54 protein-coding genes, 4 tRNA genes and 1 pseudogene (1 of these 59 cut by a window edge) are annotated in these 57671 nt (G+C 41.1%); 19 read left to right on the top strand and 40 right to left on the bottom strand.

Annotated elements, in window-relative coordinates; all coding sequences use genetic code 11:
• Nucleotides 1–179 precede the first annotated feature (179 nt).
• Nucleotides 180–1370, top strand: coding sequence for a phosphoglycerate kinase (locus tag B2O97_RS25000; protein WP_070570453.1), 1191 nt, complete (start codon nucleotides 180–182; stop codon nucleotides 1368–1370).
• Nucleotides 1371–1534: 164 nt separating this feature from the next.
• Nucleotides 1535–2404, top strand: coding sequence for an endonuclease/exonuclease/phosphatase family protein (locus B2O97_RS24995; protein WP_083296135.1), 870 nt, complete (start codon nucleotides 1535–1537; stop codon nucleotides 2402–2404).
• An 11-nt stretch (nucleotides 2405–2415) separates the two neighbouring features.
• Here B2O97_RS24995 and B2O97_RS24990 read toward each other — a convergent pair whose 3' ends face one another.
• Nucleotides 2416–5103 (bottom strand): hypothetical protein, encoded by a 2688-nt coding sequence (locus B2O97_RS24990; protein WP_286768336.1) that lies wholly within the window; start codon nucleotides 5101–5103, stop codon nucleotides 2416–2418.
• An 802-nt stretch (nucleotides 5104–5905) separates the two neighbouring features.
• Between B2O97_RS24990 and mgtE the strand changes: the two genes are divergently transcribed.
• From mgtE to B2O97_RS24965, 5 genes are all read left to right on the top strand, one after another.
• Nucleotides 5906–7282 carry a magnesium transporter gene (gene mgtE, locus B2O97_RS24985; protein ID WP_286754272.1) on the top strand — a complete coding sequence of 459 codons (1377 nt, stop codon included), beginning with the start codon at nucleotides 5906–5908 and terminating at the stop codon, nucleotides 7280–7282.
• A 247-nt stretch (nucleotides 7283–7529) separates the two neighbouring features.
• Nucleotides 7530–7603 (top strand) — tRNA-Asn (locus B2O97_RS24980).
• Between the two features lie 50 nt (nucleotides 7604–7653).
• Nucleotides 7654–7727: transfer RNA gene (locus tag B2O97_RS24975), tRNA-Asn, on the top strand.
• Between the two features lie 88 nt (nucleotides 7728–7815).
• Nucleotides 7816–7889, top strand: a tRNA-Asn gene (locus B2O97_RS24970).
• A gap of 57 nt (nucleotides 7890–7946) precedes the next feature.
• On the top strand, nucleotides 7947–8861 hold the full coding sequence (locus tag B2O97_RS24965) for a PfkB family carbohydrate kinase (protein ID WP_070570461.1): 915 nt from the start codon (nucleotides 7947–7949) through the stop codon (nucleotides 8859–8861).
• Here the strand turns inward: B2O97_RS24965 and B2O97_RS24960 are convergent, their stop codons facing one another.
• The 3 genes from B2O97_RS24960 to murB form a co-directional block, all read right to left on the bottom strand.
• Entirely contained in the window at nucleotides 8862–9107 is a 246-nt protein-coding gene (locus B2O97_RS24960) for a cytochrome b5 domain-containing protein (RefSeq protein WP_112374185.1), read from the bottom strand.
• A 31-nt stretch (nucleotides 9108–9138) separates the two neighbouring features.
• Entirely contained in the window at nucleotides 9139–9648 is a 510-nt protein-coding gene (locus B2O97_RS24955) for an RNA polymerase sigma factor (RefSeq protein WP_046671910.1), read from the bottom strand.
• 261 nt (nucleotides 9649–9909) lie between these two features.
• On the bottom strand, nucleotides 9910–10926 hold the full coding sequence (murB, locus tag B2O97_RS24950; RefSeq protein WP_286754273.1) for a UDP-N-acetylmuramate dehydrogenase: 1017 nt from the start codon (nucleotides 10924–10926) through the stop codon (nucleotides 9910–9912).
• A gap of 104 nt (nucleotides 10927–11030) precedes the next feature.
• On the opposite strand from murB, the gene B2O97_RS24945 reads away from it, so the two are divergent.
• Complete coding sequence (locus B2O97_RS24945) at nucleotides 11031–11648, top strand: TetR/AcrR family transcriptional regulator (protein ID WP_112374184.1); 618 nt, start codon at nucleotides 11031–11033, stop codon at nucleotides 11646–11648.
• On the opposite strand, the gene B2O97_RS24940 is transcribed toward B2O97_RS24945, so the two are convergent.
• Together B2O97_RS24940 and B2O97_RS24935 are read right to left on the bottom strand one after the other, a co-directional pair.
• A complete protein-coding gene (locus tag B2O97_RS24940) occupies nucleotides 11641–12621 on the bottom strand; it encodes a YpdA family putative bacillithiol disulfide reductase (RefSeq protein WP_115047819.1) in 981 nt (326 codons plus the stop codon). The two genes, B2O97_RS24945 and B2O97_RS24940, sit on opposite strands and share 8 nt — an antisense overlap.
• A gap of 31 nt (nucleotides 12622–12652) precedes the next feature.
• Nucleotides 12653–14845 carry an FUSC family protein gene (locus B2O97_RS24935; RefSeq protein ID WP_236560148.1) on the bottom strand — a complete coding sequence of 731 codons (2193 nt, stop codon included), beginning with the start codon at nucleotides 14843–14845 and terminating at the stop codon, nucleotides 12653–12655.
• 384 nt (nucleotides 14846–15229) lie between these two features.
• On the opposite strand from B2O97_RS24935, the gene B2O97_RS24930 reads away from it, so the two are divergent.
• The 4 genes from B2O97_RS24930 (at nucleotide 15230) to B2O97_RS24915 (ending at nucleotide 19825) form a co-directional block, all read left to right on the top strand.
• Complete coding sequence (locus B2O97_RS24930) at nucleotides 15230–17806, top strand: phosphoenolpyruvate carboxylase (protein ID WP_115047821.1); 2577 nt, start codon at nucleotides 15230–15232, stop codon at nucleotides 17804–17806.
• Nucleotides 17807–17881: 75 nt separating this feature from the next.
• Nucleotides 17882–18424 carry a hypothetical protein gene (locus tag B2O97_RS24925; RefSeq protein WP_070570475.1) on the top strand — a complete coding sequence of 181 codons (543 nt, stop codon included), beginning with the start codon at nucleotides 17882–17884 and terminating at the stop codon, nucleotides 18422–18424.
• A 364-nt stretch (nucleotides 18425–18788) separates the two neighbouring features.
• Nucleotides 18789–19667, top strand: coding sequence for an exopolyphosphatase (locus B2O97_RS24920; RefSeq protein WP_115047823.1), 879 nt, complete (start codon nucleotides 18789–18791; stop codon nucleotides 19665–19667).
• Nucleotides 19668–19741: 74 nt separating this feature from the next.
• Nucleotides 19742–19825, top strand: a tRNA-Leu gene (locus B2O97_RS24915).
• A gap of 733 nt (nucleotides 19826–20558) precedes the next feature.
• On the opposite strand, the pseudogene B2O97_RS24910 reads toward B2O97_RS24915, so the two are convergent.
• Nucleotides 20559–21341 (bottom strand): annotated as a pseudogene (locus tag B2O97_RS24910) (recombinase family protein); the annotation flags it as partial.
• Between the two features lie 101 nt (nucleotides 21342–21442).
• Between B2O97_RS24910 and B2O97_RS24905 the strand changes: the two are divergent.
• Both B2O97_RS24905 and B2O97_RS24900 read left to right on the top strand, forming a co-directional pair.
• Nucleotides 21443–23185: a hypothetical protein gene (locus B2O97_RS24905; protein WP_157698404.1), complete on the top strand. Its 1743-nt coding sequence runs from the start codon at nucleotides 21443–21445 to the stop codon at nucleotides 23183–23185.
• 395 nt (nucleotides 23186–23580) lie between these two features.
• Nucleotides 23581–23841 (top strand): hypothetical protein, encoded by a 261-nt coding sequence (locus tag B2O97_RS24900; RefSeq protein ID WP_088160767.1) that lies wholly within the window; start codon nucleotides 23581–23583, stop codon nucleotides 23839–23841.
• Nucleotides 23842–24023: 182 nt separating this feature from the next.
• On the opposite strand, the gene B2O97_RS24895 is transcribed toward B2O97_RS24900, so the two are convergent.
• Complete coding sequence (locus tag B2O97_RS24895) at nucleotides 24024–24422, bottom strand: hypothetical protein (RefSeq protein ID WP_286768335.1); 399 nt, start codon at nucleotides 24420–24422, stop codon at nucleotides 24024–24026.
• 113 nt (nucleotides 24423–24535) lie between these two features.
• Here B2O97_RS24895 and B2O97_RS24890 point away from each other — a divergent pair, with 113 nt between their 5' ends.
• Nucleotides 24536–24766, top strand: coding sequence for a hypothetical protein (locus B2O97_RS24890; RefSeq protein WP_286768334.1), 231 nt, complete (start codon nucleotides 24536–24538; stop codon nucleotides 24764–24766).
• Nucleotides 24767–24839: 73 nt separating this feature from the next.
• On the opposite strand, the gene B2O97_RS24885 is transcribed toward B2O97_RS24890, so the two are convergent.
• The 21 genes from B2O97_RS24885 to B2O97_RS24785 all read right to left on the bottom strand — a co-directional run bounded on the left by B2O97_RS24885 (nucleotide 24840) and on the right by B2O97_RS24785 (nucleotide 43911).
• Nucleotides 24840–25481: a hypothetical protein gene (locus B2O97_RS24885; protein ID WP_088160769.1), complete on the bottom strand. Its 642-nt coding sequence runs from the start codon at nucleotides 25479–25481 to the stop codon at nucleotides 24840–24842.
• 32 nt (nucleotides 25482–25513) lie between these two features.
• Nucleotides 25514–26035 (bottom strand): hypothetical protein, encoded by a 522-nt coding sequence (locus tag B2O97_RS24880; RefSeq protein WP_088160770.1) that lies wholly within the window; start codon nucleotides 26033–26035, stop codon nucleotides 25514–25516.
• Between the two features lie 77 nt (nucleotides 26036–26112).
• On the bottom strand, nucleotides 26113–27330 hold the full coding sequence (locus B2O97_RS24875; RefSeq protein WP_286768333.1) for an ArdC family protein: 1218 nt from the start codon (nucleotides 27328–27330) through the stop codon (nucleotides 26113–26115).
• Complete coding sequence (locus B2O97_RS24870) at nucleotides 27317–27493, bottom strand: hypothetical protein (protein ID WP_157698405.1); 177 nt, start codon at nucleotides 27491–27493, stop codon at nucleotides 27317–27319. Before B2O97_RS24870 ends, B2O97_RS24875 begins: the two co-directional genes overlap by 14 nt.
• A gap of 8 nt (nucleotides 27494–27501) precedes the next feature.
• Nucleotides 27502–28353, bottom strand: a complete 852-nt coding sequence (locus tag B2O97_RS24865; RefSeq protein ID WP_088160771.1) for a DNA adenine methylase — start codon at nucleotides 28351–28353, stop codon at nucleotides 27502–27504.
• 523 nt (nucleotides 28354–28876) lie between these two features.
• The gene (locus tag B2O97_RS24860) at nucleotides 28877–29734 is read right to left on the bottom strand and encodes a hypothetical protein (protein WP_286768332.1); all 858 of its coding nucleotides are present in this window, start codon (nucleotides 29732–29734) and stop codon (nucleotides 28877–28879) included.
• 36 nt (nucleotides 29735–29770) lie between these two features.
• On the bottom strand, nucleotides 29771–30319 hold the full coding sequence (locus B2O97_RS24855) for a hypothetical protein (protein ID WP_157698406.1): 549 nt from the start codon (nucleotides 30317–30319) through the stop codon (nucleotides 29771–29773).
• A gap of 12 nt (nucleotides 30320–30331) precedes the next feature.
• The gene (locus B2O97_RS24850) at nucleotides 30332–31117 is read right to left on the bottom strand and encodes a DUF4099 domain-containing protein (RefSeq protein ID WP_286768331.1); all 786 of its coding nucleotides are present in this window, start codon (nucleotides 31115–31117) and stop codon (nucleotides 30332–30334) included.
• Nucleotides 31118–31123: 6 nt separating this feature from the next.
• Entirely contained in the window at nucleotides 31124–31723 is a 600-nt protein-coding gene (locus tag B2O97_RS24845) for a M23 family metallopeptidase (RefSeq protein WP_157698407.1), read from the bottom strand.
• Nucleotides 31724–31752: 29 nt separating this feature from the next.
• Nucleotides 31753–33792: a TraM recognition domain-containing protein gene (locus tag B2O97_RS24840; protein WP_088160776.1), complete on the bottom strand. Its 2040-nt coding sequence runs from the start codon at nucleotides 33790–33792 to the stop codon at nucleotides 31753–31755.
• A 101-nt stretch (nucleotides 33793–33893) separates the two neighbouring features.
• Nucleotides 33894–34325 carry a hypothetical protein gene (locus tag B2O97_RS24835; RefSeq protein WP_088160777.1) on the bottom strand — a complete coding sequence of 144 codons (432 nt, stop codon included), beginning with the start codon at nucleotides 34323–34325 and terminating at the stop codon, nucleotides 33894–33896.
• 57 nt (nucleotides 34326–34382) lie between these two features.
• The gene (gene traN, locus B2O97_RS24830) at nucleotides 34383–35222 is read right to left on the bottom strand and encodes a conjugative transposon protein TraN (protein WP_088160778.1); all 840 of its coding nucleotides are present in this window, start codon (nucleotides 35220–35222) and stop codon (nucleotides 34383–34385) included.
• 11 nt (nucleotides 35223–35233) lie between these two features.
• On the bottom strand, nucleotides 35234–36430 hold the full coding sequence (gene traM, locus B2O97_RS24825; protein WP_088160779.1) for a conjugative transposon protein TraM: 1197 nt from the start codon (nucleotides 36428–36430) through the stop codon (nucleotides 35234–35236).
• On the bottom strand, nucleotides 36427–36852 hold the full coding sequence (locus B2O97_RS24820; RefSeq protein ID WP_088160780.1) for a hypothetical protein: 426 nt from the start codon (nucleotides 36850–36852) through the stop codon (nucleotides 36427–36429). The genes traM and B2O97_RS24820 overlap by 4 nt, the downstream gene beginning before the upstream one ends.
• Complete coding sequence (gene traK / locus B2O97_RS24815; protein WP_088160781.1) at nucleotides 36830–37450, bottom strand: conjugative transposon protein TraK; 621 nt, start codon at nucleotides 37448–37450, stop codon at nucleotides 36830–36832. Before traK ends, B2O97_RS24820 begins: the two co-directional genes overlap by 23 nt.
• A gap of 11 nt (nucleotides 37451–37461) precedes the next feature.
• Entirely contained in the window at nucleotides 37462–38601 is a 1140-nt protein-coding gene (locus B2O97_RS24810) for a plasmid transfer protein (RefSeq protein ID WP_088160782.1), read from the bottom strand.
• Nucleotides 38602–38612: 11 nt separating this feature from the next.
• On the bottom strand, nucleotides 38613–39401 hold the full coding sequence (locus B2O97_RS24805; protein WP_088160783.1) for a hypothetical protein: 789 nt from the start codon (nucleotides 39399–39401) through the stop codon (nucleotides 38613–38615).
• Between the two features lie 3 nt (nucleotides 39402–39404).
• Nucleotides 39405–40085, bottom strand: a complete 681-nt coding sequence (locus tag B2O97_RS24800) for a hypothetical protein (protein ID WP_088160784.1) — start codon at nucleotides 40083–40085, stop codon at nucleotides 39405–39407.
• Nucleotides 40082–40741, bottom strand: a complete 660-nt coding sequence (locus tag B2O97_RS24795) for a hypothetical protein (protein ID WP_286768330.1) — start codon at nucleotides 40739–40741, stop codon at nucleotides 40082–40084. Before B2O97_RS24795 ends, B2O97_RS24800 begins: the two co-directional genes overlap by 4 nt.
• A complete protein-coding gene (locus tag B2O97_RS24790; RefSeq protein WP_088160786.1) occupies nucleotides 40738–41400 on the bottom strand; it encodes a hypothetical protein in 663 nt (220 codons plus the stop codon). The genes B2O97_RS24795 and B2O97_RS24790 overlap by 4 nt, the downstream gene beginning before the upstream one ends.
• 30 nt (nucleotides 41401–41430) lie before the next feature.
• Nucleotides 41431–43911 (bottom strand): TraG family conjugative transposon ATPase, encoded by a 2481-nt coding sequence (locus tag B2O97_RS24785; protein WP_286768329.1) that lies wholly within the window; start codon nucleotides 43909–43911, stop codon nucleotides 41431–41433.
• Between the two features lie 22 nt (nucleotides 43912–43933).
• Between B2O97_RS24785 and B2O97_RS24780 the strand changes: the two genes are divergently transcribed.
• Nucleotides 43934–44161, top strand: a complete 228-nt coding sequence (locus B2O97_RS24780; RefSeq protein ID WP_198386058.1) for a hypothetical protein — start codon at nucleotides 43934–43936, stop codon at nucleotides 44159–44161.
• Nucleotides 44162–44190: 29 nt separating this feature from the next.
• Here B2O97_RS24780 and B2O97_RS24775 read toward each other — a convergent pair whose 3' ends face one another.
• The 8 genes from B2O97_RS24775 to B2O97_RS24740 all read right to left on the bottom strand — a co-directional run bounded on the left by B2O97_RS24775 (nucleotide 44191) and on the right by B2O97_RS24740 (nucleotide 49476).
• Entirely contained in the window at nucleotides 44191–44505 is a 315-nt protein-coding gene (locus B2O97_RS24775) for a DUF4134 domain-containing protein (RefSeq protein WP_088160788.1), read from the bottom strand.
• 34 nt (nucleotides 44506–44539) lie between these two features.
• On the bottom strand, nucleotides 44540–44839 hold the full coding sequence (locus tag B2O97_RS24770) for a DUF4134 family protein (RefSeq protein ID WP_232475720.1): 300 nt from the start codon (nucleotides 44837–44839) through the stop codon (nucleotides 44540–44542).
• An 18-nt stretch (nucleotides 44840–44857) separates the two neighbouring features.
• On the bottom strand, nucleotides 44858–45205 hold the full coding sequence (locus B2O97_RS24765) for a hypothetical protein (protein ID WP_088160790.1): 348 nt from the start codon (nucleotides 45203–45205) through the stop codon (nucleotides 44858–44860).
• Nucleotides 45202–45570, bottom strand: a complete 369-nt coding sequence (locus B2O97_RS24760; protein ID WP_088160791.1) for a hypothetical protein — start codon at nucleotides 45568–45570, stop codon at nucleotides 45202–45204. Before B2O97_RS24760 ends, B2O97_RS24765 begins: the two co-directional genes overlap by 4 nt.
• The gene (locus tag B2O97_RS24755) at nucleotides 45567–46202 is read right to left on the bottom strand and encodes a ParA family protein (protein WP_088160792.1); all 636 of its coding nucleotides are present in this window, start codon (nucleotides 46200–46202) and stop codon (nucleotides 45567–45569) included. Before B2O97_RS24755 ends, B2O97_RS24760 begins: the two co-directional genes overlap by 4 nt.
• A gap of 25 nt (nucleotides 46203–46227) precedes the next feature.
• The gene (locus B2O97_RS24750) at nucleotides 46228–47427 is read right to left on the bottom strand and encodes a relaxase/mobilization nuclease domain-containing protein (RefSeq protein ID WP_088160793.1); all 1200 of its coding nucleotides are present in this window, start codon (nucleotides 47425–47427) and stop codon (nucleotides 46228–46230) included.
• A gap of 16 nt (nucleotides 47428–47443) precedes the next feature.
• Entirely contained in the window at nucleotides 47444–47857 is a 414-nt protein-coding gene (locus tag B2O97_RS24745) for a plasmid mobilization protein (RefSeq protein WP_088160794.1), read from the bottom strand.
• 638 nt (nucleotides 47858–48495) lie between these two features.
• Nucleotides 48496–49476, bottom strand: a complete 981-nt coding sequence (locus tag B2O97_RS24740; protein WP_088160796.1) for a toprim domain-containing protein — start codon at nucleotides 49474–49476, stop codon at nucleotides 48496–48498.
• Between the two features lie 1074 nt (nucleotides 49477–50550).
• Between B2O97_RS24740 and B2O97_RS24735 the strand changes: the two genes are divergently transcribed.
• Complete coding sequence (locus B2O97_RS24735) at nucleotides 50551–51993, top strand: hypothetical protein (RefSeq protein ID WP_088160797.1); 1443 nt, start codon at nucleotides 50551–50553, stop codon at nucleotides 51991–51993.
• A gap of 16 nt (nucleotides 51994–52009) precedes the next feature.
• Nucleotides 52010–52960 carry a hypothetical protein gene (locus tag B2O97_RS24730; protein ID WP_088160798.1) on the top strand — a complete coding sequence of 317 codons (951 nt, stop codon included), beginning with the start codon at nucleotides 52010–52012 and terminating at the stop codon, nucleotides 52958–52960.
• Nucleotides 52961–53516: 556 nt separating this feature from the next.
• Here B2O97_RS24730 and B2O97_RS24725 read toward each other — a convergent pair.
• From B2O97_RS24725 to B2O97_RS24715, 3 genes are all read right to left on the bottom strand, one after another.
• Entirely contained in the window at nucleotides 53517–54395 is an 879-nt protein-coding gene (locus B2O97_RS24725; protein WP_088160799.1) for an RteC domain-containing protein, read from the bottom strand.
• A gap of 141 nt (nucleotides 54396–54536) precedes the next feature.
• Nucleotides 54537–55439 (bottom strand): response regulator transcription factor, encoded by a 903-nt coding sequence (locus B2O97_RS24720; RefSeq protein WP_286768327.1) that lies wholly within the window; start codon nucleotides 55437–55439, stop codon nucleotides 54537–54539.
• A 127-nt stretch (nucleotides 55440–55566) separates the two neighbouring features.
• Nucleotides 55567–55983, bottom strand: a complete 417-nt coding sequence (locus tag B2O97_RS24715; protein ID WP_088160801.1) for a hypothetical protein — start codon at nucleotides 55981–55983, stop codon at nucleotides 55567–55569.
• 631 nt (nucleotides 55984–56614) lie between these two features.
• On the opposite strand from B2O97_RS24715, the gene B2O97_RS24710 reads away from it, so the two are divergent.
• On the top strand, nucleotides 56615–57671 hold the 5' portion of the coding sequence (locus tag B2O97_RS24710) for a TlpA family protein disulfide reductase (RefSeq protein WP_088160802.1). Its footprint extends 296 nt past the window's final position; the window shows 1057 of its 1353 coding nt (coding positions 1–1057); its start codon is at nucleotides 56615–56617; the stop codon falls past the right edge of the window.

Here is a 57671-nt window from a genome sequence, read left to right as displayed (position 1 = left end):
TGTAGGTGATTATAATTTATAACGATGCCGGTAATTCTTACGTTGCGTGCGGAGAAGTTCGATCCAATGTACGGATTGCCATGAATAAATAATTATTTCTAATGAAAGCAAATGCTTTTTTTTATATTTAGCTGTTCGTTTGACAAAACGACCTAATCCCAAATCAATAAAGTTACAGAATGAAAACAGTAGACGATTTAAATTTTGCAGGTAAAAAAGCCTTGGTACGTGTGGATTTCAACGTGCCTTTGGATGAAAATTTCAATATTACGGATGATAATCGTATCCAGGGAGCGGCTCCAACAATAAAGAAGATCTTGAACGATGGTGGAAGCGTGATATTGATGTCCCATTTAGGAAGGCCAAAAGATGGTCCTACTGATAAGTATTCATTAAAACATATTGTTGCTCATCTTTCACAGGTTTTAGGTACTGATGTTCAGTTTGCCAATGATTGTATCGGTACAGAGGCCGTAGAAAAAGCGGCAGCTTTACAAGCTGGTCAGGTTTTATTGCTAGAAAACCTTCGCTTCTATAAAGAAGAAGAAAAAGGAGATGTTGAATTTGCTGAGAAGTTGTCAAAATTAGGCGATATCTATGTGAACGATGCTTTCGGTACAGCCCACAGAGCTCATGCTTCGACAGCAATTGTTGCGCAATTTTTTCCAGGAGCTAAATATAGCGGTTACTTGATGGCTGCAGAAGTCGGAAATGCAGAAAAAGTATTAAACAATCCGGTTAGACCATTTACGGCTATCATGGGTGGAGCAAAAGTTTCTGATAAAATTCAGTTAATTGAGGCCTTATTGGATAAAGTTGACAACCTTTTAATTGGTGGAGGTATGGCTTATACGTTCATCAAAGCTAGAGGGGGTGAAATTGGTCAATCATTGGTTGAAATCGATAAACTTGATTTAGCGAATGAGTTGGTGAAAAAAGCGAAGGAAAAAGGTGTAAACTTGGTTATTCCTACGGATGCTCAGATTGCAGATGCATTTTCCAACGATGCCAATGTATATGATGGACCAAATGATCAAATTCCTGCAGATTTGCAAGGTCTGGATATTGGTCAGGAGTCTGCAGCAAATTTCGCTGCGATCATCAAAAATTCTAAAACAGTTCTTTGGAACGGTCCAATGGGTGTTTTTGAATTTGATACCTTTGCAAAGGGTACCAAAGCTGTAGCTGATGCTGTTGTGGAAGCAACGAAGAATGGGGCATTCTCTTTAATAGGAGGTGGTGATTCTGCTGCTGCGGTAAGTAAATTTGGTATGACTGAAGATGTAAGTTACGTCAGTACAGGTGGTGGTGCGCTTTTGGAATACATGGAAGGAAAAGTTCTTCCAGGGGTGAAGGCACTTGAAGATTAATATAAATCAAAATCTTTAGAAAGGGACAACATAGGTTGTCCCTTTTTTATTAAAAAAGATCGATGTTTTGTACGAAACTATGGATGTAATGTCAGATTAAATCAATTATCTGTTAAATGTTTGTGTAGCACTGGTGAGTTTTTATTGTATTTGCTAAATTTATCATGACATGGTTATATATGCAGATATTGATGGATGCTAATAAGAGTAAAGAAAAAGATAGTTCTGGTTTTTTTTCGGTACTGACGTATAATGTAGCGGGGTTGCCTGGGATTATTTCCTCTGCGATTACAGGAAGAAGCAGAAGTATTGCTGAAATTGGAAAGAAGATCAATCCTTTTGACATTGTTAATGTACAGGAGGATTTCAATTATAATAGAAGTCTATATTGGGGCGGTAATTCACATCCATATCGCACAAGAACCAAGGGACGTGTTCCCTTTGGTGATGGTCTCAATACCCTGTCTCATTTTCCGATGACCGATGTTGTCCGTGTGCCCTGGAAAAAACGTACAGGAGCCGATTTTCTGACACCCAAGGGCTTCACCTTAGTTCAGATAGAAATCGTTCCTGAAGTCTGGTTGGATGTTTATAATGTTCATGCAAATGCACAAAATAGCAGGAAAGCTTCAAGTGCACGCCGGGATAATCTCAATCAGCTACGTGATTATATTGGAGAGCATTCGAGTGGTAAGCCACTTATTGTAATGGGTGATTTTAATGCACATTATAGTTTTTGTGATGATAACCTGCATGATTTTATGGATTCCACAGCATTGGTTGATAGCTGGGTTGAGCTCGAAAATGGAGGCTTAGTGCCTGAGGTGCGACATGAGTTTAAGCCGCCACATATGTTGTCTATCAGCAATCAGAGCGAATCTATCGATAAGATCCTCTATCGGAGCAGTAGTCACCTCAGTCTTGCTGCCCGGGATTATAAAATAGAAAATAATCTATTCACCAATGTCAAAGGATTGCCCTTATCGGATCATTATGCCTTGGCACTGAATTTTAACTGGGCGATTCATCCTTAAGCAGCTTATCCTTAATAGGTGTAGTTTAAACTGAAAGTTGGAACTACACGTTGTGTTGTCGTGTTGTCATTGATATAGGTACCCTTAACGACGAATTCGAAATCTGGAAGTGGGTATCTGAAAGCATTGAAATCAAGCGACAGATAGGCTCCAAAGCTTTTTGGTGAGATCTCCCTGTGTTTGTGTATATTTTGATAATCGGCAAATATTCCTCCTTTTACACGTTTAATATAGGCTAAAGATCCTAATCCAAGGTCGGGATAAGCTATAGGGAAACGATAGTTGACCAACACCGTGTTTTTTATTTTTTCATATTTGTAGTAGCTAAATCCACTCACAAGAGGGATATCGTTGATGTATTGATAAATTCCTGATCCTGTTTGGGCGCTCAATCTAATTTGAAAACCGTGATTGCTCATAAATCCAGGTAGATAGAATACTGTTCTTGCTGATAAAATTTCACCTTTTGCATTGTTTTCAAAAGGCGTATGTCGGTAGGTGACACTAAAATTTTGTCCCCATCTTGGGTAGAGGTCCATATTGGCCATTCGAGCATTTCGATTGAGGTAAAGCTGATAGGTCAAGGGAAATGCAGTCTCATAATTAAAGTTCTTGACGTCTGTGCGGCTAAGGTCATAGCGCCGTAGATAGGCTGTCGCCAGGTTGAATCCAGTGGAGTAGACGTAGTCTCTTTTGTAAAAGGAGAGCGGGATGGAGATCTGTGAAGATATATAATGCTCGCGCCAGTCGAAACGGATGCTACTGTCAGGTTTGTTAGGGATGCTTGCTGCTGCAATTTGCCCTCTGTTTTCATAGCGTAGCGAGAATTTTGGAAAGTACTTGTTGTAGGTAAGTTCTGCCGAGTATACTCCTTTTCGAATGTCGGTGTCATATTCATACCCCAGAGCAATTTGTGTGGTGTTTAAGATGTTGTTTGATAACCAGAAGACTCCTGGTTTAAAATTGTCGAAGCTTTCAAAATTGCTGCTACTTAGCGAAAGACTATGAAAATTGAACGTTCTGCCCAGTCCACGATAGGGTACAATTTGGTAGTGCTGACTAGTATCTACGGAGACTGCAGCGATATTTTTTACGCTGTCTCTGGTCAATGCGGTGGCGTAATAATGCGAAAAGTAATCCGTTTCTGGGTCGATATCAAATGCGGTATCGATAGATGTCTGGGCGATCTTGTAGCCGTTGTACTGGTAGTCGTTGAAGAATAATTGCCTTGTATCGTTATCGTAAAAAGGGTTGAACGCGCCAAATTGTGCCTTTGTCAAAAGCTGTTTCTTTCCAGATAGGAGGTCGATGCTGTAAATATTATCTATACCGTTGAAGTTAGCTTTTGTGATGATTTTCATACCCGAAAGGTATTGCGGTCTTTCATATTGCTGGTTGTCCCAAGGTGTTAGGTTGGTGATTTTGTCATTTTTCAGATCGATTTCACACAGTGCGGTTCCGGATTCGGATAATCGTATTGCTATTATTTTATCGTCTTTGGGGTTGAAAGCAGGGTGTTGCAGCTGTTCGGAATTGCCTATTTTTATCCGTTTGATGATGCTATTGTTTTTAAGGCTTATGAGCGTTAGATAGCTGTCGTTGGATAAATCTACCTCAACGCAGGCAATGGTTTCGTCTAATGGGCTTAAAATGGGTGAATAATATCTCGTCTGTTTGCTGAGCTGGCTAATTTTACCTGTTTTGAGATCCATGACATTGATAACGCTGTATGTTCTTTTGTTGAAACGCGGATCTTTATGGAGCTCGTCCCATACGATGTAATTGCTGTTTACGTCAAAATGTGGTGTTAACTGTATGCCAGTTTTAGCGAGCCTATTTTCTGTTTTTGTTGCCACATCATACGTGTAAATTGCGTTGGTCTTTTGTGGGTTCTGCTTAATGAAATAGATCAGACCGTTCTTGTGTTTTGGTAATAAATTGCTGTTGTAATAGCTGTCGTTTTTCTTGTCTATTTCTTTGTATTTCTGGTATTGATAGTCGCTTGTTTTCTTATTCCATATGGTCTCTAAATTTGCTATTGTTTTATTGTATAAGTAGGCACTATTTCCTCCAATTTTTTTCTTTAAAACACGATTGATATTATAGGGATATAATGGTTTTTTGTTCAGCTCCGAAAAGAGGTCGGCTTCATAATTCGAAGGTAATTCCGACTTTAAAGTGGAGGTCATCAGATAGCCGATTGTATAGTAACTCGGGACTATATCTTTATAGGACCCCAATAAATATTTATTAAAACTATAGCTGTGATTCGATTGAAAGTTCGCTTTGATGGGCATTTCAAAAGCGGGTAATCTTCCTCGCCCTCCCTCCGAATATATGGTTTCTGTAAGGGTTGCATCGCCTTCAAAATACCAGGAAGGAACGGTCAGTCCGTAGTAGGCAAGGGCTAATTGTTCAAAAAATGGCGCGCGTAGTTTTCCTGTCAATTTGTCAAATTGACTTACGTGTCTTGACTCGTGAAGGATCAAATTGGGTAGCCAGGTCTGGTTGTCGGGTTCTGCGCCTGCGGTGCTGTACAGTTCAGATTTACGTGGAGACAGCTGTACAAAACCATTCGTTTGTAGATTCGTGTTATGGATAATGAATGGAATTTTCCGCGGTGTTATTTTGTAATTTCTAGCAGTTGTACGCAGCGATCGGTTAACCTGGTCAGCTAGGGTAGGGGCCTTGCTCTTCATTTCCTCAGGGAAAATTAGTCGAAAATTCTTGGTTTCAATTTTATACCATTTTTGGCTTAAGGGCGCTTGGCTGTCTTCAAAAAATTGAGCAGAACTTTTTTGTGAATATATTATTAATGATAATAATGATAATATGTTGATAATTATGTTTTTATGTTTCATTAATTTTTGTATATCGAGTGTTTGCTATTTTTTTTAGTTTTATTATTCCTATTTATATGAACTTTAACTTCTGTTTAAAATTTATTTATATTTGAATAATAGGCTTTTATGATTTTTATGATTTACTTCTTTTTACTATTTTTTTCTGTAAAACAACCTGATGATATTGGGCTGTTCTGAAAAAAAAGCACTATATTGAACAGGTTAAAGTATACGACGAATATACTTAAATAAATAGCGATTCTAAGACTGCGCCGAGAAAATTTGTCTGTTTTTTTTGTGGAAAAATCAGACGTCTATGGGGTGTTGCTTTGGGAGTGTGCTGGCGAGTTGGGTGTGGCCTGATTCATTTTATTGGATAAAAAAAATGGATCGGTAATTAGACGATAAATTTCATCGTCTTTCTTTTGTAGAGATCTGTTGAAGTTGTTGGCGAGAATGGTTTCCCTTAGTTTTTTACTAATGACAAAATGTCTTGTTTTTGAATTGGGCATTGAACGTTACGCGGGGTATTTATCCCAATTACTGCGACAGACTGCAGGTTTTTATTATTTATTTTTTTATGCAGAATTTACTTTAAAAAAGCGATTTTTGTAACATATAAACTTTGTTTAGATGTAGGATTTTTAAATTGAGAGATATGGAAGAACTGGAAATGCAGGTGAATCAAATAGAGCAATTGATAGCAGGTGGAGATCTTGTTGGGCTGGAAGAATTTTTGAATGAATTAAATATTTCAGAAGTTGAGGAGCTGATTGATGAGTTGCCCGAACATGGTTCACTATTTATTGAATCGTTAAATTTGAATCGCGCAGTTAACGTTTTTCGTATTCTGGATTTCCCTACTCAAAACAGGATTTTTAAGAAGCTTTCTAAAGCAAAAATTAGCGCACTAATTAACGAGTTACCTCCCGATGATCGGACTTCTTTTTTTTCAGAAATGAAGGACGATATTAAGCATTTAATTTTACTGTTGCCACCCAAAGATCGTGTTGAAGCATTGGCTTTGCTGGGCTATCCGGAAGACAGCGTTGGGCGCCTAATGACACCTGATTATATTACCGTAAAAGAACATTGGAGTATTGAACGGATATTGGGGCATATTAGGCGTTATGGAAGAGATTCGGAAACGATAGATGTATTGTATGTGATTGATGGAAATGGGAAGCTGGTTGATGATATTCGGATTAAAGATGTGCTGATGGCGGAGCCAGATAGAGTCGTTGGAGATTTGATCGATCATCGGCTGATCTCGCTGAATGCTTACGATCCCCAGGAGGAAGCGATCAACATCTTCCGGATGAATAATCGCGTGGCCTTGCCTGTTGTCGACGAACAGGGGGTTATGTTGGGGATTGTGACTGTCGATGATATTCTTTGGGTAGCAAACGAGGAGTACACGGAAGATATGCAACGTATCGGGGGAACGGAGGCGTTGGATGAACCTTATCTGGATGTGTCGATTAAGAACTTGGTGAAGAAGAGAGCTGGATGGCTTATTGTGCTTTTTCTGGGACAACTTTTGACCGCTACGGTTATTGAGCATTTCGAGGAGCAAATGGCAAGTGCGATTATGTTGTTTGCACTGATGCCTGTTATTATATCCAGTGGTGGAAATAGCGGTTCGCAAGCCTCAACATTAATTATTCAAGCGATGGCCCTGGGGGAAGTTACCTTGGGTGACTGGTGGCGTGTGATGCGAAGAGAGATTCTTTCGGGTTTACTGCTGGGACTTATTTTGGGGGCTTTGGGTTTTATAAGGATTATGGCATGGCAATCTTTTGCGCATAGCTATGGTCAGTATTGGGTGTTGGTTGCATTAGTTATCTCTTTGTCATTGGTTGGTGTGGTCCTTTGGGGGTCGTTGATGGGGTCTATGTTGCCTTTTGTGATGAAACGACTTGGGGCCGACCCTGCGAGTTCTTCAGCGCCCTTTGTGTCGACGTTAGTCGATGTAACAGGTTTGCTGATTTATTTTAGTGTGGCAACGCTAATTTTGAAAGGTGTGTTGCTTTAATTGTACGCAATTGCCGATACTGGTCGTTCATCCGCTGATGGCGATTGAAGGTAAAAGAAGGATAATGTTGGTTTAAGTGCTGAAAAGGGGATTTTGTGGAGCTGTTTGAAAAAATAAAAATAAATTATTCTAATTGGAATTTAGGAAGTTGTAAAAAATGTGCTCAAAAAATTTGTAGTATTCTAATAATCTTCCGATACTTGCATCACGGAAACGCAATAGGGTCTCCGGAAAAATTGAAAAACACTCCTGAATAGCTCAGCAGGTTAGAGCATCTGACTGTTAATCAGAGGGTCGCTGGTTCGAGCCCAGCTTCAGGAGCAATTTAATAACTTACATAACCGGAGTTTTTAAAATATTCAATTTTTCATTCCTGAATAGCTCAGCCGGTTAGAGCATCTGACTGTTAATCAGAGGGTCGCTGGTTCGAGCCCAGCTTCAGGAGCAACAATGCAAATATTTTATTTGCAAATGATATTAAAATGTACTACTTTTGTACACTCTATGAGAAAGGAATTTCTCGAAAAATAAATTCCTGAATAGCTCAGCAGGTTAGAGCATCTGACTGTTAATCAGAGGGTCGCTGGTTCGAGCCCAGCTTCAGGAGCAATATTGAAACCGGCTTTATGCCGGTTTTTTTGTTTACCATGCTTATTAAAAAACTATGAGTTTAGTAATTATTGGTACGGTGGCTTTCGATACAATAGAAACACCGTTCGGTAAAACTGACAAAATTCTAGGTGGTGCCGGTACATTTGCGAGTCTAGCGGCGTCATATCTATGTGATCAAATCAAATTGGTCAGTGTTGTTGGGGAGGATTTTGGAAATGATAATCTCGATCTTATCAGGAGCCGTGGTATAGATGTTACGGGTGTTCAGGTGATTACTGGTGGGCAAACTTTTTCTTGGTCTGGCAGGTATCATAACGATATGAATAGCCGTGATACCTTGGCGACAGATTTAAATGTATTGGCTGATTTTGATCCTATTATTCCTGAAAGTTACCAGGATTGCGAGTATCTTCTCTTGGGCAATCTTACGCCTCAAATACAATTGACTACGTTGGAGCGCTTGGCACACAAGCCTAAGTTGGTTGTTCTGGATACCATGAACTACTGGATGAATGTTGCCATGGATGACTTAAGAAAAGTGCTTCTCAAGGTTGATGTTTTAGCCATCAATGATTCAGAGGCAAGGCAACTTTCTGGAGAGTATTCGCTGGTTAAAGCTGCAAAAGTCATTTTAGCAATGGGACCTAAATATTTAATTATCAAAAAAGGTGAACACGGTGCGCTTCTTTTTGGAGAGAATCAGATTTTTTCTGCTCCGGCGCTACCATTAGCAGATGTTTTTGATCCAACTGGTGCGGGAGATTCCTTTGCTGGAGGTTTTATTGGCTATCTTGCCAAAGTAAAAAGTATCAACTTTACAAACATGAAGAACGCATTGATTTTTGGTTCTGCGCTAGCTTCATTCTGTGTAGAGAAATTTGGAACAGATCGGTTGGTTGATCTTACCGAAGAGGACATACAAAAGCGTTTGAATGCTTTTGTTGCCCTATCTCAGTTTAATTTATAATCATTGATCTTTCAGTTTTCCGACGATCTGAAATTTTGAAAATACAGATGCTGAATGAGGGGCTTCTTGGAGCTCCTCAGTTAGATCTTGTCCGGCCCAATGTTCGTAGTGCATTCCGTTTTTCCACAGTCTACTTTCTCCGACATCATAGATAAGTCCGCGATAAGCAACCCAGATCTGTGGTTTGTCCTGACCATTACGTAAAGCCAGTTGGCTTTTGCTGTATTCCGATAATTCTTCTGCCATTCGTCATTGTAAAAAGGCGAAGATAGAAAAACTAAGCTACTTTATAGGCCGATAGTGATCTCTTCATTAATTTTCTAGCGACATGTATTCTTGTTTTTACCGTTCCGATGGGGATATTTAAATGTTCCGATATCTCGTGGTATTTAAAACCTTCGAAGTACAATGAAAAAGGGATGTAATATTCTTCGGAAAGACTAGATAAAGCTTCATGGATGTCTTCCATGACAAATTTGCTTTCGCCCTGATTTGAGGAAGCGGATAATAGGAGGTTAGCGTTAGAAATATCCTCGTCTTTCGTAATGAAAGAGTTGGTTTTCACAATACGTCTATAGTTGTTAATAAACGTATTTTTCATGATGGTGTAAAGCCATCCTTTCAAATTGGTTCCTTCTTTGAAATTTTTAAAATAGGTTACAGCTTTCAGGATTGTGTCCTGAACGAGATCGTTGGCATCTTCGTAATCACTGGTAAAATTTCTGGCGTAGAGTTTTAATGAGTCCGATTGCTCAATAACCATGGTGTCAAATTCATTCTTTGTCATAGCTTAATGAATTATAACTGTTCTTTTTACAAAACAGTACGTTTATAAATGCGGTTCATTAAGTATGAGGCAAAAAATGCGCCAAAAATGGCAAAATTAGATTTGTTAATATAATTTTAAGATTATTTTAAGCAAAGCAAACGTGTGCGTAAGCTAACTTTAAGTAAATAAAATTAGCTCAAAGTGATGTTTAGCTAAAGTGAAGCCTGTTTTTCTTTTGCTTTCAGATTTAAAAAGAGTAAAAATACTTTTTTTAAATCTTTACAGTAAATTAACTTCACGCTCTAGATTGATGCCAAATTTGTTGGCTACATCACTTATAATTTGTTCCGATAGATTGTAAATTTCCTGTCCTGTAGCGTTTTGTCTATTTATTAGTACAAGTGCCTGATTTTTCCATACACCTGCTTGTCCATATTCTTTTCCTTTCCAACCACATTGTTCTATTAACCATCCAGCAGCCAATTTTGTTTCATTATTGGGCATTGGATAATGCGGTATTGTAGGGTATTCTTTCTGAAGAGGTCCAAAAGTTGATGCTGTCACTACAGGGTTTTTAAAGAAGCTACCTGCATTTCCCACTGTACTTGGGTCAGGAAGCTTTTCTACGCGGATTTTGGAGACAATGGTTGCAATGTCGGCAATGCTCGGGTTTGTTATGTTTTCTTTGGCGAGTTCGGCTTCAATTGCACCATAAGTTGTATTGATATGAGCTGTTTGACTTAGCTTATAAGTGACCTGAGTAATGATAAAACGCCCTTTGTGTGCTGTTTTAAAGATACTGTCGCGATAGGAGAAATCGCAATCTTCTTTTTTGAAGGTCGCAAAGTTACCGGTATGCGTATCGAAAGCCTGACATTCGTGAAAAACATACATCAACTCGGTACCATAGGCACCGATGTTTTGCACAGGTGAAGCACCAACAGTGCCAGGAATTAGGGCCATGTTTTCAATACCCGCGTAATTATGTTCGATACAATACCAAACGAAGTCATTCCAGATTTCTCCCGCTTGCGCTGTGACATAGACATCATCGCCATCAATTTTTGACTGTATGCCCTTGCTCGTCATACGAATAATATAGCCGTCGAATGCTTTGGTGAAAAGGACATTGCTACCTGCGCCAAGAACAAAGAAGTTCTCCTTAAAAATACCATTTTTAAAAATTTCGGTCAATGTTTCATTGTCATTCACTTCGATTAGAAAATTTGTCTTTTCTTCAATTCCAAACGTATTGAAAGCTTTTAAAGATATATTCGATTGAATGTTTAACTTCATGTTGACTTTAGTTTTCAGAAATTCAAAAAAATCAGCTATCTTTAGCATGATAATCGGTAAAGATAGTATAAACCGTTTATTTAACGATAAAAAATATAAGTTTAATGGGTAATGCAGATGTAAAAAGAATCAAAATTCTAGAAGCTGCGACAAGGCGCTTTGCACATTTTGGAATGGCTAAGACAACGATGTCGGAAATAGCCAAGGATCTCAATTTTTCAAAAGCATTGCTGTATTATTATTTTCCGGATAAGAATAGCTTATATTCTGCGGTTTTCGAATATGTCATCGACAAAATGATCGAGGACCTTGAGGATGTCATTGGAAAAGGGGGAGACTTTGAGGAGATTATGATGTACTCCATTGATATGCGTGTCAAGATCATCAATCAGTATTATAATTTATTTGAATACACCATGAAGATGGTCAAAGAGCTTCCGGACGAGCTGGAACAGGTTTTCAAAGAGTCTTATCTCCGTGAGGTAGAAATTATTGAGAAGATTCTCAAGATTGGTATCGATGCCGGCGAGATACAGGTGGAAGATATCAATGAAACTGCGCGGATTCTTTTGTATTCACTATTCGGTATGCGTATGGGCATATTAAAGGATATGAAAAACATGTTGTTCCCAACAAAAGAAGAATTCGATCATATTCTCAGTTTACAGAAGAAAATGATGAAAATCTTCTTAAATGGCTTACGTTTTCAAGTCTTCAAGTAAGTGTTGAGCGAATATGTCCGATAATCTGTTTGGCATGAATTCGTGAATTTTCAATAAACCAAAGGTGGGTATTTAAGCCACCGCAAACGACACCTGCCAAATAAATCCCGGCAATATTTGTTTCCATTGTTTCTTCATTATGGCTGGGAATGCAAGGTGCTTCTTGGGGAATATCAATTCCGATCTTTTTCAAAAAATCAAAATTTGGGCGATAGCCGGTTAAAGCCAGTACAAAATCATTATCGAGTTCGACCATACCATCTGGGGTTTGGATATGCGCAGTAGTTGGAGTAACTTCTGTTAAGTGGCTGTTATAATAGACATCGATTTCACCCGCGGCAATTCGATTTTCAATATCAGGTTTTACCCAATATTTTACCCGGCGGCTGATTTCGCTACCGCGGATTACCAAAGAAACTTGTGCTCCTTTTCGGTAGGTTTCAAGGGCGGCATCAATGGATGAATTACTGGCGCCGACAACGATCACCTTTTGGCTGCTATAATAATGTGGATCGTCGTAGTAATGCCTCACTTTGGGAAGTTCTTCGCCCGGGATATTGAGCAACATCGGTATGTCATAAAAACCCGTGGCGATGATGACTTTCTTGCTCAGGTATATGCTTTTGCTACTGCTGACCAGAAACTCCGTGTCCTCTTTCTTAATTTCCAGTACTTCTTCAAAAAGATGGGTATCCAGTGCGAACTTTTGCTGTATACGTCTGTAATATTCCAGCGCCTCCATGCGTTTTGGCTTGGGATTGGTGGTGACAAATGGAATATCACCTATTTCTAATCTTTCGGAGGAAGAGAAGAAGGTCATATTTTGGGGGTAATTATATAATGAGTTGACCAAACAGCCCTTTTCGAGAATAAGGTAGTTTAAATTTGCTTCTTTGGCTTCTAAGGCGCAAGCTAAGCCAATTGGCCCGCCGCCAACTATGATCAGGTCGTACCGTGTTATCGTATCGCTCATGGTATAAATGTCGAGAATTTTAAAGAATAAATCAGCTTAAAGCTTTAGGCAGTTCATTTTCTGACATTGCTGTGCTTTTAGCGTGAAGATCCTGAACTATTTTATGGAGGTCCTGTGCAATTTTATTGAGAAAGTCCAGCTGTTCGCTCAATAACTGTCCATCAACTGAACTGACATCTGTATTATCAAATTGGTTGTTTGGAATTTCGATTGCCAAAGGAACAAATGCATTGACACTATCGGCAGAATGCAGCAGCTGAATGGATTGCTCCAAGGAGCTTAATATTTTTCGAATTGTCCGGACATGGTCCTTATTGATATAATTATTGTCCATTTCGTCGAGATGGTTCATCAATGTCACCGAAAAAGAAGCTAGAATATGGTTGAATATGACGAATTTGTTGACTTCCTTACTATATTTTTGACGTTTCTTGGGTTCCGTAAGCATACGTTGGAATGTGGAACCCATGTTGGCTGTTTCCACATAGACTGCCTTGCGTGTTAGTTTGTAGTCGGTGATGGAAGGCGCTTGGCCTGCAATTTCTTTCAATGCCTGAAAGATGTAATTGTAGTTGGCTATCAGTAGCTTTCGCATGGATTCCTTGACTTGCATGCTTTCCCAATTTGGAAAAATAATATAACTGGATAAGAATGCAATCATGCCGCCGATAAAGGTGTCCAGTATGCGTTCTTTGGTGACGTCCAATGTATTGGCGCTGACGAAGCTCAGCATAATTAATACATAAGGGGTCATAAAAAGTACGGCAATGACATAATTGACCCGGAATAAGCTATATGCCGTCAGAAAAAAGAATACCAGTAGAACGAAAAGGACCGTTGGGTCATGAATGGTTAACAGGATGAGGGCTCCGATGAGTCCACCGATCGTTGTACCGATTAGACGCTGGATATTCCTCTCCTTTGTGAGCCCGAAGCCAGGCTTTAGGATAACCATGATAGTCAGGAGAATCCAATATACATTATTTGTGATATTGGTGACCTCAAACACGTAATAAGTGACCGACATGACAATTGCCATGCGGCACGCATGTCGAAAGATGGTGGATTTTAGGGTAAGATTTTCGCGGAACTTTTTGAAATCAATTGCAGAACTTTGGACAAAGCGTTTTGCGTCGTCAATTTCTTTTCGTTTGACATCGTCCGGTTGTAGATGCGAGTAACCATAGATATTTTTGATTCGGCGAACCAAATCACGCAAATTGATCAACACTTTGCGTAAAGCAAAGGTGCTATACTCTTGATTTTTATCCAGCTGATCGATTTTAGTGTGAAGGCGACTGAGATCCGAATCGAAATCGTACAGTGGTTTTGGCTGTGTATTGGTATTGAGCTGATAAGCCAAATTGTCAAGCTCATTGGTATATTTTAGGATCACGTTTTTGAAATCTTCCAAGATTCCGGTAGGACCAAAGCGTTCGCTGATGGTGTTGTAATCATAGTGTGCCGCCATACTTTGCTCAAAGAGATCGACAATATCGTTGAAGACGAGGGTTAAATAACGTCCCACCTTTGTGGTATCTTTAATTGATCGTTTACTTTGAAACAATACATCCCGTAGGTTTTCCTGATGCTGATTGACTTCAACTTGTTTGTCGATCAGTTTGAGGTAGTTTTTATCATTATCAATTTTAGCATCGTAAAAATTAGCTTTCAGCCGGATGTAATCAGCCACATAGCGAATTGTTTCGGATAGCTCCTGTTCGGCGAGCCTGTAAGGGCGTGCCTGGGTGATGGAAAGACTAATGGCGATATACCATAGACCACCTAATGTATAGAAGCCTAAATAGTTGATGGCTTCAGCAAGAGGATAGTGAATCTGCACATGGATCAACATCATCAGAATACACATAAGGCCTACGTTGGCGGCCCTGCTATTGAATACTGCAAACATGGCAAATATAAAGCAGGCTACGCCGATAAAAATCGCCAGTAGATAGACATTTTGATTAACTATATTGGTTAAAATAAAAGTTAACGTAGTCAAAATCGCACCCGCAATCATGCCTTTCCTTCTATGGCTAGGTGCTCCGGGCGTATCGGAGAGACCTACCAAGAGCGCTCCCAGGGAAACAATGGTTCCATTGGTAAATTGCCCGATAGTTGCAAAGATTAGGACAGGCACAATACATCCGATGGTAATTCGGAGTCCATCCGCAAAATATTGGCTATAGAAAAAACTTTTTATTTCTTGTGTCTGTTTCATAATGTATAGTACAAACTTAGATAAATTGCTTTTCATATTAAAAACAATTGTTCGGCTATGTTTGCATTTTTAGTACGGATGAAAGCGAGATAGCTGTTCCGTTCCTGTCAGATCAGGGATGGTTCATTTTGTAGCGGGGCTTAACAGGATCAGGTTCTCAAGGTCTTCGTTGCTATACTGCATTGCATTAATGTGTTAAAAATGAAAATTTACTAAAATTTGTTAGTATGTTTATAATATTTCAATTGTTTTTTTGATTAATTTATATTTTTTTATTTGTTTAGCTATAATATTGTTATATTTGGAGCCATAGGGTTATTTCAGAGACATTACAAATTTTCAAGAGTCACCTAAATTCTCTTGACCACTTTCAAAGATTTAAATATGAAGCAAAGTAAAAATGAAGCCGTCTTTCAGGACGAGGTATTGACACGCTTTGAGCTTTTCAAAAGTTTGTTTTTAACATTGCCATTTCAACGTGTTAAAGATACAGGTACTTTATTACCATTTTTTGCAAAGCAATGTGAAAAGGGTGTGGATCAGCATTTAACTCCTGATGAGATCATAAAAAGTTTCTTCGATCAGCATGAGGAATTTTCTTCGGAAGAACAACGAATTGATTTGTTGTTTCGATTTGTTCAATATATAGAGCGTCAGGTTGTTTTATTTGATGCGATCGAAGACTCATCCTTTCAGATGGTGGGCCGTGGCGATGACGAAAATGTCTTGGGGGCATTAATAAAAAATGCCGAGGGCAGCGAAGATATGCGCCGTAAGATCGTGTCAAAATTGAAGGATTTTTCTGTACGTCTTGTGTTGACTGCACATCCTACGCAATTCTATCCGGGACCAGTATTGGGTATTATCAACGACCTGATCGATGCAATCAAGACCAATGATATCCATAGTATACATTTATTGCTACAGCAACTGGGTAAAACGCCTTTCATCAATAAAAATAAACCGACTCCAGTTGATGAGGCTGCGAGCTTAGCTTGGTTTTTGGAAAACGTATTTTATAAAGTAGCATCGGAAATTCAGTCTTTTATTGATGATGAATTGGACGTGGATACCGAAGAAGTCAAACAATTGATTGAACTGGGCTTTTGGCCTGGAGGTGACCGTGATGGTAATCCCAACGTAAGTGTTGATAGCACCAAGAAAGTTGCCGCATTGCTACGTACCATTTTGTTTAGATGTTACTATAGGGATTTTCGTATTGTTAGACGGCGCATCACATTTAGAGGTGTAGAGGAATATATGGAAAATCTCCAAACATTGTTCTACGAAAACAGTTTTAATCCAGTCGAACATCCAGCAGACGAAACTGATAATATTATCACAAATCTGAAAGCAATCAAAAATGTTTTGGAGGAATATCACAATGGACTTTTTGTAGAAATCGTTGATGACTTACTCCGCAAAGTGATGACTTTTGGTTGTTTCTTTACCACATTGGATATCAGACAAGACAGTCGGATATTACGTGAGGCTACCAATTATCTGATTCAGCACAATCAGGAAAAGACTGGAATGCCATTGGATTATCTGGAGCTCAGTGAAAATGATAAGCAAAAAGCATTAAAATTCAAAGAACTTGACTTAACGGTGGGAGAAGATGCAGATCCGTTGACGAAAGATACATCTGGTGTGATCAAATTGTTAAAGGAGATTCAACGTTCCGGTTCTGAGCGAGCTGCGCAACGCTTTATCATCAGCAATTGCCAACAGGCAAGTGATATTTTGGGACTGCGTCAATTATTTTTATGGTCTGGATGGAAGAAGGATGCTTTAACGATCGATTTTGTACCCTTGTTTGAGACCGTTGATGATTTGACGAGAGCAGCAGATGTGATGAAAACCTTGTATAGTAACAAGGAGTATAAAGCGCATTTGAAGCGTAGAGGAAACAAACAGACCATTATGTTGGGCTATTCAGATAGTACCAAAGACGGTGGATACTTGATGGCGAACTGGTCGATTTATCGTGCAAAAATCGAACTTACGGCGATATCTCGCGAGTACGATGTCGATTTGGTGTTTTTTGACGGTCGTGGTGGACCTCCGGCACGTGGCGGTGGTAAGACACAGCGTTTTTATGCATCGATGGGTAAAGAGATTGCCAACGATCATATTCAATTGACGATTCAAGGACAAACAATCAGTAGTCAGTATGGTTCTTTAGATACGGCACGATTTAATATAGAGCAATTGTTGCACGCTGGAATTATTTCAGATTTGAAACAACGCGTAGGCGATACCTTAACCAAACATCAACAGGAGATCATTGATAAGCTGGCTGAGCTAAGTCATCATAAGTTTATGGATCTACGGACGAATGAATTGTTTTTACCTTATCTGGAAACGATGTCGCCATTGAAAGCGCTATCGTCGATCAATATTTCAAGTAGACCTGTAAAACGTAACTCAGGCCGCGAATTGCGATTGGAAGATTTGCGGGCGATTAGTTTTGTAACTTCATGGAGCCAGCTGAAACAAAATATTCCTGGGTTTTATGGTGTCGGAACAGCATTGCAATGGGCTGAAAAAAATAACCTTTGGAAAGACGTGCAGCAATTGTATGTGTCATCTGGATTTTTCCAAACATTGATCGACAATTGTATGATGTCGATGACAAAGTCCAACTTTGATATTACAGCATACATGAAAGATGATCCTATTTATGGTGACTTTTGGAAAACTTTGTATGCCGAGTACCAAATAACAAAAGAATATCTGTTAAAGCTGAGCGGAACCTCAAAATTGATGGAAAACTATCCTGTGGATCGTGAGTCTATTTTAGCGCGCGAGGGAATTGTATTACCGTTATTGGTTATACAGCATTTTGCGATTCGTGCATTGAATTCGGATCAGCTGACTGATGCACAACGTGAAGATTATTCGAAATTAATAGCGCGTACAATCTTTGGCGTGGTGAATGCCGGAAGAAATGTTGCGTAATTTTTCTTTCTTTTCACGGATAGGGTTTCGGAGAACATATATTTTATCTACTTTTGTATAGTTAACAAAATTGATATGAAGATTAATAAGTTATTTATTGTTGCGGCTTGTGCGGGTACATTATTTGCATCTTGTGGTCAAACAGCTGCAGATAGACAGCGTCAATACTCTAATGCATCCTTAGCGGATGGTGATGCCTTTGCAATGATTAAATTCGTTGGCGAAAATGGAAACTACTTGGTAAATCTTGCTGATGTAGCTGCAAAACAATCTACCTCAGCAGAGGTGAAAAATGTAGCTGCAAAGATTAAAGAAGCTTACGCAACAGTGTTACCAGAATTGGACAATTTAGCAAAAGAATTGCATGTTGGCGATGCGCAACGTGGCGTGCCTGCATTTCAAGTTCCTGCTTCAATTGGTTCGGACAGTACAGCGGCATTCAATGATAAAGCATTTTTAGCGCTAGTGGTTGAAAAACAAGGTGAGATCAATACTAGATTGTCTCATGAAGAGCACAATACAAACAAGGATGTTATTCACCTTTCGGAGGAGTCTTTGAAAAAAGTGGAAGAGATCTACAAATTAGCTGGCGGTAAAGTTGAAGAACACCATCACTAAGAAATAAGATAAATAAAAGGAAAGGAGTATTCATTAAGATGAATATTCCTTTTTTTATGATTTTTTTGTTGACAATACTAGATTTTCTGCATGGAATTGTGATAGGTACTGAGTTTCGATAGGATGTGCTATCTGTATTCCGACTCAGTTGATTGCCAGCGAGATGATTTTGGCAGGAAATGAGTTTGTATTCTTGATAAAATGGAAATTTTAGTTATTGTAAGACATATCAGTGTTGTGTACACAAGAATTCCCTGGAATAATCGTTTGTTATTTGTTAAATTAATGATAACTTAACATTTATATAACACAGTTTTTAATAACTGTGTTTATTTTAGCGTAATTTAATGAAATCGTATATAAAGTGAGATACGCCGCAATAGATATAGGTTCCAATGCAGTCCGTCTTTTGATAGCTGACATTATTGGACAGAAAGACCAATATAATTTTAAGAAAAATACACTGTTACGTGTTCCACTTCGTTTGGGGGATGATGCGTTTATTCATCAGGAAATTTCACCTAGGAAAGCCGAGAGTTTGGTTAAAACGATGAAGGCCTTTCGGGAGTTGATGGATGTTTATAACGTGGAGGATTATATGGCCTGCGCGACTTCGGCCATGCGTGATGCACGAAATGGCGCTGATATTGTTGCGGAGGTCAAGAAAAACGGTATCAACATCGATATTATAGAAGGGGCAAAGGAGGCAGAGATTATTTACAATAGCCATTGGGATAATAAGATGGAAAAGGACAAAGTTTACCTTTACATTGATGTAGGTGGGGGTAGTACAGAATTATCGTTATTTGCCAATGGTGTTTTGGTTAATTCCAGGTCCTTCAACTTGGGCACAATCCGTATCCTCGACAATCAGGACAAGGCAGAAACCTGGGATGAACTGAGGGAATGGGTACGTAGCAATACGCATATGTATAAGCAAGTGGTTGGTATTGGTACTGGCGGCAATATTAATAAGCTTGCGCGCCTTTCCAATGAAAAATTGGATAAACCATTATCCTATGCTAAATTAAAAGCCGTGTATGAGCATTTATCTTCATTTTCTTTGAAAGAACGCATTATCTTATTGGGTTTAAACGAAGATCGTGCCGATGTCATTATTCCTGCGAGTGAGATTTTTCTAACGATTATGAAGCATGGTCGTCTAAAACAAATCATTGTTCCAAGGGTTGGGCTTGTCGACGGTGTAATTAGAACCTTGATCAATAGGAATTTAGTAAAATAATGCTGTAAAAAGCGATTTTCGACTTGTAAAAGAGCGAAAAATCTTTATTTTTGTGATACCAAAGGTGAATATGAGCCCAGGTGGCGAAATTGGTAGACGCACCATCTTGAGGGGGTGGCGCTCGCATGGGCGTGGCAGTTCGAATCTGCTCCTGGGCACTTTAGCAGACAACTCTTTAAAATTAAGATTTGTCTGCTTTTTTTTTGGACGTAATTCGTTATTAATCAAATAGATATAGTGTAAGAAATGGTTGACCCTAGCAGTTCGAAAACTTGTTCCTGAAAACGTCAAATTTTCGGGATAAATCGAACTGATTAATTTACGTTTTTGCTCGATATTGCATTTCCTGTAAATAGAGGCCATATTTTTGAATTTACTGATACTTTCAGTTCGAAAAATGTCCATTGACCCTCTTGCATTTTTTAGAGTTTGTTGCCTCTCCTCAAGCTCGTTAATCTCACTTGTATATTTTAATTTTAATTCTTTGAAATCTTGAGGATCGATATCTCCTCTAATTAAAAGATCTCTCGCTTTAGATGTGTTATCCTCGAGGGACCTAATTCTTCGTTCAATTTCAACTTTTTCAGTTAAATTGCCTTTTGTTCTTTGCGTATACAGCTCTTGTAAAATCGTCGAGTATAATCCAATAACATCAGCTCTAGGCTCAAATTTTTCAAGCTCTTGCTCGAATTTTTGATGGACTATTTCTGTATTGAATCTTTGCCTACATTGAAGTTTGCAATGGTAATATGCATAATGTTGACTGTAACCTTTGGATTTACTTGCAGTCAATGGTTTTGAACATATAGGACATATGAGAAATCCTCTTAAGGGGTATTCTTCTCTTGTGACAATCTTTGTTCGGTACTTATTTCTTTTTCTCTTGTCTAAGATCTCCTGAACTTTGTTAAATGTATACTCAGAGATAATAGCCTCATGTTGGCCTTTCACCGTGTATTCTTCTTCACCTTCGTATTCAGGAACCACAATTCGTCCACAGTACACAGGATTTTTAATACACTTCCAAAAATAAGCTTTGCAGATATCCAAGCCTTTCTCTCGTACTTTAAGGTGAATTTGTTGCGTATTATAGACACCTTTAGCCAGTTCTTCAAATGCCCATTTCATGAGTGATGCATCGGGTTCTTTAAGCTCAATAGACTTTTTCCCATATTCATTTAGCCAGTTTCTATATCCTGCAGGAGCGGGGCCCATCCACCTTCCTTCTTTTCGCGCTCTTCTCATACCGTTTGTCGTATTTAACGCTCTGCGATCATTTTCTACCTCAGGAGCTGCTAAGTAGAATGCCAACATCATTTTGTTTTCAGGAACCGTTAAATCAAGCGGCTGCTCGATAGCTTGGGGTTCTACTCCTAAAGACCTTAACAAACTTATCATTTGATATGCATCGCCCGCATTTCGACTAAACCTATCCCACTTTGTAAATAACAGAATATTGGACTTACTTTTATTTTTCTTTAAGTCAAGAAGCATTTTCTTCCATTCTGGACGATCAAAAGTTTTTGCAGAATGATCTTCGAATATTACTTGACGGATTGTAATCCTATTTATTTCGCAGAATTTTTTTAAGCGTTCTTCTTGATCTCTTTGTGAATATCCTTTTTCTGCTTGTTCATCTGTACTAACTCGGATATATAAATTGGCAACATTCATATTAATTGGGTTTAATATCTAAGGTGAATTTACTAAAAAAAATGGTAAAATAATTGTATTTTTATCATTAAATGATTAATTATTAACCTTTAATATTCTGTATGTCAGCTCACTCCAAACTCAAAATGTCTCTTATTGTTGTATTTTCAAAAATTTTCGATTACGACACCAGAGAGCCAAAGGAAATTTTAGAACCTTATGGGAAAGCACTTACGCTGAAAATGATAGCAGTAATGAATTCTATTTTACAAAAAAAAATAATAGAAATTCAACGCCAAATTATCTATTGGTTCGGGACCGAAGGAAAAATGGGGGAGATAATAATTTCTAAAATTTTTCATGGTTATAGAGAGGAGATCGGTGGAGGTGCACGGCTTATATTAATAAACCATTATACAAATTTGAAAATGAATATATTGGCAATTAGCCTTCCTGAAGTGAAGCATAATATGGAAGTAAATTTTGATGAGTCACATTTAGATTTTTTTATTGCTTATATTAAAATGAATGAAATTTTCGCTGATAGGCAAGATAGTATTGGCAAAACAGTACCAGCGGAATATTCAGGAATATTGAGGGCTACTTGGTTATCTACGGCTTCACTTATCAGTAGTTATGATTTTAGTTATTTCAGTCTTGAGCAAGCAATTTATCAATTGATAAAGGTAAAACACTGTATGGATTTTCTCTGTTCATATAATAATAATTTATTTCAGCTTTATCTCGCTTCGAAGAAGATTACTAGTTTTCAAGACTATGCTACTAAAATATTCCCGCTATTAATGCTTTGCAATGGCGATGCAATTACGATAAATGGTAAAGATAAAGTGAGTCAAGATTTTCTGGAATTATATAACCATCAGAATGATATCGAGGAAAACAAAGAAAATATAGAAGAGTTTGATTTTTTACCTATTCGGAACAAACCTCTTTATTTAGTGTCAGAAAACGAATACGTCATTATCAATAGGGCTATGATATTTAATAAGGTTTATAATTCTATTTATTGGGATTGTAAATCAATTGTTAAATCAAATCCAGCATTAGGTATTTCTGAAAATCGTTTTCGAGCGGATTATACTACTCATTTTTCCGAAGGTTATCTTGTTTACAAATTGATGAAAAGAGCCTATGAGAATAAAAGTGTTTTAAATTTTTCTGGTGCTGAAATGAAAAAAAAAATGAAAAGTTCAGAACCCGATTACTATGTCCGGAATGGGAACAAAGTTTTTTTGGTGGAAGTTAAAGATAGTTTTATTTCTGGGGTTACCAAACAATCTTTTAACATCAATAGTATTCAAGAGGAAATAAAAAAGAAATACTATAGTACAGAGGGACCTGAAAAAGCAATCATGCAATTAATTACCAGGATCAAGTTAAGTTTAACAAAGAAGTTTATATTTGATCAAAATTATAAGCCGCAATCTTTAAGATTATATCCGATCCTAATTGTCTATGATATTAATCTAACGGTTCCTGGTATTGAAAGTTTAATGATTGAATGGTTCAAAATAGAACGGGATAAGCTTATAAATGAACTTAAGGAATTTGGGATTATCGGGTTTCAGATAAAAGATTTAGTAATTCTTCATATCGATGGCTTAATTGGCCTTACTGAATATATAAGAGCTGGAAAAGTGAAGTTGGAAATTTTGATCAACAACCATCTTTATCGGAGGAAGTTGCTATTGAAAATTGATAAAAAGACGTCTTTTAATGAGTTGAAATCTAGTGTTTTGGATAGTTACCTGTCGTTTAATCAGTATGTTATGGATTTTATCAGGTCAATTCCTTCTAAAGAGAGATTGATGTCTACTGAATTTAGAAATTTGGGAGATGATTAGATATTCGGATAACTGAACAATTTACTACAATCAGAAAAGATTGAATTCACATTCTTAAATTTGTCATCAAAATTTGATAATGCTGCGATTACTTTGTCTGATTAATTAGAGACTTAAAATAATCTTCAAGAGCATGTTTAGCGATGTCAGTTAAATGCTCCAGTACTAAAGATGCGTCTTCTTCGGATATTTCTATTTCTAACTTTTTAAAATATTCAATTACTGAGATTGTCGTAATTTTTTTAAGTTGATGCATAGGTCAGTGAACAATAGGTTTGGGAAAATAGGATAGATATTCAATATATCATCGATATGGATAAAAAAAGCTAAACAGGATTTTTAACCTTTTTTGATATCTAATTTTAAAGCCTTTTATTAAATTTACAGGTAGAAATATGGAAGAGACAATAGATACACTAGCACAAAGTAATATACCAGCACAATCATTTAGAATAACTTTTAAAGGCCAAGATTTTCAAATTAGAATTTTAGAGAAGGAATTACATAGGGGGATTTCTGAAATTTCTATTCTTCTTGATGGCATGGTTCAGAAACTAAAAAAAAATCAAGACAGATGGCATTTTGAAGGTTCAGAAAATGATATTGAGTTTGCGAATGACATAGGGCGGTCAATTTCTCTAAGATATCGTTTATAGTTTTAGTTTTCTATTTTTTTAGAAAACTAAAGTCAATATTTGCCACGACGTACCCCCTTTGATCTAAATCGTCATAAGAATCCGGATCTCTTTTAATTTTCTTGCGAAAATGTGTCCTATTCTAGATCTCGTGATGCTTTTTAGCCTCAAATTCCTTTTATTTCAATCTCTTTTATTAATTGTTAACGCTTTGGCCCTTTCTGCCAATATGGGTGCATGTCTTCGGGAAGAGTCAATTCAAGTCTGCTTGTTAGCGATACTGTAGCTAGACTCAGTATTTGGTTATTTGATAATATCATGTGGAATGCTTTAGGTACTTGTGATCGACCTTCATTCTTCAGGATTAAATAGACGTCCATGAAGGTCTTGAGATTTTTTTCAGTTAATAGTTGCTGTTCTTTTATGGTCTGGGACAACTCTCGAATCGATTTGAATACTAGCAGGGCATCTGTAAGATAAAGAGACTTTTCACCATCTTCGAAGCTGACTTCCATTATCTCATTGTCATAACTTGCGTAGGAAATTGTGCCGAGATGCCCCTGTTTCTGTGCAGGATCGATAGGTAATAGAGGGTGTATCAATACGTGTTTATCAATTAATTCTTTCATGTAAAATTGCATATTTATTGTGTAAACATTTGTATTACAGTGGTATATTTCGTAAATTGAGTTTAGGAACTAAACTCAATTTGATTATGGGAATGGTATTATATTTTTTATTTACATTGTTTGTCTCGTGTGGCACTTTATTTGTTGCGATGAATATGTCGGGAAGTAATTCCTTACTTCTTTGGTGTATTGGTATGGGTATTTGGATACCCTTTATTTTTGTTGTGGACCGCAGAGAAAAGGAATCGAGAAGGAGGAAGGAAAGAGAACGGATGCTTGATGAGTGGTTAAGGTCACAGACAAGAAACCGATATTAAGTTTTCAACCTGCTTTCTATTCACGAAAGTAGCTTCCGAATTGTTTTCAGCAAATAATCCAATTATTAGATCATTATCTGGATCTATTTCTATTGCTTTCTTCTTCTTTATATGGAATCATTCCATACCGAATATTTCTAACCAACGGTTTTACATACTGCTGCTCATCTAAACCTGCTGCTTTAATAATACTTTCTGGAATGTTGGTATTTAAGAGTTTATTCCCATCCGTTAACAAAGGAAGGACTTTTTCAGAGAGATCTTTTAACACTATTTCCGGTCCTTTTGGGTGAGCCAGTAGTTGTACCATTGGCAAGGGGTATATAAAACCGCGGAACGATTGATCTGGGATGCCTAAGACGAGACCATCTAACATGCGTTTATTCAATTTGGTATTGAACCGGTCTATTTCTTTTTTCTCCAGATAAAGATGAAGTAGATCATCAATATACTGCGCTAGATCCATATCCCATAAAAGATCATCCTGCAATTTGTCTTCAGTATTTCTTGGCGGCAGTTCTGCGCAATATTTTTCAGCTTCCTTAATGAGAACCTTTCCTTTCTCGTCTTTCGCCTGATAATAGGTAGCGCCTCCATGGCCATTATTTTTGGCGTAGCCTGCGTGTGTTCCATTGATATAAAGATTAGCGGTGAAGGCATGTGTTTCCTCACTAAGCTGCGCGCTGTGATGGATTTCTTTTAATTCTATTTTCATAATGACATCATTAACTTTTAAATGAAATATGATTAACGAGATCGTCCTATAAAATTCTGCCTCTCTATGGAGATGATCTCAATCTGGGAGGTATGGAACACAACGAATTCAGGATGGTCGTCTCCCAGGCTGGATATGATGCCATCATATCCAGCTTTCTCAAACATGAGATGACTGTCTTCACTGTTCAGACTGTCATATAGATCACCGATTTCACCCAGGCTTATTTCCCGGTTGAGTTTGCGAAGAGCTTTTTTTGCTTCAAGCTGGTCCCCTGTGAGGATTTCCCAAATGAGGGAGGCCTGATTTTCTAGAGAGAAGATGGAGTGAAGGCGTAAGTCTATGGGGTTCTTAATATCAAGGTACGCGGTGATCAGGATATCACCGAACAGTAATGCATTTTCTTTTTTGTCAGCAAAGAAAAAGCCATGTTTTGTATTGTCCCAGCCGGTATTGCTACCTTTAAATGTGGCATCAAATTTATCAAAGGTTGCATCTGTGCCATGGTAATAGGGCCGGGAATTATCGAACAGTTGAGAATCTGTTATTTTCATAAAAAATCATTATTAATGACAGTAGTAGGACCGGATACTACAGCTGAATAAATAGTAATAGGATGGAAGCGTCTGCTTTATCTTTTTGGGACTGGGACAGAAATATCTTCTTTTACAGGTTCCAGGTCTGGTTTTGAATCTTTAATTCTTGTTTGCTGCAATTGTTGTTTGCAATTGATCAGCGACCTGTAGAGTTCATCATTTTTTGTCAGGGCAAAAAAACGACCGCTATTTAATTCTTCCATCCGAAACCGTCCTTTTTTTAACAGTCCTGTTACCTTAAAGATGTTATCCTTGTAAGGAATCTCATCTCCAATAAAAAGTCCTATTTTTTTTAACTCAGGAATAGCCTGCTCAGGCTTGATCTCATTTGCATTTGACTGCTTGATTTCAAGCTTTCTTTCAAAAGTCAATAGGTAGTTTAATATTTTTTCAGCATCTGCGGCGGCAGCATGGATTTCAAAGGGATGATCAGTGAGGAGCTGGATCCAGCTTTTCACATAAGCGGCATGTTGTCCGGGGTCATGTCCTATCTTTAGCTCCTGACCAATGAGCATCGAAGCTATTTCTGCGCGCAGTTCCTCGCGCGCATAAGCTTCTGTACCGAACTTATTGAACAAAGATCTGTCGAGCCTGCTGTTATGGCCTGTCCAGTGCGCCAGTTCATGCAACAGGGTGCCGTAATAGAGGCCTGCGCCTGAAAACTGTTCCTTTAAGGGCATGGTTATCGAATCCGTATGCAGATTGTAGAATGCGCGGTTTCCCATGTTATGAAATAGCTTAGCTTCAGTGAGACTTACGAGTTCTTCTGCCCTTAGAATTGGATCCCAGTCCCGGGCAAGTGCTGTTTCTTTTGCCATTGGCGGGATACCATCGACCTGTTCCGCATTAAATACCCATGCTGCGGTAACAATGGCATGGTCAAGCGGGACAGAAATTTTGATGGGTTTTCCGTTTTCATCCAGTATTTTCTTGCCCTTATCATCCAATTTAGGAATTAGATCCTGGGTTTTTACATACTGGACGAGCCTCGCTTTTTCGCCTTTTCGGACCTGCCAGTCCATAGCTGCAGCCTGCTTGAAAGTCATCCATCTGGGGTCAGCCCTATCGGCTGAAAGCAGTGAAAATATGTTAATACCTTTATAACACTTTCCGGTAATTGCATTATAAGGAAATTCTAATGTGGCAGAGCTGTCATTCCATGGCTTTTGCCATGGCGCTGTTCCTTTTTTAAGCCTTTCGATCAGATCGGCTGCGACCTGCTCATGGAGCGATTTTATTTTAGGGTTGGCCATCTTGATCCTCCTGTTGACTAGATTTATCAAATTCCTCCATGGGCCATTCATCGGCATAGTCGGTACCGTAAATGACCGCTTCTTCCAGCGAAAGTCCTATTTCTTTCCCTTGGGTATATAACTGGCGGAGTTTACCCATTAGTGTTTCAAAATGTTCTTCCATATTGTTCGTTATTCAGGATCGTCAGTATCCGGTATGGTCAATTGAACGGCGAGCTGCTGGCCTATGGGATAGTTTGCCACCAGCACCTCAGTTTTGGTTTTCTGGTTACCGGCTTTGGCATTGACGGAAATCTTTTGATTGATGGACCATTTCTGCCAGCCATATTTCTTTGTGAAGCGTTTTAAGATAGGCGAGGGGTAAGAGGAAAGCAGAAACTTCCCTTTGATACCACTTAGCAGATTAAGCAGGTCCTCATAGTCTTTCTCTGTGTAACCATCATAATGTCCAAGATCAGAATTAAAGTAAGGGGGATCGCAGTAGAAGAAGCTCTCTGGGGTATCCCTACTTGCGATGACGTATAATGCATCGGCACATTCCAGCTGACAGCGTTGGAGTCTCTGTGCAAAAGTGCGGGTAAAGCCGTGACGTTTGGTATTGATTTTTTTTGTTGTGGTGTTTTTTGACAGATCGAATCCCCAGGTACCATCTAGAATTCCTGCGAAAGACTGTGTGCTCAGTATCCAGACGGCCCAGGCTCTTTTGACCCGGTCAAACATATCGGGATTATTATAGATAAGGGAAGCTTTTCTGTGGAGATCACGGCTGTGCAGGCTCGTACTGATTTCCGCTTCCAGTGCTGAAAAATCTTCTTTGACAGTTCTATAAAAATTGATCAGTTCCCCATTGGTATCATTGATGACCTCTATTTCCGAGGGGCGCTTGGCAAAGAAAATTGCGGCCCCGCCGATAAATGGTTCGCAGTATAAGGTGTGCCTAGGGATGAGGGAAATGATGCGTGAGGCTAATTTCTGTTTACCGCCGTAGTAACTGATGGGCGTTCGTAATCTAATGGTGTGCATAGGATCGGAATATAGTGGGTCAGAGAATATTATCTATGGTGAAATCCAGCGGCACGTTATCCACCAGAAGTGTTACCCTGCATTTTAGGGCCGGTTTGCCCATACTACATACCTTAAAGCGCTGGCCGCTGAGATGGTAGTAAGGGGAAGACTGCTCTAGGTTTAGCGTAGCGAATCCGGATGCCCTGATCCTGTCTATGCGGTTGAATAGTTTCTTCATAGCTAGAAATTTAATGGTAGAGAACGCTCCTGACATAGGGTATTCTGAGTGGGGAATGGCATGGTGGTCAGCAGTTTTTATTAGCAGTGCCAAAACAGCTGCTGACCTTCATGCGCGGGTGTCAAAAGGTGTTCGGGAAGTACCCGGCGCAGAAAAGCACCCGGCGTTAGCGTGGTGCGATGCGCCGGGTACTTCCCGATCTCCTTGCAGACAAGGGATAATTAGCTTAAAAGCATCTTTTTTTGAAATCAGTTGTTTCAATTTTTTCGGTATGATGCCATATATGGGTTCTATTCTGCGGGTTTATCTTCCGCGTTTTCTGTCTGTCTGCTGATCAGGCTCCTGCTCCCAGGGCAGGGCGTGCTCCTGCTTGGCGTTATTTGTAATCACTTGTTCCTGCTTATCACTCTTAGCGTTAACCTGCTCCGGAAATATGGTCTCATGACGGATCTCATTCATATTCTTGTCGTAGATGTCCAATGTTTTCATCTGCGGGTTGGCCGCAATAGAAACAGGGATCGCTTTCTTTACGATCATAAGATCCGTGTGATAGTAGTTCCCTGCCCGCAATGTGCTGAGGACATTTTGTAATTTATCCGGGCTTTCGATGTCCTTGATGGGAAATTTAGCCAGCGTTTTCACCAGGTCATAGCCGTATTCGGGACGGAATACGCGCAGCGGATGATTTCCGTAAGCATCGGTTACATCCAGGTTGAGCTTAAGCCAGACAGGTGTCTTTTGGGACTGCGAATTGCCCTGCTGGGTTTCGCTTTTATTTGTCTTTAAGAATACTTCCTTTTCCAGGGCAAGACCGGATAAGAGTTTATAAGCCTCCAGGGCGGTTATGCGATGATCCCGGGCTAAATCAAATGTCTGCTCACGTACAATCGGATCATTTTTCTTTGTCAATGTGACCTTATAGTCATTGAGAAAATACATATCGCCGTCTTTGGAGCGGTTGAAATTGATCTTAAAGTTCAGATTTTCAGTTCGCTCTGACCCTAGATCTTTGCTTTCAGCAGGTCTCATCTGCGTTGTGATGCCCAGACTAAAGCTTGGCATTTCGCGACGTATCGCTGTTTCGAGTACTTCGTTGAGCTTGGTTCCAAATCCTAGATTTTCCAGCGTTTTCTTTAAATATTCAACATTGTTTTCGTTCATTTTTTTAAGATTTAAATTGTGACATCTGGTTTTACACTATTTTACTTTTGTGCTGCTGGCGAGCATAGCCATAAAGGACACGTAGCCTTTTGGCTTGATGGTCCGAAAGTTTGACCGCATGCCTGTAAGCGTCCGGAACCGGTGCAAAGAAAACCGGTCGGCAGGTGTCCTGAAATCAGAGCTGCGGTATTTAATATGGACTTCACCCTCGATCAGCAGGAAAGAAGCATCCCTATTTATTGCCCAGAGGGCAGTTTTGCAGTCGAACACGCGGCCAGATAGATCGTCATCGAATACAGCAATTATACGTGCGTTTGGGAACCGGTCACGGAGCGACTGTATTTGACCTGCGGAGGGTCTTAGCCCCAGTGCCGAAAAAACATTCGTCCCCGGATTATGGGTCCAGTGCGGATAGAACTGGCAGAAGCAGAGCAGATCGAGCGCCGTATGGAACAGGAAGTGCTGTCTTGCCATATAGGGTTCTACCACGCCGGCTGTTTCCGAAACGGTAACCTTATCAGGAACCAAGCAATCGATCCAAGTGGAGAAATAATCCAGCAGTTTTGGATCAATTTCCTTTAGCAATGGCATGTGTGTTTAACGGGAATTACCTTTCCCATAGGTCTGTTGCTGTTCATTTTCCTGTTTTGGGGTAGGGGCATGCGTGATTTGCTGCGCCCGTTGCATGTCCAACAGTGCCCGCTGATATCCTTCGGTGTAGGGATCCTTCTGTACGGTCTTGCTTCCGAAAAGATTTCGAAGCCCGCGCATCAATAGGTAGGAAATACCACCATCGAGGACGAGGGAATACAAGAGTGCCGTCCTGTTTGAAGTGACACCACTTCGGCTGCTTGCCCGGCGCTGCAGGCGGGTACCATCGGAGAGTTCCACAACTGAGCCATTGCGGTAGTGTTCTTTTTGAAGGTCGGAAAGCTGCTCTCCATTGATTTTTGCGGGTACCCTTACTTTTTCGGGGTCAGAGGAAATAAATTCCCGGGTCTCAGGGTCATATTCAATGATCCATGTTTTTTTCTTGCCATCTGCTGCCTGGTAGGTTTTCTGTACGTGGGTGAGCGTCCCCTGCTCAAGCTGGTCTGCTTCGACATCCAATAGCATCGGATGTTTCTTGATGTCCCGGTAAATGGGATGGAGCTGTACCGACATATGGCCATTCGCATCACGTTGCAGGGACAGCTTGGCATCCATTTTTTGGATATGAATGCCGTCGCCATGTATGTCATGAAGCGAGATGAGGTCCGTCCTGTGGCCGGCGAGTAGGGCGTCCATATCCTCTTTGGACAGATCCGGTTTACCGTTTTTCATCAGGCCGAGTTTCCTTAGGTCCGCCACCGGGATATCAGTTTCTAAAAATGGATTTTCCATAGAAATTTAATTAATGTTTGTTGTTGAGTTTGTCAATAATCCCTGTAAGAATTTCCAGGGATCAATGTATGTTTCTTTGCTACGGATACTGAGATGAAGGTGTTCTCCTGTGCTGCGGCCTGTAGATCCCGTAATTGCAATAGGAAATCCTGCCGGAAGAAGCTGTCCGTTTTTCACGGCTATACGGGAGAGATGTCCATAAATGCTGCAAATAAAACCATGGTCAATGCAGATAAATTTTCCCAGGTTTTTATGATACCCGGTAGATTGAACTCTGCCGGACATGATCGCACGGACAACCTGGGAACGGGCGGGGAGGTCTACACCGTTATGAAAGTGCTGTTTCCCTGTCAGGGGGTGCCTCCGCCATCCGAAAGTCGAAGAGATTTTATAGCCAGCCAGCGGCATGAAAACCTCAGGTTCCCATGGTGCGGCTTCCACCTTAGCCTGTCTTGCAGGCATTAATGGAGCCGAAATGTTTGCGGATGTCAGAACAGTATCAATAGTGGTATACAGTGAGATCTGTTTGGGCGGCCGCTGCTGCGCCAGTACGCTGCCAACAGATATTAGGATGATGACTACTGGGACAATCCACCTTATTTTCATGGAAGCTCTTTTTAACTTGCTTCTCAATATCATGTTTCCATATCTTTTAGGTTAACGGCTTTACCCTGAAATGATGGACGGGGCGGAGTGGAGGGCTTGAATTTTTCCACTACCTGACCGACCTCTTCACTGATCCTGTAGAAGTTCTGCAAAAGAATTTCATCTTTATGGTCTCCAAAGTCATAAAACACCGGAAGTTCGGGATAGGATTCTTCTTCCTTGCGGATATCCTGGAGATCAAGGTCGATGCGGCAATTAACAGCAGTCGTTTCAAATTGCCCCGTGTATCTGTCTACGGCATCCGATGCCAGCAGGCCTACCATTTCACCAGCCCTTAAAGAGGCAATCTTTCCTGCTGGTATCAGGGGTTCAAGTTTTTCATTCAGCGAAACGGAGGTTTTTGACCTATCGATAGAAAGGCTTTCGCCCATCTGCTTCACTTTTCCAAACAGGCGTTCCATCCATTCAAGCCCATCCTTATCACGGATGGAACCGCTGAGGATATTTCCGACGATGGAGGTGATCGTGTCTGCTGTCTCCTTGCCATATTGCTGCCTGAACATGGTCAGCCCCTGAACCCCCAAAATGGCCGAAACGCGGTTACTTCTGGCCTGGGAAATGATATCCTGTACTTTATAAAGGTAAAGGGTTGGAGCCTCATCCACCACTAGGCCTACGGGAATATTGCCCCGGGTGTTGATCAGCTTTGTAATGCGGTTGATGACCACGGAATAGGATGCGGAGTTTGTGCTCTGGGTATTGGGGTTACTTGCCAAAATGAGCATTGACGGCGCATCGGGGTTGCTGATTTTAAGGTCAAAATCGTCACCTGAGAATACCCAGAAGGTTTCTTTGGTTGCCAGACGGCTGATAAAGATCTTTAGGGTACCGACCTGCCCTTCGAGCTGATCAAAAGCCCGGGCTTTAAATGCTGTCATAAAAGGCGAAAGCAGTGATTCAAGTTCCCTGTTGCTGAAGAGTACCGTGAATATTTCTTCATAAGAACGGTTAAGAAAAGCAAGCACATGGGGAAAGCTGGAGTACCTGCCATCCTCATGTTTACTGAAAAAATAAATACAGGCGGCCAGAAAATTTACTGCGGACTGCGTGAAGAACTGATCACTGCCGGAAGCTTTATCCCCTTTTTTCATCGCCTCAACGAGTGCTTCAGCGGTTTCGGAGGCTTCTGCCAGCGTCTGAAGATAATCGCTGCGCCATGGGTTGATGCGCCTGCTTTTTTCAGGCTCGGTCAGGTTAACGACATGGAATTTGTAACCTTTGAGTTTACCCTGTTGTTTGCCTAGCAGGTAATGGTAATAAGTGACCTGACCAAGGTCGGGGAACTTGAAATCAAATACGCAGAGTGTCCACTCCAGTGCCACCAGCTGACGGATGATGGGCATGAAAATCGAAAAGCTCTTGCCCGATCCGGGGGTACCGATCACCAGGCAGCCCCTAAATAGATTTTCGATGACGATGAACCCTTTGCGTACTTTTTTCTTAAAGTAGAAAAGCATGGGGATGTTGACCGCATATGGTGTGATTTTAGGTTTTGTGGGCTGCATAAATGATTCCTCTTCCACATTCCATCGGTCCTTGCCGAGTTTGGAGCTGATAATTTTGGAGACGTTGTCCAGCGCGATATGTAGCAGCAGTGTACTTACAATGCTAGAAACGATATAACCGAGGTCATACCAGCTGGTGTAGGGAAGAGGGAAAATACCCTGCTTCCCGTAACACCAAAGGCAGAGCGGAAGAAATAAAATTCCAGCAACAAGCGGATAGACAATCGCATTTTTTGGATTGAGGTCTTTTTCTTTTCTACTGAGCGTACCGATAGAAACCAGGCAGATCAGGATCAGGGTGAAGAGCTTGCTGTTGAGCGGATCGTGGTAAATAACGATCCGTGCCATCCGCTCAAGAAAGTGAGAAAAGCCATAGCGTTCACTGAGCGGATGGCCGATGATCTTCTCTGCGTAAATGAACATCAAAATATCAATGCCTACGGAGAGATAAATGCCGAATTGTAGGAAACGGTGTGTTGCCTGCTGTTCTTTGGATTCTTCCATAAGTTGTTTTGTATTAAGAAAGCAACCCTAATGGGAGCAAATAGATTTTACTTAAATGGTTGGTGAACGAAGGCTTAAGAATTGCCGGCCAATAGGTGTGATTAAATTCCCATACCCGGACGCTGCTGCCTGTCGAGCCGTTCGATCTGATAATCGATCCAATCCTGCACGCTGAACACGATTGCTTTTGAAATCTTGTCGTGTGTCATGGCCCAGTCGAGCGCTTCCTGTTGCAATGATGCTTTACCGGTGGTATGCAACTGGTACATTTCCAGGATGTCAACCACTTCTGAGGGATCCATATCCAGTTCATAAATGTCTTTGCGCAGTTTTTCCATGAGGACTTCGGGTGGGACAAGCATCAGAAGCGCATCGTTTGTATAAAGTCCGAGCATCTGATTTTGAAACAGGACGTAGGAAGACCAGTCTTCGTAAAGAACATGATTGATCGCTCCAAAACGGCCCTGCATATGTATGGGATCACTGGTCAGTTCAGGGTGGATCATGACCGTGGTACCAACTAAGTTTTCCATCTGATTCTATTTTACTTAGGTTTATAATGTCCGTATATCAATGCCCCGTTAGCTTATTTAGAAGCTGTCAGCCTCCAAAATATCACGGTATCTGATCTTTAGGGTTACAGTCCGTCCGGAGATCTGTTTCTCTGAAAGTTCCACACTGAGGATCTTGCTGGCTGGAAAGGTTGCCTTTTTTAGTACATATATATTCCGGTAGGATCGTTTGAAGGAACCGGTTGGATAGAGTTGCCATATTGGTCTGATCTCAACGGACTGCACATTGGTGGCCTTGGTAATCTTTTTGTCCTCGATTTTGAAGCGCAGTTCATCGATATCATAAGCAAGGTTGGTGCTATTGTGATAGGTGATGTCCAGCAGCACTAGGTCACCCAGGGTATAAACATGGTTCAGTTCTGCCCTTATACCATACTGTTTCGCTTTTCGTACAGCAGCAGGATTGCGCATGGCCAGCAGGCTCAGCGCGTGGCTGCGCAGCTCGGGAGTACTGATTTCAACAGGCAGATGGAGCGGACGGATATGCTGGGGCAGGATATCATAACTTGCGGCAAGTTTATTGCCGCGGGTGGCAGTCGCCGATAGAAGTTGATATTGGGCGATAAAAGTCTGACCGATCACGGTGACGACGCCCAGGTTGTCTGCTCCTGAAGAAAGATTGCCCGTAGAATCGGGCACCCATTTTAGCCTGAGGACATTTTCTTCGGGCAGGTCCCCGGCAATGGCGTGGGAGGATATGTCTACGTAACGGATCGGTTCGGGAGATATAATATGCAGTGAGCTCGTGCTGTCCATGGTAATCTCGGGAAGCTGGGCACGATAGGTTCCGGCATCCTGTTGTGCAATGAGGTTGAGCCCCGCTAACAATAGCGACAGGAAAAAAATCAATTTCTTCATTTAATGTGTTGTTAATAGGTTTTGTTATTATTCTTTAGTTGCTGGCGATCGATCAGGTAGATCAATGTATTGTATTTGATTTTTACCTTATTCTGACGAACCATCTTATTGATCGCGGTGCTTGTTGATTGAAACATTTTTTGCACCAAGCTCATCACCAGCTGACTGTTGTTCTCGGCTACCTGTTGCAGGTTAATCCCCTGGCTGGCATTGCCGCCCAGTTCTTTTGCAAATTCCCGAAATGCCGATGCCGGTACATACAGTCCGGGAAGACCATCATGGTCATAGACATCGAGCTGTACCGGGAGGATGTGCTGTCCTTTCATGATGGACGATATGGAAAGATTTACGCGCTGTCCTGAAAAGCCTGTTATCAGCGCATAGATATAAGTCCCTTTTTTGATGAGAAATTTTCCCGCCATCATATCTTCCAAAAGTCGGATCCTTAAGCGGGAACCGGCATATCCTTTGATGTCCTGATCGATCATGGCGGTGATAAAGGTCTCATCCTTCTCGGGGGTTACCGTATTAAATATAGCGGCGACGGAAGATGCTTTATTTACGGAAAGGGGAGCTTGCAGTTGCTGCTGCTTTTCTAGCTGCTGTGATTTTTTGATGCGTTGCTGCTCCTGCTTATATTCAGGATCGTTTGCCTTGCCCATACTGTCCACCAGTTCCATCTGTTTTCTAAATAGCTCCATGGGATCGGGCTGGGAAAATTGGGTCTGTGGAGCAGAGCGCTGAACGGGCTGCCTTGCGGCGGCAAGTGCATCTGCCAGTGCCCTGTCCTGCTCGTCCGATGAGCTACGTGCCTGTGGCCGTCGGCCTGAAGCAGAGAAAGATCGGGGAGCAGCCCCGCCATAGCGACCTTTGAGCTCCCGGTCTATGGAGTCAAGCATTTTCTTCTCCCTGTCGTTATAGGGATTGACGAGCGGCTGTGATGCCGATTCTTCCTCGAGCAGATGTCCTATGGCGGTATAACCATCGGCCTGTTTATATTGGTTTCGGTAAGCTTCCAGCTTATCAGAAAGGCTCCGGTTAAGAACCTGCTCGGATACGTTCGCTAATCCGGTCTGTAAGGAGTCCTTTCCTGCCTGTGCCGGTTGAGGTTTGCCGAAGCTGCTTTTATAGGCATAATAAAATATGCAGAGAAATGGGATGAAGATAAGAGGCAGCACGTAACGCGGTTTTCTAAAATCTATTTTCATGGGGTATTATTTTGGTGATAGATGGTTTTCTGGAGCTGCTCAAAACGTTTGAGCGCATCTGTGAGCCGGATGCTGTCCGAAGTATCCAGGCTTTCTTTAGCAATTATTGTAGCGATAGTATCCTGGATCGCTGTGACCTGCTGCAAGGCATCATAGGCCCCCAAAACACCTGGGAGTCCGCTGAGTGTACCGCTTGCAGGTGCTTTAGGAAAAACAGGTATGCGATGTGTTGCACTTTTACGCATAACGGTAAAAGCAAGAATTCCTGAGGCAAGCAAGCAGATCAGCATGCCGCTGAGAAAATATAGGGGATAGCGCTGCAGAAAGCCACGTACAAAATTTCGGGCCTGCTGTAATTTCTGCTGCAAAAAAAATATGTGGTCGGCAGAAGACCGGGGATTAAAAGGTGTTTTTTTGGACATTTTGCAGATCTTTATTTTCGAGTGTTTTCCATCTTGTGATCAGTACCGCGTGCGGATTGTTCTCTGAGCGTAATTCAAGATCGCTGAGATAACCTTCGGTAATCAGGGAACGGGTGATGGCAGAGCTGCGACGGTCAATCTTCTGCGTGCCGTAGTAGCGGAAATAACGCTTGGGCATATCCAGGTAGATGCTATCTGTCCGTAGCGTCAGCACCGCGCTTGAAGAGAGGATGGAGCTGAAAAAACCTTTCTCCTTCAAATTGTTGTATTGCAGGGCTCCGCTTTCATCGATGAGGTACATGGCCTGCTTCATCTGGTATTCGATAAACCTGTCGTCAGGCGTCAGGGAGAAAAATAGGCTATGGAAACGTGCGATATGGGAACGGTACTCGGCCTCACGGTTCATCTGCACATCTGTCTGTCTTGCGGAGAGGGGTATGTTTGCAGCATCCATGATATAAATACTTTTGCGGGCACTTGCCACCTGACGATAAGCAAAAAAGGAGACCGACAGCACCATCAGTACCGCTGCAATAAGACAGCCGGCCGATAGAACGGTTGCCAGGCGGACTTTGGATTCTATATTCTTTATGATCATTTTGTATTGTTCTATTTTAGTTTCATCAATAGCGCCATTGCCTTGCGGGACATGCTTGAAGCGCCCCTTCCCATGGTAGAGGCCGCGGAGGATATGCCACTGGTGGAAATAACCCAGGTGGAGATACTGGGAACGGTGAGCATGGTCAGCGCGCCGATAACGAACGTAGCGATAACCATTCCGAATGAAAATACCCCGAAGGTCATGTATGTCGCAAGTTTCCCTAGATCGGGCCCTGATGTTCCCAGCAGCGCCTGATAGCGGGTGATTTCTGCCTCCAGGGCATAATGTTGAAAGAGGGAAGCGATATACATCACCAGATAGGCAATACCCGAATACAGATTGACGGCAACAAAACGAGCGATCCATGTCGAAAAAGAATCACGGAATGCAGGCAGGATACTGGATGCTACTGAAAAGGGACCGAGTATGATCAGAATGGTGGAGAATATAATCTGAATGATAAAGATAACATACACCGATATTCGCAGCAGCCAGATAGCCAGTGTTTCAAATATCGAAGTGACCAATAAGACCAGATTGGCCTGGAGGCGGTTGCGCATTTCGACAATCGGGTTCCAGACTTCCGCAAAACCTTCTTTTACGGTAGATTTGACCGAATCCCATGCTCTTCTGTACCAGACGTCGGCTTCCGTTTTTGCTGTTTCGGTCTGCGCCTGAACAGTAAAAAGCTGGTCAGAGAGATCGACCATCAATTTGGCGCGCTGGACACGCAGGTCATTTACTTCGGTCTGGCTCCCATCGAACATCGCTTCCGTCTTACTGGCGATGATATCAGTCGGATAAGCTATAACGCGCGTAAAAGTTGGCCACCAGAGGATTACCATGGCGAGGCCAAAAGGCCTTAAAAGGGGCATAATTTCGAGCTGCTTATCGCCGGCCATCATTTCATAGATCTTTATACTGAAGAAAATAAGCATAAAAATAGCGCAGAGTGCCTGTGCATCAGCGATGAAAGCATCGTAATGCGTCCAGATGGTTTCCTTCATCTGTTTGAGAAAGTGCATCATGCCCGATTCATAGACACCGTCACCCTGAAGGAAGTTGAAGGTATCTTTAAAGGAGTCCGGCACAGAAACGGGCTGTCCCTGTGCCAGGAAATTTGAGGTGAGCGTTGTTATCAGGTTCATGGGGTTTAATTTTAGAGTTTGGACTTTTGGAGTACATCATCCGCGATCTGGAAGTCTGTCCGCCCGAGGGGAAGTACGATAGGATGGCCTGACTGCTTAGCTTCTGCGTTTGTGCGGGTCAGGGATAGGAACAGTTTAGCGCGCTGCTTTTTTGCGTCCCATGCAGCATAGAGTTTCCGGTATTCCCCCAGCATCCGGTGGTAGGCGATGATGCGCGACCCGCGGTCCAGGTTTGTTGTCCTGGCAATTTCAAGGCGTTCAGCAAGGGCAGAACTTTCTTCCAGGTACCAGTCCAGCGTGCCGGTGCGTATCAGGTAATCTTTCACCGGTTGTTCCGTTCCTGAAAGCGCCAAGTCGGAAGAGATCTGGAATAAAGGCTGAAACTCTTTGCTGTAATAGAGCTGCCATAAGGGATCTGCCTGGGACAGCGCTCCTGCATAATTGACCATTTCAGTCAGGGCGGTATTGCGCAGCGTATCGGCATGTTTTTTATATTCCTCTTCGGTATGCTGCATGGCCGCGACAAGGAGTAAACGCTGGGTCTGGGCGCCAGAGCTGCTCAGGGGGCGGAGATCGTTTTTGGGGTAGTTGGGGTGCCATGCCCAGGTCAGCCAGTAATTGGGGTTGAGGCCAAGAAAACCTTTGGTCGGGGTAAACTTTTTTTTGTCCCACTGTTTGAAAACCATGCGTTCCTGTTGGTTTACGATGTGCTGGTCTGTCAGCCGGCGGGCGTTCTGCGCCACCCCCGGGGCCAGTGAAAGCAGGGCCATGCCAGCGAAAAGGATAAGCTTTATTTTCATAGGTCATTCTTTTATGATCTTGATTTTATAGATGATGTCATCAGCCAGGCGTGTATCCCGGTTAACAAATCCTTGATAAGGGTTTAGCATTCGTAGCATGCCGAGTATTTTAGCCCTTTCCATCGACCTGTGCATACTAAAGGCGAGGGCGCGCATAACCCGCAGCTCAAGTACGACCTTACGGAGAAGGGCATCGCGTTTTTCATAATCCATCAGTATGTCGCTGCCTTCCTTTAAGATAAAGTCAGATACTTCCATCGCCAGGCTGACCCCGCGACTTTTCATATGGGCAGCGACATCTTCTGCGAAAAGCAAAAGGTGGGGAGAACCTTTTGCAGTTTGGATCATCAGCTCGCACTCCCGGATGATCTCGCTTGCCATACCGCCGATCTGACCAGCGGTGAGACCCGTGCGCAGGATACCATTGACCTCAGCCAATGAGCGGTAGATCATATCCTGCACAAGTATGACCGAGGTTATGTTGATCTTGATGTCATCGAGTTTTTGATTTATTTTACCCAGATAGCTGTTATGTGTGGTTTCTGCTGCATACCGTACGGCTGCATTTTCATTGATAATAGCAAGATGCCTGCTATCACTGATAACGGTGGCGCCCTGACCATAGACTGCCGTGGTCATCAGAACCAGCCAGAAGGGCAGGAGAATGGATGTTCTTATTTTCATTGCCTGATCTGTTTGAGTTTTGCCAGAATGTCATTGATCAATTCCCGGTCCCGGTTGACAAAGCCTCCGAAGGGATTCATGGAAGCAATCATTTTTTTTCTTTTCGAATACTGCATATTGACTGCCAGTGCCCGGGATGTCCCTGCTATGCGCTGGAGTTCGGTGAGCACGTGTTCAAAGAGCATTTTGCGGTCGCTCGCTTTCATCTGGTTTAAATCCCCCAGGCTAATGGCGAGGGCATAAAGGTATCTGCTGAGCATGTAGGCCCGGTCAGCTAAATCAGCTTCCGTCGCATAGGCCATGGCGATGAGCAGGGCATCATCTGCTGCAAGCTGGACGATTTTGCGCTGGTTTTCGGTGATTTCTGAAATCAGGGGGGCGGCCTGTATTCCGATCTTGGTAGCGTCAATGGCAAACCCGAGCAGCTGAAAACGCTGTTGCAAAGTGCGGTACTTTTGTTTTAAAGCATCCATTTTTGAGCGGTTGACCTCTCCGTTTGCCGAGGCCTCGGCCTGTTTATCGCGGGCCGTTGACTGCCGCTCATGTTCATCTTTGCTATGCTCTACCAATTGATGCAGCAGTTCAACGTTCAGCTGTGCATGGCTTTTTTGGGAAATGAAGAGGAAGGATAGGGCAAAGACGAGTATTGCTTTCATGGCTTGAGGTATTTAGCATTGCGGACGATATCATCGGCAATGCGTTTATCAATATTGATAAATCCTGCATAAGGGTTGAGCGAATTTAGGATTCCGCGCTGCTTTGCCCAGTACATCGTGCGGTACATGCCGTAAGCAACTCCGCGCAGGATGGTGAGTTCCGTAACGATCCGGTTGAGCAGCTTGGCACGTTCGCCGGAATCCATTAGGTTCCCTTTCCCACCATGCATGATGAACGCACTGACTTCTGTTGCGAGCGCCGTTGCCCGGGTTTTAAACTCCCTTGCGCCCTGCTCAGCAAAAAGCAGCAGTACGGGATTTGTTCCGGCAATGCCCAGTGCCCTGTTGACATCGTGCACGATGTCAGCGCTGATGTCGGCAATATCCTTGACCGCCAGCAGATTTCGCATGACGGCAGATACTTCACTTAGCCCTTTGTATATTTTATCCTGCAGATCATTAACAATGACGAGCTGTCCGGTTACAGCAAGCTGACCGCGCTGGATCAGGGTGAGGTTATTGTTTGTGGTATTCAGCTGCCCATTTATGACCGCAGCATGCGCAGCTGTTGCGGCTGCTACGGCAGGATCTACATAGATCTGCGCCTGCAAATGGTACCCTAGTAGGAGGAATAGCAGAATTAGATATAATTTTCCCATGATATAAAGATGTTAAGGTTAATACCCCTGTTAAGCTGGCAGTGGTCTGCCGATCTGATTGATCTTGGATACAAATGCGCCCAACTGGAGTCCGCTGGCTTTCATATCGCTTACAAAAGCTTTCAGTCCCTGCTGATAATTGCCATGCTGGCCTACATAGATCTGTACCGCATTTTTTTCAGGTTTTTCGGTGGTGTAGCACAGATACTGATAGATCGAGACTTCCACCCCGTAGATTTCACCTGTTGTCCCACGCCGTATGTACACTTCTTTGAATCTTCCGCGTCCTTCCTTGTTGTCCAGTTGGTTGATGGTGAATATCTTACGCCTTTCGGTATCGGTGATGGAAAGGAGTTTTGCGATGGCATCGTAGTTTTCCCGGAATTTACTCTGGTCCAACAAACAGATGGTGTCCGAGTTGGCCAGAATACTGTCTTTGACAATCGGATTGCCCAGGATATCTCCAAGTTCCTGGGTTACCACGATCACTTCCCCCCAGAATTTCCGTACGGTTTTATAGAGGTATAAAATGTAGCCTGCCATCAGTGGACTCGCGATTGCTTTCCAGGCTTCCTCTATGATGAGGGCCTTTCTCCGGTCTTTTCGGTGCCGCATTTTCTGGAGAAAAACGGACATAATCGACAGAGTGACAATGGGGAAAATGGTCTTATTTTCCTTAATATTGTCAATTTCGAAGACAATAAAAGGAGCGGTAAACAGCGACTGATCCGTTGCCTCATTCAATAAAGTGCCGAATTCCTGACCGGAGAAGAACTTACGGAGCACGTAGCGGTATTCGTCCAGGTCAAAATTGACGGACTCCTGCTCGGTGATCTCCTTTATCCTCTCCACGGAGTAGACATAGAAGGAATCGAAATCCAGCTTTTCCGGGCGCCGGGGATTCTGGGGACCTGGATCCAGCCAAAAATGTTCATAGTAATAGGAGGAGAGCACATTTGAAAGAACCGAATCCTCAATCTGGGTAAGCATCCCCTCAGCTCCCTTCCAGAGCAGGGCGACTAGCGTTTTCAGAAAATCTTTCTGCTCCAGATTAAACTCCTCCTGTGACATGGCGAAGGGGTTCATGGAAAGTGGTTTTTCTTCGGTATAGGTGATGTACTTGCCGCCATAATAGCTGCACAGTCCCTGGTAACTGTCTCCTGTATCCACGATGACCACGTCCATGTTGTACTGGCAATATTGTTCTACCAGTGCATTCATAAAAAAAGATTTTCCGGATCCCGAGGGCCCCAACGTAAACCGTGAACGATTGTTTGTCCTTCCCGTGCGCATGACTAAGTCCGAAGGATCAATTGCTACGGGAAGCCCCTGCCTGTCCGTAAATCGGATCAGAAAGTCGGAGTCCTCATCGGTCTGCAGGGATTCTTTAAAGAGTAGGCAGAGGGCGGCATCCGAGGTGGTGAGAAACCAGTCGTATTTTTTCAGTTCCGCAGCATTTCCCGGGAGCACAGTCCTGAAGAGTTCAAGCTGGTTGTAGGCATTTCGGGAAGGGATTATCCCCTGCTGGAAGAGTGCGGCTTCAATAAAATTTGCGGCCTTTCCAATTTTGTCGTTTTCAGCGCAGAGGAGAATATTAAAATGGGCATTGACCAATAACTGGTTCTCCCGAGCGACGTCCACCAACAGCTGATCGATATCCTCGACACAGATAAGATTGGCCGGGTCGGGAACCCCCGAATGGCGTTTACGTTTGAGTTCCAGTTTGCTCAGGGTGAGCTGCTGGTCGGGAATTTCGATCAGCTGGTTATAGACCATGCAGCCGTAATCGGGGACCTGATGTAAAAAGAACAGGTTGTCCACCGGAAATTCCCGCAGGTTCCGCCCATCATGTTTGTAGGTGTAGGTGCCTATCGTTTCGGGGAGATCGATGGCATCGGTATTGACAAGGCTGATGCTGCGCACCGAGCGGCTGCCCATGCCAAGCTCCTTTTCGCCTGCAAGGAGGTTATCCAGTGCGATGTTGTCCGAAGAAAAATCCATGGCGAGCATGCGGGACACGTATTGATGGATCTGTTTTTCGGTAAGCCGCTTTGGCATTAATCCTGCTCCCTCCAGCAGATCGTGGACCTTTTCGATCTGCTGTCCGAATTCGATGAGCACTTTGGGATCGTATACATAAAATGCTCCTTTTTTGATCAGCCGGGTTATGGTAAGATAAGTGGTAATGACTGTATACTCCCTTCCATGAAAATGCTCGTTATATTTCTGTTTCAGGAACTCTGTAGCCTTTTCAGCATGGTAAATTTTACGGGAGAAAATATCCTGCTTCTGGATGATATAACCTTCACCGAGGATCTTGATCAGGTTAAGAAGAACAGAATGATATGCCAGGTAAGGCTCCGGATCTGCTCCATAGTGCATGACCGGATTGTGTAAACTGAAGATAGCCGAAAAATCCCCACGTTCTCCATATAGCAGTGCTTCAAGATTAAAATGATCTATACCTGCATATGGCAATTTGAATACTGTTTTAGGATGAGCGCTGTGCATAATTTTTTTTAAGGTGTACGGAATGGATGAAGGCGCCTTTGTTTCGGGTTTTGTCGTGCAGGCCTTCTTTTTGGCGGTAAAAGGTGAAGGTGAGGCCACCGGCGATGGACAGTATGGTGATGAGTCCTCCGAGGTACATATTGGTCAGTGCCCCCAGGAGACCTCCGCCGACCAGTCCCATAATCAGGAAGCCGATACCCCAGCCGATGAACTTCCCTTTGAAACCGCGGTAGACAAGGGGCTTCTGTAGCCCCTTGTAGATGGAATACCTGTTCATGATCAGACGCCGAAAAAGGCTTTGATGACGACTGAAACGAGTACTAAGAAAAGGCAGGAACCGCCCCATCCCATGAGTTCTTTGTTGATGTCGTTATCACCTGAGTTCCATTTGATGTAGACCCTTACGCCACCGACGATACCGACAACGGCCCCGATGGCCAGGGTCAATGTGGAGACAGGGTCGACATAAGTTGTCAGTGAGGAGGTTGCTGCATTGATTCCTGTGGTTCCGCCTGCTGTCTGTGCCAAAAGCATGTTTGTTGCACCGAGGATGGCCACCGAACATGCGAACAGCTTTTTTGTTTTTACTGTCATCTGAGAGAAGAAGTTAAAGGGTATGAAAAATGGGTTAATTGATCCCGTAGAGGGCTTTGAGAAAGACACCGACTAGTGTGAGGAAGAGACAGGAAAACAGCCATCCCATGACCTGGGCATCGATGTGATGGTGTTTCCCGGACTGCCAGTTGGCATAGATACGCAGTCCGCCGAGTATCCCCGATATGGCTCCGATGACAAGTACCAGGTCCGCGAAGCTGAAATACCAGCGGTGCATTTCACCTGTGGCGCTGTAGAATTCATTGATACCGGGCTGTGAGAAAGCATTTATCGGCCAGGCAAAAAAAAGGACGGCAATTGCCGTCCATAACATAATCCGATGCCACATCTTTTAATAGGGTATGGTGCTGGTATGTTCGATGAGGTTGTTTTTGGCGAGATTGAAAAGTTCTTTCAGGCTTACTGCACCAGTTGAAAAAACGTTTCCGCTTATGTTCCTTGATGTCTTTGGAAGCACTGTGGCGACTATAGGCTCAATTTCTTCTTCGGCCTGATCGGCAGCCGGGCTGGGAGTATAGGTTATGATCTGTGGCTGGATATCCTCTTCAAAAAATAGCGTATCATCCTTTCCCGGGGAAGAGTAAGGTTTTCGGTTCATGAAAAGATCGTAAAGCAGGTTCAGACCGTAATAGAATAAATAGGATAGGGTAAGGATTAAAAGGAAATTTGTCCAGTTCATAATGCTGTATTTTTAAGGGTTTCATTGATGTAATTGGCAAGCCAGGGATGCTGGTCAATGTATTGGTGGACGCAGTAAACGATGAAGCGGTTCATGTCGACTCCTTTTGTGAGCTTGATCCGTTTGAGCAGGTTCATTGTCTTTTTATCGACCCGGATGAGGCTTTTCTCCGTAGTTTCTAACTGAAAGGAGAGGATCGCATCAAAAAATAGATCAGCTTTTAATTCGTCAGAAGATAATTTTTTTTGCTTTTTTCCGGGAGCGGGCGAGCTTTCTTTGTTTTTAGCTTCTTGGGTCTTGTTTTCGGTTTCACTGCTGCGAAGCTCGTTTCGGAGCCTGTCGGCGAGCGATTTTATTTCGGTCATTTTGGATCCTCCTTATTTATGTAATTGTCATATATCAATTGAAGTATGGGCAGGATGGCGGGCAGTACGATTGCCGGCGTATAGAGGGTGGTTACGCGTTGAAAATCAATGCGGTCAGCGATGCCTGGTGTTATTGCTCCAAATTTTGCCAGCACTTTATCCACTTCCGTTCGGGTGTCGTAGCGTACATTGGGTTTGAGCCTGTTGGGTATAAACACCAGTGGAGCCTTTTTATTTATTTTTGTTGTGACCATGGCAAATAGCAATGTTGAATCCACGGAGAATTCATCATAGGAAAAAGGACATAAGATGAGGTTGCCGGAACGTATGACCGGAATGAGATCATCGTCATCCATTTTACCCGGTAAGTCGACAAGCACCGTTTCATCTGGATTCTTCGTGAGTACTTTCAGTAAAACCGGGAACTGGTCCAGATCGACCGAGACGATTTCATAAGGTTCTTCATTTTCAAGGATCTTCGCTTTTTCGTATTTACTGGATATGGACTGCTGATAGTCCATGTCAAGCACAGTAACTTTTTGCTCATACACTGAAGTCAGGTAATTGGCTAGTAACAGGGTCAGTGTACTTTTACCTGCACCGCCTTTTTGATTTCCTATCAGAATGACCATATTTCGGATATTTAAAGAATTAATATTATCTGGTGTTGGTACGGGACTTACGCTTGCGCCGACGGTTTCGCCCCAGGATGGCTTCATCATCGATATCATCTGCAATATTGATATCCACTGTAAGTATGGGGATTTCAAATTCGGATAAATCCTGAGCGCCATTGGCCAGATCAGCTGACTGCCCTCCGTTAAGCTCGGTGGATGATTCCTCCAGTTGAATATTGCTGTTGTTACTCGCTGTCAGATTGGACTGTTCATTGGAAGTAGCAGCCTGTTTTTCTTTAGGTAGTTTTTTCACCTCTATGCTGCTGAAATGATCAGGTTTTGGGGCAATAAGTTCTTTCAGTACCATAATCTCGGCTCCTTTATATATGGCCTTACCTGAGTGGTCGAAAAGGGTATAACCGTAAGGCGCTTTCCCATCCTTGCCGTGAAATACGAACTGAAGACCGAATTGATCGCGAAGGAAATCTGCTAGATTTGAGTAGTATCCATTCTCATTGTACTTGATGGATGGATCACGGCTATGCTTATATTTTTCGATGAGAGCCCTGATCTGGATCAGTCGGGCTTTGTCTTTTTGGTACGAAGCGATTCGCTCGTCCACTTTAGATAGCTGGATCTGACCAATTTCGGTTTCATTTTTATTTATGCAGTACATATTATTTTTTCGGACAAGAGTATAGCCCAAATTCTCTAGCAGCATCATAAATTGTGCTCGGGTAGAGTAATTATAGGAGAGTGCCTTTTGCAGATGGCTCGTCAGTTGTTGCTCCCGGTCTTCTCCCATAATTTGATTTAGTACGCGATAGGCTTTTAGCTTCTCATAGCGGTCCGAGATCTTCTTACCATCCCTTCCCACGCGGGTTGAAACCAGATGCACGTGATTGTTATCGGTATCCTTGTGAAAGATTAAAAGGTAAGGCTGCTCGCCATATCCCATGCCATCCATCCATTTTTGAGCAATTTCCGCGAGTTCTTCTTTGCTGTGCTGACGGCCTTTTGTGGATATTGAAACATGGAACTGGGGGTATTTGATTCGTGTACTGCGAGTGGAGACAGCTTGTAGGTAGTTGATGTAGTCCTGTGGCCGTAGGTTCTCCATTCCCTGAAGTGCGCCAAAATTCTTGACAAGCAATAGTTCGCCTCTGTTTTTGTCAACTTTTCCGCTGTTATAATTAACGGCTTTAAAAGTTGTTGATTTTTTGAGGATCTTGACAATCATAACAGCGGAATAAATGTTATCGTGGTTTCATCGCCCGAAGTATATGGCGGAGCAACTTTTCAAGCTCTTGTTGAAAATGGATATAGTCCGAAAATAAAAGATTAAAATCTTTTACGATCTGCTCATTTAACCGGCCTTGTTTATTGATCGTGTTGGCATGTCTGGCAAGCTGGTTGATGTTATTTCCCGCTCTACCCATTTCGCTACCGATGGAATCTAAAGCATTGAGCAGTTCAGCTGTGTTAATTGTCCCTGTTATACCTTTCTCCAGTACACGTCTTCGGATCAGTTCCATGCGGTTTAGCCCGGATCTTTTTTGAATTTCTAGAACAGCCTTAAATTCATCTTCGGTAAGTTTAGCTTTGATAATATACGTACGTTTTCCGCTCAGCATTGGAGGTCTCCCGACTTTCTTTTGTACTTTTTTCATTGGAACTTATTATTCTTAACTGCGATAAAGCTTTAGCCTTAAAATCTGCTTTAGCACGTTTTAAAAGAGAAAAACCGAGTTGCGAAGGTTTTTCCCCTTTGTCCTGCAGCTCCCCAAAAGGGGCACCGCAGGGCAAAGGCAAGGTGGTTTTCGGGGTACCCGAAAACACAACTTGCAGGGAGCAAAACACAAGGTGGTTTGATGCCTGAATGAAGACTCCGTTGTGAGCGGGCGGAGCCTTCGGGGCTTGCGTGAGGGATGAAGGTTATACGTGATTTGCCGCTTCGGTTTAGATCGGTCATTGGTGTCAGTTTATAGATGGAATGGACAATTATTCAGGATGGCTTAAGTGCCTATTAGCAATCTGTATATTTCGCTTTTTAGCCAATTTGCAAAGTAGGTTCTTAGACGATCAGCTTATTTGGCTCATGTTTATGTGGCTTATTTGCATATTTGCCTAGTGCTAAATAAGCTTAATGGCTTATTTGCAAATTACATAGCCAGATCATGAGCTTACTAGCCTAATGCTTATCTCGCCAATCACTATGTTTGCATATTTGATAAGCTGGTTATTACATATTAAGCTTATCAGCTAATTTGTAAAACTGGAATCTTTTTGTGAATGGAATCGGTATATTTTAGCGTTTGTAGGTTCCCAATATTTTCTCATAAATATTTTCTTCTTCCCAGGGAAGGAGAGTAGGTTTTCTGGCGAGCAGCATTTCGTTATAGTCTTTAAAACCCGTGTAAACTTCTGAGCAATCTTCTGCATGTGGAAGTTTGTGCTTCAATAGTCCAAAAGCTGTTTCTCCTGCCTTGTCACGATCAAAATATGCGCTGATCTGGCGGTAGGTTTTTGCCTTCTCTATTCCAATATCCAGGAGGTTCACAGAATTTAGTACAATTATGGAATCGGCCGCGTTAGGATTGTCTTTTAGCCAGCTAAGATAGTCAAGGAAGCCTTCAAAGATTGACAGCTTTTCAGAGGATGCATTGAAAAAGGATATTCCTTTTCGACCGAGGCAGGCTTTGAATTCGAATAGTCCAATTCTGTTCCTTAATTCCCATCCTCCGTTTTCATTCTGCCATCCCGCTGAAAAATATGTTCTTCCTTTTTTCGGTCCACTTTCAATAACATAGTATACTTCTTTTATCTTACCTTGAGCTTGCTCTAAAACTCCTCGTTTTTCGAGGTATTTTGTAATTGGTGGATTGTTGCCGAGTTCTTTTATATCCTGGATTTTGTAATTAGCGACGCGTGTCCCTTTTAATCTGGGCCGTTTCTGTCGATAAGGATCTGAGGATATCTGTCTGATGGGTAATGACATAATATCATTTATTTTATTCAGGACTTCAAGGAATGTTGTTGGGTGCCAATAGGCCAGAGCAAAGTCAATAATGTTCCCGCCCTTGATGCCAGAAAGGTTAGCCCCTCCATGATCGAACCATACATCTAGTTGGTCGTTGACACAAAAAGAAGGTGTATTTTCATTTCGGAGCATGCTCCTGTAGAAAAGATCTCTTCCCGATCTGTGGGTAGGCTGATGGCCGAGCCTAGCAAGGAACTCAACCAATGACACTTCGTCCTTGATCTGTTTTGCGTTTCGCTGTGTTTCCATAAATTGCTGGATTAAAATATTTCAGAAATAAAAAAAGGGAGCAAATCTTTGCCCCCTTGGATATGTATATGGGTTGTTTTTCTATTATTGATATTATCGAGTATGTATCTCTACATTAAGGCTAACTCTTTAATCTGTCTCTCGGGAATACACACGTAGGTAAATACATACCTGCCGAAACCGGCTGCCTTCGGTTCATCAAAAATAGATCTGATGATCTATGTTGACTGCACGATAATTTCCGTTTTTTATACGGAAATGCTTCTTCCCACAATGTCAAAGAACGATTCCTTTATTGAGCAAAATTGGTGATGGTGCAGTCGGTGTTTTCCCAAGGTGGAAAGCTTGGTAATGATTTTTCTAGGGTTGATTTTCGGTCAAAAAGAAAAGTATTTATAAATCGGTGTAAGTGATAATAGTCTATAAAATGAAGGTTTTATTGAAAATCGAAACTAGATTTAAATAATATCAGTTTCTCAGTTTGGATCTGAGACAAAATGATTAATGTTTTGGTTTTCCTTACCAAGTTTATATTATTGGGGAGTTTACTTATTGGAGAATATTTTCAGAATTATTTTTCGGCATGTTTAGATTTTCATTCAAGTTTGAATCATAATTGTTCCTTTAGGCCGGCTAGCTTCAGTGAAAAGGATTTATTAGGAGATATTTCGTCTGAATCAAATCTTTGGTAATCACCCGAAGGGGTGATTTGGTTTGAAATCGGAGATTTAGGACTTCTTATCCGTGAAGAAAAGGACCGTCGTACAAATTCTGAAATGGAAGGATAATTGTCGAAAATGTACCGTCGTATTATAGACTTACATTACAGAATAAGTTGTACAGCACAGAAGTGATTTTGACAATACAAGGGTAGCAAAATTTAATTTTTTAAAAAAATAACTTCCTGATTATAAAATCCTTTTAAAAACGATGTTTTAAATAGTTGAAACTTTAATGTAACATAAATATATTAGAACGAAATTTATTAACCTGTTCATAATAGATATTTTTAAAAGAAAGCTATTTTATTTTATTACAGCTTTGCTCTTGTTCCAATCTTGTAACCGTACAATTTTGGATAAAGAGCTTGAAGTAGAGCAAACTTACGAGAAAGAAGATGGGCTGATTAAAGCATTGATGGAAGAATTAAAGAACTTTGGAGATTTTAATACAACCGTAAATAGGAATGGTCTAAAAGCTCAAAAATTGAACTGGAACGAATGTATTAAAATTTATAATGTTGGTGGCAAAGTAGAACACATTTACGTGCCGTTTACAAAAAATAAACAAAGTCTAGGATTTTTAGATATCAAACTCACAGCAGACAATAAACCCATTGAAGTACAAATTAAAGGATATTATGATACTCGGAACATACTTTATGATAGTATAGAACATTATTTACAAAAAAAGGGATTCTTATTAAAAGAGCTTTCTTTCCCTGAAACAAGACTAAAAACCTTTGCAAAAAATAGTATATTAATAGATTATTTGAAAAGTCAGCAAGAGAATTTTCCTGTAAAAAAAATGAGTAACGGCTCTGCTCCTTTAACTTGTGTCTATGAGGTGACAGGACTTTATCTCGGAAATTTTAATCTGAACCCCATGCAATGTACGCCTGAGGTTATTAATAGAATTATTCCTGAAAGTATAGTTGATCAGCTCAATTTAGAATTAGCTGACGTAGGTGGCAGTGCAAGTATTAATTGGGAACAAAATATAAGAATCATTGTCCCACAGGGCAGTATGTCCCATATAGATGTTGGAAATCGCGTAAGGGCGGCAGCTTCAAGAGTTCAGGGAACTGTCCAATGTGTACATTCTTTTAATATCGTTGAGCTAAATGTGGGAGGTGGCTGTCCAACTGGTGGTGGATCTACTGGTGGCGATGGAGGTGATGATGGAGACAGTAAAGTAAAACATCAGCTTGATGACTATCCATGTGCAGTTGGTTTAATAGATTATTTCACGCAATCGGAAAGTAAACTTTCGCAGCTTTTAAACAGTTTATTTGGTGGTAGCCAGACCAGGATAAATTTAACGTTTCATGCCAAAGAGTATACCAATCCATTACAGGACGGAGGTTTAAGGGGCGGACAGGGCATCCATCCGAATAATGCGCATGTAGATCTGTCAAAGTTTATTTTGCAAAACTCTACCCAAGAATATCTGTTAACCACTATGTACCATGAGGTGTGGCATGCCTATTTGGAAGCTGAGAAATATCGTCTTGGATCCAGTCAATTTAATACAAGATATCCCGAGATTCAATATTATCAATCTCCGGACGGAAGTAAGTATTTTTATAGAAATGATGGGATGCATTCCAGGTTTGATACATTTATGGGATTAATGAAATCCGAATTAAAAGCATTTAATCCAAATCTGAGCAATGATGTAATCGATGCCCTTGTTACTACAGGAATCATTGAAAACAGATTACCAAACGATATTATCCTGAATCAAAATGAACGGGATGTGACAAAAAACAAGCACAAGGGTCGAAAGTGTCCATAATTTACGAATACTAAAAATGAAAAATTCACTAAATAAGTTCTATATTCTTTTTTTATTGCTGATCACTCATACAATCTATACAGAGGCTTCAGAGCGGAAATATGTGTTGCTAAATGGAAAGAATGATATTAGAGAAGATATCAGATCACACTTCCTGCTAAACACAAATGAATTATACAAGGTTGATTATAATGTTGAAATCTACAACTTTCTTTTTCCTGGAAATGAGGACCGGAACAAAAATCTGTTTCTGTTTTCGGTACTGCCAGATTTGATAACCGGCAGAGGGTGGGAAGAGATCAAAGATCCGAATATAATAAAGAACCTTCTAGATATAGAAGCATTGAAAGAAGAACTTTTTGCTCCAAGCTTCAGTACAAGCAGTTCGGAATATGGAAATCACCAAAAATTCTTTGGTGAATTCCTTGCTGTAAAAAAGAGCGGTGAAAAATATTTTTATGCCCCCAATACTTTGTTAGAGAAATTCACTATTGTCTCTTTTGAAAATACCTTTCCATCAGTTTATGGTTATTTAAATCTAAAACAGCCAAAGGTCGAACTTAAAGAATACCTAGAGCTATTTAAAAAGTCTTTTCCAAGCGAACTCTCACCCTTTGAATTTGATAAAAAGGTGGTGGCTCCGAGTTACAGATTTGGATGGAGACTCTGGAAGGAATATCTTTCAAAGGAAGTCAAAACGTCAGCAGGTACCGCTTATCAATTCTGGACTATTGGGTCATCCAATGGAGCCGATTATTACGATTGGACAAAGGGGATTAATCGTTTTCTTTATCTTCCTACAAAAGGTATTATCGGCGGCTCTTATGATTTTTATTTCAGAGATTATGTAGGCAACGGTTATGAACTGATCAGGCAGCAAAAACCTTTGAATAAACTATCAGATGCAGAATGGAACCAAAATATATTGGAGGAAAGAATTATGACTGTCGATCTTTCCAAGCTTTAAAAGTAGATTAACGGATGTAAATTTGCGCTAGGGATTGCAAGGTAAATCCTTTTGATATGTAAAGATTGAAGAGGAAAGGCCGTCCAAAGAATACAAGGTTATTGAACGTATACCGACTCAGAGATTGTCTAATACAGTTGTGCTTGATCAAAATAGTGGAGCAGTCTTTGTTAAAAACAAAGTGCCACATTCATGGGTCTATAAACCTACAGAAGTATTAGAAAATGGCAATACTGTTCAGAAGATTGCCAAAGTCAATTAACGATAGCAATAGTCCTTAAAAATAATAACAAATGTCGGATTTGTAAGAAGGAACCGACAGGGGACAATAAGTGCTAAGATTTAGAAATGCGAAATCCGAAAGGACTTCGCATTTTTATCTTGTTAGACTTTTACGTTATATGATTTTAGGGATCGGTTATAATGGATTAAGAGCTCTTTAAGAGGGTTTGGAATAACTGAAAGGTGCGAACGTTTTTTAAGAATGATATGCTGAGGGCCTTCGTGACAATGAAAAACAGCTGCTTAAACTTATTTTCCTTAAAGAATTTGCTGTTTATTTGTTTTGGCTATTGAATTTTGGTCTGTATTTAATGGAGTCTTCAATGTGGACATTTATTTCATGACGCATTTCGTCGATAAATTTTGTATAGCTTATCGTTTTCCTTCTTCTTATATCGACGAACATCCTGTACGCTTGGCTGAGATCGGTATTTAAGCTTTCTTCAAGCCAATCTATAATATCGGAAATTTCAGCTTTTCCATTATTCAATCTTTGGGTATAATAAATTCCATAGGCTATCTCTACCAGTTCTATCTTATCGCCCGACCATGATCTTTTCATTTTATCAGAGAGCTCATTTATCCTGGAGCGATCTGATTCCTGATGTAAAAATTTTACCCTTTTTATAATATAATCCCTTAGCATTTCATAAGCGCGAAATTTGCTGAACAAATAATCCAGTTCAGTTGAGAAATCAGATTCAATCACGATTATCTCTGAGCCGGGCGGAAACTGAGTTCTGTTTCTACGAAGAAAATATATTCTATCTTTTGAATGCTCATCTTTCAAGTAATACTGGAAGTAAAAAGCATTTATCTTAAAGAACCTGTCCGTTATGGCTATTTCGTTTATATAATAATCCTTTATCATTTGATCTGTACCGATTGGGGTGGAGGAAATAATATTATGCAATTCAATGTAGTAAGTCTGCCATGCGGCAAAACGAGGTTTTACGTATTTGAAAAATTTAATTTCCTGTTCCTCATCGATAAAAGAATTTACTTTTATGAATTCTCTTAATGAAATCATAGTTTGGCGGATTAGGCTAAGTGAAACGCTTAGTTTTCCAACGGAATCATGCATAGAGCCGTTGATTTTTTCCAGCTGTTCCAACATTTCAGAATAAAGATTGTCAATTTCTTTTGCCCACATAATGCACTGTGTTTATTTTTTACCACGAGATTAATTAAAAGCTAAGGTAGGTCTGAACTACGGCTGAGCATAGCGTAAGTATAGCGTATCCGTATACGCAATACTTACGTATTATTGAATTTTAAGTACTTAGGAAAGGAACTATGAATAGTTATTAAGTTTTTCCAGAAGGTTTTCTCTGCATGAAACACCTGTTTTTAGAAATATCCGCTCGACATGTTTGTCAACGGTTCGTACAGATATAAAAAGTCTGTCTGCAATCTGCTGGCGTTGGAGTCGATGGCATAAAAGTAGGGCAATCTCCGTCTCTCTTTTAGAAAGCAAATGAATTCTACAATTGAAAGAGATAACTTCTTTTTGTGGGACATATGAGTTTACCTGTTGAAGATGCGTTTGTTCATAACGCAAAGTTTTGATGTAATTATACTGAAGGAGAATGTTGAATGTTGCTGGTCCAATATTAATTAAAATGATCTCTATTGTTTTCCCCCAGTTTAGATGAATGGAAAGATAGACAAATAACCATGTTGACAGCATTATAAAAGCTAATATTTCTTCAGGAGATCCTTTCCGGTCTATATTTCTTCTATAAACGTTCCAGATGGTTTTTCCTATAGGCGCCATAATGGTAATGTTATTCAAAAACGGCAAGAGAATCGTGTATCGATGGGCTTTGTCTAGATCATTGAATGTATTATAAGTAATAAGGAAAACAATAGGATAAGATAATATTAAAAGGAATGAGATTGCTGTTTTTTCTTGAAACTTCCTATCTAATATCTGAAGCTTTTTGAAAAATTGGATAGGGAAGAAGGAAACAGTAAAAATACCGATTCCATTACGAATGATATATTGGATGTATAATGGTATATCCAAAACAGGGGTGGGAAGAAAGCCATTCACGATATTAAGCGTGAGTAGCAGCGTGAGGAAAAGCAAATGCCAAATACGATCATTTTTAAGAGGGTTACTTAAATAGTAAGCTACCTGCGCTCCGAGCATGATTAGTTCAATAACAATTACTCCCAATATAATGGGATGCATTTCAGTACAACCTATTTGCATAACATGTAAATTGGGGTCAAGACATGCGGAGGTACAGGTTACTAGATGCTATATCAGTTTTTAATTATTGTTTTGATGCTTATTTGGTGATTTTTAATGGACTATATTAAGATTGATATTTTGCTTTTAATTCTGCAATCTGTTCTTTTAGTCTAATATTCTCTTCTCTCAATTGAATATTAGATTCAAGGATAGTATTGTGTTTACTTAAAAAAATGGAGTACTTTTCTTTTAACTCTTCCAGCTCTTTTTTTATGTCCATAGGAGCTCTATATGAAGTTTCTACTAATGCTAAAGCGGGATAATCAGCCATTTCTGGAAATTCCACTGATAAGTCTCTACTGATTACTTTACCATATTTGGCAATAATTTCATACGAGAGCTCTGGATTATTCTTATGCTTATAAAAAGTACCATATTTATAACCCGCATCTTCGACGATATCTTTAATCCTTCGCGGATGATTTCTCAGTATCTCATGTAGGATCTTTCCTCTATGTATATTTTTATTATCCTTTTCCAATAGTATAATTATAATAATGCAATATAGCTTGAGTTTAATTGTATTTTAAATTGTAAAATAGTTGTATTTGATTATAATATTATTGTATTTTTGTTTATATTGTGATCGTCAAAATCTTATTACTCATGGTTAGATAAATTTTTACGATAAAAATAAATATGCAAGAGCCTTGTTATCAAAACTACCGCAATTGATAGAGTCCAAGGCGATAGGGAAATTCTCCCCGGAATTTTGTATTATTGCAAAACACGGGGTGATGCCCTATTGATGACTGGACTCTAGGCCTAGCGGTAGTGCCTGATAACAGTTGGAAAATAGGCGCACCCCGTTTTTCCTTTTAAAAGGCTCGTTATAAAATAACGAGTTATGAATCTTAAAAAAACACTTCTCAAAAACTTGATATCAGCCCCTGAGTAGCTCGGCAGGCTTTGCCAATTTATTGGCTTTCATAGCCATGGACAACGTGACGTCAATTATATAACCTTGTGAAATACCATTCAAACGTTCGTCTGGCTCTCCAATTAATCAATTTATTATTAACGTGACCTGTATCAGTTTTAGGAGGTAAGATCCGATTATGATCGGGCGGGAAAGAAAACTTGTTGAGGTCACTCTTTAAAACACCTAAAAAATGAATATTTTTTTTAGGGCGGGAGAGCTCTTGCCCAATTTTAGAATACTATTGTTAAAAAGTGCCCTACTATCTACTTTGTGTTTTTATATGTTTAGTTTATCGGCCCAGTCGCCCCGCAAGGACAGCGGGGCTGGCGGGCTAGATCAAATCAAACCCTTAAAGATTGGGGATACCATCCCAGAGCTGCTCTGGAACACACCGCTAAAGGTGGTTAACCATCCGTCAGCGAGAGAACAGATAACCTTAAATGATTATCGTGACAAAAAACTGATTATCCTCGACTTCTGGGCGACATGGTGCGGAAGCTGTATCAAGTCCTTTCCAAAGATAGCGCAGCTACAGACTAATTTTTCCGAAGTTCAATACCTTTTGGTAAATTCCACTTCAACAAGAAATACGGCCGAATCTATCCGTGAATTTCTGCTTGCCAGAAGGAAAGCCTATGACCTTATGTCAATAGTAAAGGATACGGTAATGGATCTTAGCTTCCCACACGAATTTCTACCTCACTATGTATTGATAAAAGACAATACAATCGTAAATATACTGTCGAGCAATGATTTTGAACAGATTCAATGGGATAGTCTGTTAAATAATCCATTATATGAACAGGAAAAGCGGGTACAGTTATCCTATGATTTTAGATATCCATTGTTCAAAAATGGGAACGGAGGATCAAGACCGGATGTATTATTTAGTTCGTTCATTAGTCCCTATATTGATGGTCTGCCTATAGGAATCCATACGGGTGGCGAAAATACCGAACGTATGACATTTATCAATAGACCATTGATACAGTTGTTCAAATTTGCCATGCCAGAACTCGCTAAAGTTCCTCAAGTTAGACTTATTTATGAAAAAAAGCACGCAGATATACTATCGGATAGAAATGATAAAAATAAGCCTTCTAATCTGTTTACCTATGAAATAGAAACCCCGTTGCTTCCCTACGAACGTGTGCGGACGATGGTGGCAGAAGATCTCAAAAGGTATTTTGGTTATGAAGTAACCTATGAAAAAAGGAAACTGAACTGTTGGGTCTTATCTGCCTGGA

The sequence above is a fragment of the Sphingobacterium sp. UBA865 genome, from assembly GCF_002295765.1.
GTDB lineage: Bacteria > Bacteroidota > Bacteroidia > Sphingobacteriales > Sphingobacteriaceae > Sphingobacterium > Sphingobacterium multivorum.
The sequence above is the reverse complement of the archived record's forward strand: the minus strand, read 5'-3'. Positions and strand labels throughout refer to the sequence as shown.

Bases quoted from the DNA above. Each gene is read 5' to 3' on its own strand.
- B2O97_RS24730 (WP_088160798.1), top strand. From the start codon at position 52,010: ATGAAAAATTCACTAAATAAGTTCTATATTCTTTTTTTATTGCTGATC.
- B2O97_RS24870 (WP_157698405.1), bottom strand. From the start codon at position 27,493: ATGGAAGAACATTTTGAAACACTAATGGGTAAACTCCGCCAGTTATAT.
- B2O97_RS24780 (WP_198386058.1), top strand. From the start codon at position 43,934: ATGGATGAAGGCGCCTTTGTTTCGGGTTTTGTCGTGCAGGCCTTCTTT.
- B2O97_RS24745 (WP_088160794.1), bottom strand. From the start codon at position 47,857: ATGAAAAAAGTACAAAAGAAAGTCGGGAGACCTCCAATGCTGAGCGGA.
- B2O97_RS24960 (WP_112374185.1), bottom strand. From the start codon at position 9,107: ATGGCAGAAGAATTATCGGAATACAGCAAAAGCCAACTGGCTTTACGT.
- B2O97_RS24890 (WP_286768334.1), top strand. From the start codon at position 24,536: ATGGGAATGGTATTATATTTTTTATTTACATTGTTTGTCTCGTGTGGC.
- B2O97_RS24940 (WP_115047819.1), bottom strand. From the start codon at position 12,621: ATGAGCGATACGATAACACGGTACGACCTGATCATAGTTGGCGGCGGG.
- B2O97_RS25000 (WP_070570453.1), top strand. From the start codon at position 180: ATGAAAACAGTAGACGATTTAAATTTTGCAGGTAAAAAAGCCTTGGTA.
- B2O97_RS24995 (WP_083296135.1), top strand. From the start codon at position 1,535: ATGACATGGTTATATATGCAGATATTGATGGATGCTAATAAGAGTAAA.
- B2O97_RS24760 (WP_088160791.1), bottom strand. From the start codon at position 45,570: ATGACCGAAATAAAATCGCTCGCCGACAGGCTCCGAAACGAGCTTCGC.
- B2O97_RS24765 (WP_088160790.1), bottom strand. From the start codon at position 45,205: ATGAACTGGACAAATTTCCTTTTAATCCTTACCCTATCCTATTTATTC.
- B2O97_RS24800 (WP_088160784.1), bottom strand. From the start codon at position 40,085: ATGAAAATAAGAACATCCATTCTCCTGCCCTTCTGGCTGGTTCTGATG.
- B2O97_RS24840 (WP_088160776.1), bottom strand. From the start codon at position 33,792: ATGGAAGAATCCAAAGAACAGCAGGCAACACACCGTTTCCTACAATTC.
- B2O97_RS24880 (WP_088160770.1), bottom strand. From the start codon at position 26,035: ATGAAAATAACAGATTCTCAACTGTTCGATAATTCCCGGCCCTATTAC.
- B2O97_RS24775 (WP_088160788.1), bottom strand. From the start codon at position 44,505: ATGACAGTAAAAACAAAAAAGCTGTTCGCATGTTCGGTGGCCATCCTC.
- B2O97_RS24770 (WP_232475720.1), bottom strand. From the start codon at position 44,839: ATGTTATGGACGGCAATTGCCGTCCTTTTTTTTGCCTGGCCGATAAAT.
- B2O97_RS24955 (WP_046671910.1), bottom strand. From the start codon at position 9,648: ATGACAAAGAATGAATTTGACACCATGGTTATTGAGCAATCGGACTCA.
- B2O97_RS24945 (WP_112374184.1), top strand. From the start codon at position 11,031: ATGGGTAATGCAGATGTAAAAAGAATCAAAATTCTAGAAGCTGCGACA.
- B2O97_RS24925 (WP_070570475.1), top strand. From the start codon at position 17,882: ATGAAGATTAATAAGTTATTTATTGTTGCGGCTTGTGCGGGTACATTA.
- B2O97_RS24845 (WP_157698407.1), bottom strand. From the start codon at position 31,723: ATGAAAATAAGGTGGATTGTCCCAGTAGTCATCATCCTAATATCTGTT.
- B2O97_RS24885 (WP_088160769.1), bottom strand. From the start codon at position 25,481: ATGAAAATAGAATTAAAAGAAATCCATCACAGCGCGCAGCTTAGTGAG.
- B2O97_RS24725 (WP_088160799.1), bottom strand. From the start codon at position 54,395: ATGTGGGCAAAAGAAATTGACAATCTTTATTCTGAAATGTTGGAACAG.
- B2O97_RS24875 (WP_286768333.1), bottom strand. From the start codon at position 27,330: ATGGCCAACCCTAAAATAAAATCGCTCCATGAGCAGGTCGCAGCCGAT.
- B2O97_RS24930 (WP_115047821.1), top strand. From the start codon at position 15,230: ATGAAGCAAAGTAAAAATGAAGCCGTCTTTCAGGACGAGGTATTGACA.
- traM (WP_088160779.1), bottom strand. From the start codon at position 36,430: ATGAAAATAGATTTTAGAAAACCGCGTTACGTGCTGCCTCTTATCTTC.
- B2O97_RS24990 (WP_286768336.1), bottom strand. From the start codon at position 5,103: ATGAAGAGCAAGGCCCCTACCCTAGCTGACCAGGTTAACCGATCGCTG.
- B2O97_RS24810 (WP_088160782.1), bottom strand. From the start codon at position 38,601: ATGAACCTGATAACAACGCTCACCTCAAATTTCCTGGCACAGGGACAG.
- B2O97_RS24865 (WP_088160771.1), bottom strand. From the start codon at position 28,353: ATGCACACCATTAGATTACGAACGCCCATCAGTTACTACGGCGGTAAA.
- B2O97_RS24900 (WP_088160767.1), top strand. From the start codon at position 23,581: ATGGAAGAGACAATAGATACACTAGCACAAAGTAATATACCAGCACAA.
- murB (WP_286754273.1), bottom strand. From the start codon at position 10,926: ATGAAGTTAAACATTCAATCGAATATATCTTTAAAAGCTTTCAATACG.
- traN (WP_088160778.1), bottom strand. From the start codon at position 35,222: ATGAAGAAATTGATTTTTTTCCTGTCGCTATTGTTAGCGGGGCTCAAC.
- B2O97_RS24755 (WP_088160792.1), bottom strand. From the start codon at position 46,202: ATGGTCATTCTGATAGGAAATCAAAAAGGCGGTGCAGGTAAAAGTACA.
- B2O97_RS24835 (WP_088160777.1), bottom strand. From the start codon at position 34,325: ATGGAAAACTTAGTTGGTACCACGGTCATGATCCACCCTGAACTGACC.
- B2O97_RS24790 (WP_088160786.1), bottom strand. From the start codon at position 41,400: ATGGGAAAATTATATCTAATTCTGCTATTCCTCCTACTAGGGTACCAT.
- mgtE (WP_286754272.1), top strand. From the start codon at position 5,906: ATGGAAGAACTGGAAATGCAGGTGAATCAAATAGAGCAATTGATAGCA.
- traK (WP_088160781.1), bottom strand. From the start codon at position 37,450: ATGATCATAAAGAATATAGAATCCAAAGTCCGCCTGGCAACCGTTCTA.
- B2O97_RS24935 (WP_236560148.1), bottom strand. From the start codon at position 14,845: ATGAAACAGACACAAGAAATAAAAAGTTTTTTCTATAGCCAATATTTT.
- B2O97_RS24785 (WP_286768329.1), bottom strand. From the start codon at position 43,911: ATGCACAGCGCTCATCCTAAAACAGTATTCAAATTGCCATATGCAGGT.
- B2O97_RS24795 (WP_286768330.1), bottom strand. From the start codon at position 40,741: ATGAAAGCAATACTCGTCTTTGCCCTATCCTTCCTCTTCATTTCCCAA.
- B2O97_RS24905 (WP_157698404.1), top strand. From the start codon at position 21,443: ATGTCAGCTCACTCCAAACTCAAAATGTCTCTTATTGTTGTATTTTCA.
- B2O97_RS24860 (WP_286768332.1), bottom strand. From the start codon at position 29,734: ATGAACGAAAACAATGTTGAATATTTAAAGAAAACGCTGGAAAATCTA.
- B2O97_RS24740 (WP_088160796.1), bottom strand. From the start codon at position 49,476: ATGGAAACACAGCGAAACGCAAAACAGATCAAGGACGAAGTGTCATTG.
- B2O97_RS24720 (WP_286768327.1), bottom strand. From the start codon at position 55,439: ATGCATCCCATTATATTGGGAGTAATTGTTATTGAACTAATCATGCTC.
- B2O97_RS24850 (WP_286768331.1), bottom strand. From the start codon at position 31,117: ATGGAAAATCCATTTTTAGAAACTGATATCCCGGTGGCGGACCTAAGG.
- B2O97_RS24750 (WP_088160793.1), bottom strand. From the start codon at position 47,427: ATGATTGTCAAGATCCTCAAAAAATCAACAACTTTTAAAGCCGTTAAT.
- B2O97_RS24965 (WP_070570461.1), top strand. From the start codon at position 7,947: ATGAGTTTAGTAATTATTGGTACGGTGGCTTTCGATACAATAGAAACA.
- B2O97_RS24805 (WP_088160783.1), bottom strand. From the start codon at position 39,401: ATGAAAATAAAGCTTATCCTTTTCGCTGGCATGGCCCTGCTTTCACTG.
- B2O97_RS24820 (WP_088160780.1), bottom strand. From the start codon at position 36,852: ATGTCCAAAAAAACACCTTTTAATCCCCGGTCTTCTGCCGACCACATA.